This window comes from Caldimonas tepidiphila, from assembly GCF_003569765.1.
In the GTDB taxonomy this organism is placed as follows: Bacteria; Pseudomonadota; Gammaproteobacteria; order Burkholderiales; family Burkholderiaceae_C; genus Caldimonas; species Caldimonas tepidiphila.
This window is the reverse complement of the sequence record NZ_QXMG01000003.1, coordinates 165,407-213,156: the sequence shown is the minus strand read 5'-3', so window position 1 is coordinate 213,156 and position 47,750 is coordinate 165,407. Positions and strand designations below refer to the sequence as shown.

The 47,750-nt window shown below is 70.4% G+C and carries 40 protein-coding genes; 17 read left to right on the top strand and 23 right to left on the bottom strand.

Going from position 1 to position 47,750, the window contains the following annotated elements:
- The coding region (locus D3A59_RS07675) for a sigma-70 family RNA polymerase sigma factor (RefSeq protein ID WP_119154322.1) at nucleotides 1–513 on the top strand (513 nt) is incomplete at its 5' end.
- A gap of 55 nt (nucleotides 514–568) precedes the next feature.
- On the opposite strand, the gene D3A59_RS07670 is transcribed toward D3A59_RS07675, so the two are convergent.
- Together D3A59_RS07670 and D3A59_RS07665 are read right to left on the bottom strand one after the other, a co-directional pair.
- Entirely contained in the window at nucleotides 569–1,249 is a 681-nt protein-coding gene (locus tag D3A59_RS07670; protein ID WP_119154321.1) for a CHASE3 domain-containing protein, read from the bottom strand.
- Nucleotides 1,250–1,354: 105 nt separating this feature from the next.
- On the bottom strand, nucleotides 1,355–1,843 hold the full coding sequence (locus D3A59_RS07665) for an SEL1-like repeat protein (protein ID WP_157991451.1): 489 nt from the start codon (nucleotides 1,841–1,843) through the stop codon (nucleotides 1,355–1,357).
- Nucleotides 1,844–2,192: 349 nt separating this feature from the next.
- Between D3A59_RS07665 and D3A59_RS25300 the strand changes: the two genes are divergently transcribed.
- Nucleotides 2,193–2,396: a hypothetical protein gene (locus D3A59_RS25300; RefSeq protein WP_157991450.1), complete on the top strand. Its 204-nt coding sequence runs from the start codon at nucleotides 2,193–2,195 to the stop codon at nucleotides 2,394–2,396.
- A 90-nt stretch (nucleotides 2,397–2,486) separates the two neighbouring features.
- Here the strand turns inward: D3A59_RS25300 and D3A59_RS07660 are convergent, their stop codons facing one another.
- On the bottom strand, nucleotides 2,487–2,747 hold the full coding sequence (locus tag D3A59_RS07660; RefSeq protein WP_119154319.1) for a hypothetical protein: 261 nt from the start codon (nucleotides 2,745–2,747) through the stop codon (nucleotides 2,487–2,489).
- Between the two features lie 259 nt (nucleotides 2,748–3,006).
- Here D3A59_RS07660 and D3A59_RS07655 point away from each other — a divergent pair, with 259 nt between their 5' ends.
- Both D3A59_RS07655 and D3A59_RS07650 read left to right on the top strand, forming a co-directional pair.
- The gene (locus tag D3A59_RS07655; RefSeq protein ID WP_170162320.1) at nucleotides 3,007–4,173 is read left to right on the top strand and encodes an ATP-binding protein; all 1,167 of its coding nucleotides are present in this window, start codon (nucleotides 3,007–3,009) and stop codon (nucleotides 4,171–4,173) included.
- Nucleotides 4,174–4,343: 170 nt separating this feature from the next.
- Nucleotides 4,344–5,606: a multidrug effflux MFS transporter gene (locus D3A59_RS07650; RefSeq protein ID WP_170162319.1), complete on the top strand. Its 1,263-nt coding sequence runs from the start codon at nucleotides 4,344–4,346 to the stop codon at nucleotides 5,604–5,606.
- 230 nt (nucleotides 5,607–5,836) lie between these two features.
- On the opposite strand, the gene D3A59_RS26660 is transcribed toward D3A59_RS07650, so the two are convergent.
- From D3A59_RS26660 to D3A59_RS07635, 3 genes are all read right to left on the bottom strand, one after another.
- Nucleotides 5,837–7,588: a methyl-accepting chemotaxis protein gene (locus tag D3A59_RS26660; protein WP_272868056.1), complete on the bottom strand. Its 1,752-nt coding sequence runs from the start codon at nucleotides 7,586–7,588 to the stop codon at nucleotides 5,837–5,839.
- Between the two features lie 778 nt (nucleotides 7,589–8,366).
- Nucleotides 8,367–8,849 carry an FKBP-type peptidyl-prolyl cis-trans isomerase gene (locus D3A59_RS07640; protein ID WP_119154316.1) on the bottom strand — a complete coding sequence of 161 codons (483 nt, stop codon included), beginning with the start codon at nucleotides 8,847–8,849 and terminating at the stop codon, nucleotides 8,367–8,369.
- A gap of 279 nt (nucleotides 8,850–9,128) precedes the next feature.
- Complete coding sequence (locus tag D3A59_RS07635) at nucleotides 9,129–10,568, bottom strand: NAD-dependent succinate-semialdehyde dehydrogenase (RefSeq protein WP_119154315.1); 1,440 nt, start codon at nucleotides 10,566–10,568, stop codon at nucleotides 9,129–9,131.
- A gap of 236 nt (nucleotides 10,569–10,804) precedes the next feature.
- Between D3A59_RS07635 and D3A59_RS07630 the strand changes: the two genes are divergently transcribed.
- A complete protein-coding gene (locus D3A59_RS07630; RefSeq protein WP_119154314.1) occupies nucleotides 10,805–11,227 on the top strand; it encodes a universal stress protein in 423 nt (140 codons plus the stop codon).
- A 21-nt stretch (nucleotides 11,228–11,248) separates the two neighbouring features.
- Nucleotides 11,249–11,632 (top strand): HNH endonuclease, encoded by a 384-nt coding sequence (locus D3A59_RS07625; protein WP_119154313.1) that lies wholly within the window; start codon nucleotides 11,249–11,251, stop codon nucleotides 11,630–11,632.
- Between the two features lie 187 nt (nucleotides 11,633–11,819).
- Here D3A59_RS07625 and D3A59_RS07620 read toward each other — a convergent pair whose 3' ends face one another.
- The 4 genes from D3A59_RS07620 to D3A59_RS07605 all read right to left on the bottom strand — a co-directional run bounded on the left by D3A59_RS07620 (nucleotide 11,820) and on the right by D3A59_RS07605 (nucleotide 16,168).
- Nucleotides 11,820–13,094: a glucarate dehydratase family protein gene (locus D3A59_RS07620; protein ID WP_119154312.1), complete on the bottom strand. Its 1,275-nt coding sequence runs from the start codon at nucleotides 13,092–13,094 to the stop codon at nucleotides 11,820–11,822.
- 152 nt (nucleotides 13,095–13,246) lie between these two features.
- Nucleotides 13,247–14,536, bottom strand: a complete 1,290-nt coding sequence (locus D3A59_RS07615) for a TRAP transporter large permease (protein ID WP_119154311.1) — start codon at nucleotides 14,534–14,536, stop codon at nucleotides 13,247–13,249.
- Entirely contained in the window at nucleotides 14,527–15,126 is a 600-nt protein-coding gene (locus D3A59_RS07610) for a TRAP transporter small permease (protein ID WP_119154310.1), read from the bottom strand. Before D3A59_RS07610 ends, D3A59_RS07615 begins: the two co-directional genes overlap by 10 nt.
- Nucleotides 15,127–15,199: 73 nt before the next feature.
- Nucleotides 15,200–16,168 (bottom strand): TRAP transporter substrate-binding protein, encoded by a 969-nt coding sequence (locus tag D3A59_RS07605; RefSeq protein WP_419187239.1) that lies wholly within the window; start codon nucleotides 16,166–16,168, stop codon nucleotides 15,200–15,202.
- Nucleotides 16,169–16,422: 254 nt separating this feature from the next.
- On the opposite strand from D3A59_RS07605, the gene D3A59_RS07600 reads away from it, so the two are divergent.
- Nucleotides 16,423–17,121, top strand: a complete 699-nt coding sequence (locus D3A59_RS07600; RefSeq protein WP_119154309.1) for a GntR family transcriptional regulator — start codon at nucleotides 16,423–16,425, stop codon at nucleotides 17,119–17,121.
- A 24-nt stretch (nucleotides 17,122–17,145) separates the two neighbouring features.
- Here D3A59_RS07600 and D3A59_RS07595 read toward each other — a convergent pair whose 3' ends face one another.
- Nucleotides 17,146–18,039, bottom strand: a complete 894-nt coding sequence (locus tag D3A59_RS07595; RefSeq protein WP_119154308.1) for a LysR family transcriptional regulator — start codon at nucleotides 18,037–18,039, stop codon at nucleotides 17,146–17,148.
- 145 nt (nucleotides 18,040–18,184) lie between these two features.
- On the opposite strand from D3A59_RS07595, the gene D3A59_RS07590 reads away from it, so the two are divergent.
- From D3A59_RS07590 to D3A59_RS07585, 3 genes are all read left to right on the top strand, one after another.
- Nucleotides 18,185–19,201 (top strand): zinc-binding alcohol dehydrogenase family protein, encoded by a 1,017-nt coding sequence (locus D3A59_RS07590; RefSeq protein ID WP_119154307.1) that lies wholly within the window; start codon nucleotides 18,185–18,187, stop codon nucleotides 19,199–19,201.
- A 187-nt stretch (nucleotides 19,202–19,388) separates the two neighbouring features.
- Entirely contained in the window at nucleotides 19,389–19,532 is a 144-nt protein-coding gene (locus D3A59_RS25295) for a hypothetical protein (RefSeq protein WP_157991447.1), read from the top strand.
- Between the two features lie 414 nt (nucleotides 19,533–19,946).
- The gene (locus tag D3A59_RS07585; RefSeq protein ID WP_157991446.1) at nucleotides 19,947–22,823 is read left to right on the top strand and encodes an EAL domain-containing protein; all 2,877 of its coding nucleotides are present in this window, start codon (nucleotides 19,947–19,949) and stop codon (nucleotides 22,821–22,823) included.
- A 16-nt stretch (nucleotides 22,824–22,839) separates the two neighbouring features.
- Here the strand turns inward: D3A59_RS07585 and D3A59_RS07580 are convergent, their stop codons facing one another.
- Nucleotides 22,840–23,328, bottom strand: a complete 489-nt coding sequence (locus D3A59_RS07580) for an AP2 domain-containing protein (protein WP_119154305.1) — start codon at nucleotides 23,326–23,328, stop codon at nucleotides 22,840–22,842.
- A gap of 283 nt (nucleotides 23,329–23,611) precedes the next feature.
- Between D3A59_RS07580 and D3A59_RS07575 the strand changes: the two genes are divergently transcribed.
- Nucleotides 23,612–24,463: a family 16 glycosylhydrolase gene (locus D3A59_RS07575; protein ID WP_157991445.1), complete on the top strand. Its 852-nt coding sequence runs from the start codon at nucleotides 23,612–23,614 to the stop codon at nucleotides 24,461–24,463.
- Nucleotides 24,464–24,484: 21 nt separating this feature from the next.
- Here D3A59_RS07575 and D3A59_RS07570 read toward each other — a convergent pair whose 3' ends face one another.
- The 9 genes from D3A59_RS07570 to D3A59_RS07530 are packed head-to-tail and all read right to left on the bottom strand — an operon-like array spanning nucleotide 24,485 to nucleotide 37,677.
- On the bottom strand, nucleotides 24,485–29,152 hold the full coding sequence (locus D3A59_RS07570) for a PAS domain S-box protein (protein WP_119154303.1): 4,668 nt from the start codon (nucleotides 29,150–29,152) through the stop codon (nucleotides 24,485–24,487).
- A 19-nt stretch (nucleotides 29,153–29,171) separates the two neighbouring features.
- Nucleotides 29,172–30,764, bottom strand: a complete 1,593-nt coding sequence (locus D3A59_RS07565; protein WP_205665136.1) for a DUF3131 domain-containing protein — start codon at nucleotides 30,762–30,764, stop codon at nucleotides 29,172–29,174.
- 44 nt (nucleotides 30,765–30,808) lie between these two features.
- The gene (locus D3A59_RS07560) at nucleotides 30,809–32,131 is read right to left on the bottom strand and encodes a DUF3131 domain-containing protein (protein ID WP_119154302.1); all 1,323 of its coding nucleotides are present in this window, start codon (nucleotides 32,129–32,131) and stop codon (nucleotides 30,809–30,811) included.
- Nucleotides 32,132–32,148: 17 nt separating this feature from the next.
- Entirely contained in the window at nucleotides 32,149–34,002 is a 1,854-nt protein-coding gene (locus D3A59_RS07555) for a glycosyltransferase family 2 protein (protein ID WP_119154301.1), read from the bottom strand.
- Nucleotides 34,003–34,036: 34 nt separating this feature from the next.
- Nucleotides 34,037–34,543 carry an ATP-binding protein gene (locus D3A59_RS07550; protein ID WP_119154300.1) on the bottom strand — a complete coding sequence of 169 codons (507 nt, stop codon included), beginning with the start codon at nucleotides 34,541–34,543 and terminating at the stop codon, nucleotides 34,037–34,039.
- A gap of 17 nt (nucleotides 34,544–34,560) precedes the next feature.
- Complete coding sequence (locus tag D3A59_RS07545) at nucleotides 34,561–34,893, bottom strand: STAS domain-containing protein (protein WP_119154299.1); 333 nt, start codon at nucleotides 34,891–34,893, stop codon at nucleotides 34,561–34,563.
- Nucleotides 34,890–36,155 (bottom strand): PP2C family protein-serine/threonine phosphatase, encoded by a 1,266-nt coding sequence (locus D3A59_RS07540; protein ID WP_119154298.1) that lies wholly within the window; start codon nucleotides 36,153–36,155, stop codon nucleotides 34,890–34,892. Before D3A59_RS07540 ends, D3A59_RS07545 begins: the two co-directional genes overlap by 4 nt.
- Before the next feature lie 15 nt (nucleotides 36,156–36,170).
- Nucleotides 36,171–37,190 carry a hypothetical protein gene (locus D3A59_RS07535; protein WP_119154297.1) on the bottom strand — a complete coding sequence of 340 codons (1,020 nt, stop codon included), beginning with the start codon at nucleotides 37,188–37,190 and terminating at the stop codon, nucleotides 36,171–36,173.
- Between the two features lie 13 nt (nucleotides 37,191–37,203).
- Entirely contained in the window at nucleotides 37,204–37,677 is a 474-nt protein-coding gene (locus D3A59_RS07530; protein WP_157991444.1) for a GAF domain-containing protein, read from the bottom strand.
- A 307-nt stretch (nucleotides 37,678–37,984) separates the two neighbouring features.
- Here D3A59_RS07530 and opgC point away from each other — a divergent pair, with 307 nt between their 5' ends.
- Together opgC and galU are read left to right on the top strand one after the other, a co-directional pair.
- A complete protein-coding gene (gene opgC / locus D3A59_RS07525) occupies nucleotides 37,985–39,223 on the top strand; it encodes an OpgC domain-containing protein (RefSeq protein ID WP_119154295.1) in 1,239 nt (412 codons plus the stop codon).
- A gap of 69 nt (nucleotides 39,224–39,292) precedes the next feature.
- On the top strand, nucleotides 39,293–40,174 hold the full coding sequence (gene galU / locus D3A59_RS07520; RefSeq protein ID WP_119154294.1) for a UTP--glucose-1-phosphate uridylyltransferase GalU: 882 nt from the start codon (nucleotides 39,293–39,295) through the stop codon (nucleotides 40,172–40,174).
- A 24-nt stretch (nucleotides 40,175–40,198) separates the two neighbouring features.
- Here the strand turns inward: galU and D3A59_RS07515 are convergent, their stop codons facing one another.
- Entirely contained in the window at nucleotides 40,199–41,857 is a 1,659-nt protein-coding gene (locus tag D3A59_RS07515) for a tannase/feruloyl esterase family alpha/beta hydrolase (RefSeq protein WP_119154293.1), read from the bottom strand.
- Nucleotides 41,858–42,068: 211 nt separating this feature from the next.
- On the opposite strand from D3A59_RS07515, the gene D3A59_RS07510 reads away from it, so the two are divergent.
- The 3 genes from D3A59_RS07510 to D3A59_RS07500 all read left to right on the top strand — a co-directional run bounded on the left by D3A59_RS07510 (nucleotide 42,069) and on the right by D3A59_RS07500 (nucleotide 45,747).
- Nucleotides 42,069–43,781 (top strand): putative bifunctional diguanylate cyclase/phosphodiesterase, encoded by a 1,713-nt coding sequence (locus D3A59_RS07510; RefSeq protein ID WP_119154292.1) that lies wholly within the window; start codon nucleotides 42,069–42,071, stop codon nucleotides 43,779–43,781.
- Nucleotides 43,778–45,199: an HDOD domain-containing protein gene (locus D3A59_RS07505; RefSeq protein ID WP_119154291.1), complete on the top strand. Its 1,422-nt coding sequence runs from the start codon at nucleotides 43,778–43,780 to the stop codon at nucleotides 45,197–45,199. Before D3A59_RS07510 ends, D3A59_RS07505 begins: the two co-directional genes overlap by 4 nt.
- Before the next feature lie 128 nt (nucleotides 45,200–45,327).
- Entirely contained in the window at nucleotides 45,328–45,747 is a 420-nt protein-coding gene (locus D3A59_RS07500) for an Lrp/AsnC family transcriptional regulator (protein WP_119154290.1), read from the top strand.
- A gap of 79 nt (nucleotides 45,748–45,826) precedes the next feature.
- On the opposite strand, the gene D3A59_RS07495 is transcribed toward D3A59_RS07500, so the two are convergent.
- Complete coding sequence (locus D3A59_RS07495; RefSeq protein WP_119154289.1) at nucleotides 45,827–46,921, bottom strand: ornithine cyclodeaminase; 1,095 nt, start codon at nucleotides 46,919–46,921, stop codon at nucleotides 45,827–45,829.
- A gap of 424 nt (nucleotides 46,922–47,345) precedes the next feature.
- Between D3A59_RS07495 and D3A59_RS07490 the strand changes: the two genes are divergently transcribed.
- Nucleotides 47,346–47,597, top strand: a complete 252-nt coding sequence (locus D3A59_RS07490; RefSeq protein ID WP_119154288.1) for a hypothetical protein — start codon at nucleotides 47,346–47,348, stop codon at nucleotides 47,595–47,597.
- The last annotated feature ends 153 nt before the right edge of the window (nucleotides 47,598–47,750 follow it).

The window sequence follows — 47,750 nt, the reverse complement described above, 5'->3', positions numbered from 1 at the left end:
GACCAGGCCCGCACCATCCGCGTGCCGGTGCACATGATCGAGACGATCAACAAGATGAACCGCATCTCGCGCCAGCACCTGCAGGAGTTCGGCGTGGAGATCGATCCGCCGACGCTGGCGGAGAAGCTGGGCATCCCGGAGGCGAAGGTTCGTCAGGTCATGAAGATCGCCAAGGAGCCGGTGTCGATGGAAACGCCGGTGGGCGACGATGCCGACACCAGCCTCGGCGACTTCATCGAGGACACGAACAACGTGTCGCCGCACGAAGCCGCTCTCCAAGCCGGCCTGCGCGAAGCGATCAAGGAGATCCTCGACAGCCTCACGCCGCGCGAGGCCAAGGTGCTGCGCATGCGCTACGGCATCGACATGTCCGGCGACCACACGCTCGAGGAAGTGGGCAAGCAGTTCGACGTGACGCGGGAGCGCATCCGCCAGATCGAGGCCAAGGCACTCCGGAAGATCAAGCATCCGAGCCGCTCGGACAAGCTGCGGACGTTCATCGACAACTTGTGATGGCGGCAGCCGGCGCTCCTCGTGGCAGGGAGTGCCGGCGCATCCGCGGCGACGCCTAGGTCGGGCCGGATCGAGCGTCGCGTCGACACGCCGGGCCGCGGTTGGCCGCCCGCCTTTGCGCGGAGTGCCGCAGGGCCCAGAGCGCGAAAGGGATGAGGGCGCCGCCGATGGCGGCCACGAGATGTCCGAGCAGGGCCAGGCGCTCGCGCTCCATCGTGGACCTTGCCTTGAGCAGGTCGCGCTCCGCTTGCTCGACCTGGTCCAGCAGCGTCCGGAGTTCCCGGGTCGGGTCGGAGTTGCTGATGCCGGCGTAGGCAGACGTCTTGAGAGACTCGACGCCGTCGCGCTCGGCAATGTCGGCAAGGAGGAGGTAGTTGTCGAGCACCTCGGCCAGTTCCGCCTTGAGCCGCCGCATGCGGAGGTGCTGCGGCGGGTTGTCCGCCGTCAGTGCTTCCGCCCGCTGCGCTGCCTCCATGGCGCGAGCGGCAGCGCTGCGCACCATCGCCAGCCATGACCGATCAGGCCGGACGATGAAGTTGTGCAGCCAGGTCGCCGGGCGCAGGGCGCCCACGCGCATCTGCTCGATCTCGTCCAGCACCACATGCGTGCGCTCCACCCGCTGGTCGGCGTCCTCGTACTGATCGAGGATGTAGAGCAGTGCGCCGAGCAGGCCGAGCGGCAGCAGCAGGGCTGCGAGCCGCGCGAAGCGCAAGAGGCGGGCAATCGAGTCGGGCATGGGCACCGAGCCATCTGCGGCGAGCCGCCGCGGCGGGTGGTTCCGCGCGTCGGAAGGCGGGGCAATCCAGGGGGCGGCCCGCTGATGAGCAGCGAGCCGGACGGCTTACATGCCGCGGCCAGCGGCCCTGTCCAGCGCGGCCAGCGTCAACTGAGCCGTGCGGCGCCCCTTGATGGCAGCCACCTGCAGCCACCGGCGGGCTTGACGCAGGTCCGCAGGCACGGCCGGACCGTAGAGCTTCTCTCCGATCAGGTACATGCCCCCCACGATCTCGGCGGCCTCGTTCTCGCCGTACTCGGCGGCAAGCTGCAGCCGCTGAAGTGCGGCCCCGTAGTCGCCGGCCTGGTACTGCCGCAGACCGGCATCGAAGGCGAGCTGGCCCTCGTCGCCGTTGTCCTGGGCTTGGGCGGCCAGCGGCATGACCGCTGATGCGGCAACCAGCAGCGCGGCGGCGATGGCGGCGGGGCGGAGGGCGGGGCAAGCTAGGTGCATGGTCGGATCTCTGGATTCAACGAAGGGATTGCGCCCGTCTGCCAATTCAGGTCCGGACCACTCCGTCTCGACAAGGCAGCCTCGTGCCGTCCGGAAGTTCATGCGAGCAAGACCAGGGCGATGAGTCCATCGTAGGTAGCGTGCCTTCGGAGCGCATCTCTCAAATGGGATATGTGGCGGCCACCGGAAGGGTTCTCCACCGAGTCGGGCTGCGCGAGTGGGGGCAGGGCGCGGAGAGGGGGCGGATGCTGCGCCGCCTCGGCTGTCCCCCCAGGCGGAGGCGACACCCCTTCCTCCGTGGGTGCGGGGAGCGAGCAGCCCCTCAAATGCAGGGGGATGCCCTCTTCCAGAACATGCCCGGGTTGCCGCAAAATTTACCCAGCCTCGGAACTTGCAGAAGAAAATCCAAGGCCCATCCCGTAAAAACGACATTCACACCGCAGCACATCTCATGGAATACACCACCGAGCATGGACCGCAAGGGCGGTTCTTCAACGTCCAGAACCCGCCTGCTCCCGGCACCCGCCTGCTCACGAACAAGGGGGACCGGGTCGTTTTCAATGGAATAGGCTTTGCGGGAATGCTCGACTGCATCAGGCTCAGGGACAGTTCGCGGCAGTTGTACTTCCCTTTGGAGCTCTCGCCGGCACGCTGAGCGCCCGGTTGTCCTTGCCTGCGCTGCCGCAGGCAAGGCGGTACGAAATCCTTCTCCGGGGTGTCGCACGCAGGGCGGGGTGTTCGGGTTTCAGGTGTGCACCAGCTCGAGCGCCGGAGCCTTGCAGGGAAAGACGGCTAGCACCAAGGCTCTGAACGTCCGGTTGGAGCCGAGCGCGGTCAGCGTGCTTGCACCCGGCTCCAGGAGCCGGCCGTGAACTGCCTCGCCAATGGGCGGGCTGCTGCGCCGATCGAACAGGCGGCACACGGCAAACCAGCCATTGCTGAGTTGCACGGCGATGCGGTCGGCCGCATGGTTGATCTCCGTGATGGTTCCTTGGATCGAAGTCATGGCTACCCCTCCTTCGTCTGGTCTTTGGCGGCCGTGTAGGTTAAGGGCGAAGTGGCGTCCGCGAGCAGGTCCGCGTCGTAAGGGATGCGGGAACGTGTAACCCCGGGACGGGGGCCTTGCCCCTGCGGTCCGGATTCCTTGCTTCGCTCCCTGGCTGGCGGAGGCCCTCGCTCGCGTCCCCACCGAAATCCCTCACGGGGTGACGCAGAACATGGTGGAATCGCCGGACTGCATGCACCAGGCTTCCAGGGAGACAGGGATGGCGTTTTCCGAGTTCATCCGGCGCGAGATCGAGCGCATCGTGGCGTCGTGGGAGGAGTTCGCCCGGACCCGGCTGCCAGCCGCACAGCACCTGTCGAGCGAGGACCTGCGAGACCATGCGAAGGTGCTCCTTCTGAGCATCGCCGCCGACATGGAGGCGGAGCAGAGCAGCATGGAGCAGCAAGCGAAGTCGCGCGGGGAGCGCCCGGAGAACGCGCCAGAGGTGACCCGGTACGCACGGGAGCACGCCGAGCATCGCTTCAGCGAAGGCTTCACGCTCAACGAGATGGTCGCGGAGTACCGCGCGCTCAGGGCCAGCGTACTGAGACTCTGGGCGCAGCAGCGCACAGGGACGGACTCGTCCATGCTCGACCAGCTCATCCGCTTCGACGAGGCGCTGGACCAGGGGCTGACCGAGTCGATCGCCTGGTACTCGCGAAGAATCGAGGATTCGCGCAACCTGCTGCTCGGCGTGCTCGGCCATGACCTGCGCAACCCGCTGGGGGCGATACGCCGCTCGGCGCAGTACCTGCTTCTCTCCGACACGCTGGACGGCCTGCAGACCAAGGCGGTCACCCGCATCCTCAACAGCACCAATCGCATGCGCGAGATGGTGGGCGACCTGCTCGACTTCACCCGCACACGGCTCGGTAACGGCCTGCCCCTCGTGCGAGGGCCCGGGAACCTCGGCGAGGTATGCCGCCAGGTGGTCGACGAGCTCGAGGCGTTCCACCCGGAGCGGACCTTGCACCTCCACTGCTCGGGTGAGTTGTCGGGCTGCTGGGACACGCGGCGCGTCGGGCAGCTGGTGTCCAACCTGGTTTCCAATGCCATTCACCACGGCCAGCCGGAGAAGCCGGTGACTGTCGTCGTATGCGGCGATGCAGACGCTGTCACGGTGTCGGTGCACAACGAGGGGCCGCCGATCGCAGTGCAGGCGCGCAAGACGCTGTTCGAGCCGCTCAAGCGCGCCTCGCTACAGGCCGGCGAGAGCCGCGAAGGCGCCTCGGGGCTGGGCCTGGGCCTGTACATCGCACGCCAGATCGCGGTGGCACATGGCGGTTCGATCGAAGTCGACTCATCGGAGCTCGGGGGCACCGCATTCACGGCACGGCTGCCGCGTCAGGCTCAAGAGGGCCGTCCACCTGCGAGCCAACCCGCCTGACCGGGAGGGATGCGGGGCCGACCGAATTTCTCCGCATCCCTGGCGTGACGGACTGCTTCGTCACGTGGCGGCAGGCCGTGTCGGGCCGGCGGTGACGGTTCAGTCTCACCGAAGCGATGCGCCGGCTGCAGGGCGACAATGGCCGTTTCGACCCGAGGCCTCCTGCTCCCATGACATTGCCCCCCTGCCGTACCCCTGCCTTGCCCCCGGAGTCCGCAGCGGCGGCCGGACGGCCGAACAGGAGGTCCGAGCGCCTGCTCGTCCTGAACCTCGTCGCGCAGATGGCGTTCGGTCTGATCGCGATGACGATCTTCCTGCCGTCGATGCAGGAATGGGCCTCGGTCCTCGGCGCCAGCCAGGCCAGCGTGCAGCTGACCTTCAGCGGCTATGTCCTCGCCTACGGCGCCATGCAGCTCATCTACGGCCCGCTGTCGGACCGCTTCGGCCGCAGGCGCATGCTGCTGATCGGACTGGCGCTGGCAGGCACGGCTTCGGCGATCGGCGCGGCAGTCGACGGCGTGCACGGCCTGATCGTGGTGCGCATCCTGCAAGGGGCGGGCGCCGCTGCCTGCATGGTGGTGGGGCGTGCCGCCGTCCAGGACCTGTTCAGCGGGCCCGACCGCGTGCGCGTCATGGCCTACGTCGGCATGGCGATGGGACTGTGTCCGCCCCTGGCGACCGTGATCGGCGGTCAGATCCATGCCCGTCTCGGCTGGCAGGCCAATTTCGTCTTCCTGGCGGTGCTGGCTCTCGTCCTGGGCGTGGGCGTGCTGCGAGGCATGCCGGCACGGCCGCGCCAGCCCTCGACGGCCCCCGAGAGGCACTGGTTGCGCGAGATGGGCGCGGCGTACCTGCAACTGTCCCGCGAGCCGGCGTTCCTGCCCTATGTCGCGATCCTGTCGCTGACCGTAGCGGCCTTCTATGCCTTCCTGAGCGGTGCGCCGCTGGTCCTGCACCACTACGGGGTGGGGCCGGAGAACGTGGGCTGGTACATCATGGCCGTGCCCTTGGCCTACATCGGCGGCAACTACCTGACCAGCCGCCTGGCGCACCGCAAGGGAGAGCGCTGGATGCTGGCCGCGGGCCTGGGCGTTTCGCTCGCAGGAATCGGCCTGATGACGGCGCTCGGCCTCGCCGGCATGAACACGCCGCTCGCGTTCGTGCTGCCGCTGATCCTGCTCGGCATCGGGAACGGCCTCCTCGTGCCTGCGTGCCTGACCGCGACGGTGGGCCTGGTGCCGGCCCTGGCCGGTTCGGCCGCCGCGCTGGCGGGGGTGATGCAGCAACTGATGGGCGCCCTGGGGGCCTATGTCGTGGGCTGGGTGCCTCACGAGCATCCGGTCGGGCTGGGGGCGGTCATGATGGGGTTCACGCTCGCCGCCGTCGCGGCCCTGGCGGTCCTCCGCACGCGAGAGGCGAGCACCCCCGCTTGAGAGCGGCCTTCCGAGGCGCCCCGCGGCAGTTCCACCGCATCGGAGCAGGGATCGCCTCGAGCCGTGGCCCGACAGGAACAACGCATCCGAGGACCGGGCGGTGGCGAGCCTGCTGCTGCCGCAGAGCACGGCAGTGAAAGGGGGCGGCGGGAGAAGGTTTGAGCGCCCCGGGACTCCCGGTGGGCCCGCACGGTGCAGCGGGTTTCTCCGGGGTCCTGCGGAGCTGCGGCTCAGAAGCTGACCCAGTCCTCGTGCTGCCCGCCCGTCGCGGGGGCAGCCGTCTTCGGCGTGCTGCTTGGCGCAGGAGTCGGCGTGCGGGGCGAGGTGCTGCTCGTGGCGGGCGCGGGCGAACGCCTGGAAAGCACAGGGGCCTCGATGCGCTCGGCACCGCGCCCTGCCGCCGCCTCGTCTGCCCGCAGCCGGAATGCGGCCACCGCCTGCACCAGGCGATCGGCCTGGGAGCGCAGGCTGTCCGCTGCCGCCGCCGACTCTTCCACGAGCGCTGCGTTCTGCTGCGTCACCTGGTCGAGCACGCTCACGGCCGTGCCTACCTGGCCAATGCCCTGTGTCTGCTCCCTGGAGGAGGCGTCCACCTCCGTCATCAGGTCCGACACGCGGCGCACCTGCATCAGGATCTCGTCCATGGTCTTGCCCGCCTGGGCGACCTGCAGGTTGCCCGCCTCGACCTTCTCGGTGCTGTCGAGGATCAGCGACTTGATCTCCTTGGCTGCCTGGGCGCTGCGCTGCGCGAGCGTGCGGACCTCCCCCGCCACGACCGCGAAGCCCCGGCCCTGCTCGCCGGCGCGCGCAGCCTCCACCGCGGCATTGAGCGCGAGGATGTTGGTCTGGAATGCAATGCCGTCGATCACGCCGATGATCTCGGAGATCTTGGCGCTGGAGGCGCTGATCGCGGTCATCGTCCCGACCACCATGCCCACCGCCTCGCTGCCGAGCCGGGCCGACTCGCTCGCCTGCACCGAGAGTTGCGTGCCCAGGCGCGCCGAGTTGGCGTTGTTCTGCACCGTGCTCATGAGTTGCTCCATGGAAGCCGCGGTCTGCTGCAGGTTGGAGGCCTGCTCCTCGGTGCGCTGCGAAAGGTCCTGGTTTCCGGTGGCGATCTGTGTGGAGCCGGTGGCGATCGAGTCGGCTCCCGCCCGGATGCTCGAGACGAGCGTCACGAGGCTCGCCTGCATCTGTCGCATCGAGTGCAGGAGGCTGCCCGTGTCGCCCTCCCGGATCACGACGGGCACGCTCAGGTCGCCGGAGGCGATCCGGTCCGCGACTTCCGCGGCGTAGGCCGGCTCGCCGCCAAGTTGCCGGGTGAGGCTGCGCGTGATGAGCAGGGCCAGGGTCACCGAGCCGATCACCGCCAGCACGCTGAACACGATCATCAGGGTGAGCGCGCTCGAGTAGGCTGCCCTGGCCTCGGCGGCTTCCTCGTCGTTGAGCTTGTCCTCGAGGTCGGCGAGCTCGCCCAGCGCCAGCAGCCACTCGGTGTTGACCGGGGCCGCCTCCTGCAGCAGTGTCCTGGTCGCCTCCTCGTTGCGGTTCTGGAGCCCCAGTTCCAGCACCTTGTCGTTCAGCGGCCGCACCTGGTCCCTGAGCCGCCGGACCTTCTCGAAAAGCGCCTTTTCCGCAGCCGTCGTCGACGCATTCGCCGCGAACATCGAGGCAAGCTGCTGTGCGGCCTCGTCGTAGCGGGCGCGAGACGCCTTGATCTTCTCGACCTCGGCCCTCATCCCCGCGTCGTCCGTGATCATCACGATGTTGCGCAGCTGGGTCGAAACCTGGTTGATCGAGATGCGCATCGAGACGGCGAGACGCGATTGACGGTTGTTCACTTCAACGATCTGGTCGAGCCGCTCCTGGAGCGCCGCCATGCGGTTGATGCCGAGCGCGGCGATCAGCGCCATGAACAGCAGCACGAACGCGAAGCCGGCGGTAAGCCGTGCGCGTACTGTCATCTTCGAGAGGTTCAGCATGGGAGCCTTTTGGGGAGACAAGGTGGGATCGGACAACGCTTCTCGATTGCGCACCCCCCTTTTTTCGATCGCAGTGCACAAAAACTTGATCGGGTTGTTCCTGATGGCATGTCCCTCCCCGCATGCCGCGCACGGATGGGCGGCCGGAGCTTGTCCAGCGCTGCCGTTCATAGGGAAATGGAGGGGTTCGAGGAGACCGATCCCTCAGGAAAAGCCTGAGGTGCGGAGGGCATTTCCGTGCTGGTGCCCACGCCCGTGCTCGGGCGTACCGGAAGGATCTGCCCGAGGTTCGAAAGCCTCGTGACGATCGCGGGCTTGGCGCCCCGGCGGAGCCACGCCAACGGGGGCGTCAACGGCTGATTCCGCGACGAATACCTCCGGGCGGAGCGCATACCCGATGGCAAGCGCAGATCGTGATCGTGGACCCGCGGCCCTGCTCGGTTGCTGGGGGGCGGGTGCGCCCATTGCCTCCGCAAGCGCCCGTGCATCCGGGACGGACTCGCCTGTGCCACGAGCGCGGTGAGCGCGGGACGGGGAGGGCTGCGGTCCGTCCATCGCCGCTGCCGTTACGCCCCGGATGGAAGGGGCGGAGGGGGGCGGGCGCGGTCGGGGCGGCGTGACTGGGCAGGCCCCCCGCCAAGGCGGGCGAAGCTTCGCGCGCCCTCGGGCCCGGCACGAGCCCGGACGAGGAGCCCCGGCAGGGGCTTCGACTCACTCCCTTGTCAGGCAGCGTCCCGAGGCGCGCAAGAGCGCCCCCGCCGTCCGCTGCCGGCGACTGTCAGTGCGCGTGGCCGCCCTCGGGATGGGCGTGCCCGTGCGCGATCTCCTCTTCCGTGGCAGGGCGAACGTCAGCCACCGTGAGCGCAAAGTCCAGGGTCATGCCGGCCAGCGGGTGATTGGCGTCGAGCACGACACGCTCGCCATCGATCTGGGTGACGGTGAGAAGATGGACCTCTTCCCCTTCCTCGCCTTCGTGCCTGGCCTCGAGCTGCATGCCCACTTCCAGCGGGGTGGGCAGCCTGTCGCGGGATTCCACGCGAACGAGCTCCTCGTCGTAATGGCCGAAGCCCTCGTCGGGCTCCACCCGCACCGTGGTTTCATAGCCGACCGCCCGGCCCTCGAGCGCCGCCTCGATCTTCGGCAGCGTGTTTCCGTGGCCCTGCAGGTAGATCATCGGCTCCGTGCCTTCCTCGAGCACATTGCCCTGCTCATCGGACAGGCGGTAATTCACGGTGACCACCGTGTTCTTGGCGACGTTCATGGCTGTGCGCTTTCTCGAAAAGATGCCCGCAGCGGGCGGCTGGAGGGTGCAGGACATTCGCGTCGGAAGACCTGCGTGTCCTGTGTCGAAACGGGCAACGCCTGTGCCTGAGAATGCGGGCGCCACCCGGGAGGATCGGCCCGATTCTGCCAGGGTGCCGGCAGCGTCCGGCCCGCCGCGGCCTGCTGCTCGCGGCGGCCGGCCCGGGGGCGTCGGAGCCGCGGCTGTTCCGAGGTCTCTCTGCGGAGCCCCAGGGGCCCCGGGGGAGACCCTCGAGGCTCAGGCGTTCATCACCGCGACGGCACGCACGTTGAGGTAGGCCTCCAGCGCCTCGGGGCCGCCTTCGGTGCCGTAGCCGGAATCCTTGATGCCGCCGAAGGGCAGCTCGGCCGAGGGCAGCGCGGGCATGTTCACCCACAGCATGCCGACCTCGACCCGGCGAGCCAGCAGGTCGGCGTTCTTCAGCGAACGCGTGAAGGCGTAGCCAGCCAGGCCATAGGGCAGGCGGTTCGATTCGGCGATCGCCTCCTCCAGCGTGTTGAAGCTGCGGATGGCGGCCATCGGGCCGAAGGGCTCGTCGTTGAAGACCTTGGCGTCCAGCGGAACATCGGCCAGCACGGTGGGCTGCCAGAAGTTGCCGACCTCGCCGATGCGCTCGCCGCCGGCCAGCACCTTGGCGCCGCGCTCGACCGCGTCCTTGGTGAGCTCCGCCATGGCGCTCAGCCGGCGCGGGTTGGCCAGCGGCCCCATCTGCGTGCCTTCGGCCAGCCCGTCGCCGACCTTCAGGCCCTGCGCATGCTTGACCAGGGCCTGCTCGAACTCGCCGCGGATGCTTTCGTGCACCAGGAAGCGGGTGGGCGAGATGCAGACCTGGCCGGCGTTGCGGAACTTGGCCGCGGCGGTGGACTTCACGGCCAGCGCGATGTCGGCATCCTCCGCGACGATCACCGGCGCATGGCCGCCCAGCTCCATCGTCACGCGCTTCATGTGCTGGCCGGCCAGCGCGGCCAGCTGCTTGCCCACCGGCGTGGAGCCGGTGAAGGTGATCTTGCGGATCGTGGGATGCGCGATCAGGTAGCTCGAGATCTCGGCGGGGTTGCCATAGACCAGGCCCAGCACGCCGGGGGGGATGCCGGCGTCGACGAAGGCCCGGATCAGTGCGGCCGGGCCGGCAGGCGTCTCCTCGGGGGCCTTGACCAGCATCGAGCAGCCCGCCGCGAGCGCGGCGCCGACCTTCCGCACCACCTGGTTGATCGGGAAGTTCCAGGGTGTGAAGGCGGCGACCGGGCCGACCGGGTCCTTCAGCACCATCTGGCGGATGGCCAGGTTGGTGCGCGACGGCACGATGCGGCCATAGACGCGGAAACCCTCTTCCGCGAACCACTCGATGATGTCGGCCGCCGCCAGCGCTTCGCCCTTGGCCTCGGCCAGCGGCTTGCCTTGCTCCAGCGTCAGCAGGCGGCCGATGTCGGCGGCACGCTCGCGCATCAGGCCCGCGGCACGGCGCATGATCGCGCTGCGGGCGGCCGGCGTCATGTCGCGCCAGGTCTCGAACCCCTTCTGGGCGGCCTCCAGCGCCTTGTCCAGCTCGGCGCGGCCGGCATGAGCGACGCGGCCGATCTCCTGGCCGGTGGCAGGGTTGTGGACAGCAAGCGTGCGGCCGTCGGCAGCGTCCTGCCACTGGCCATCGATCAGGAGTTGGGTGTTCGGATAGGTCATGTCGCGCTTGGATGGTCAATGTGAAGGAGCATCCTACCCTCGTCGGGCCGCGGGCGCAGGCTCGACCACCCTGCGCCCGCTGCGTCCTCTGCCCTTCGTCTGCTCTTGACGCACATCAAGGGTAATTCCACTCCCGCCCTTGCGGGCCCCAGGCTTGCCTCGTTTCGCTTCTATCATCGATCCGCCGTCCCCGCGGGGCGGGCCGGCAGCATCGCAACGAAGTACAGGAGGTGAACATGAGGATTCTGATTGCAGCAGACGGGAGCGACTACACGCGGCATATGCTCGACTACGTCGCGACCCACGGGGACCTGTTCACCCCGGCCCACGAGTACACAGTGCTCACGGTGGTGCTGGCCGTGCCGCCCCTGGCCGCGGGCTCGATCTCGAAGCAGGATCTGGCCGACTACTACGACGACAGCGCCCGCTCCGTGCTCGACCAGGCACGCGGCTTCTTCGAGGCGCGCGGCATCAAGGCCGAGTGCCTGCACAAGGTAGGCCACCCGGCCGACGTGATCGCGGAGACGGCCGACGGCGGCAAGTACGACCTGATCGTGATGGGCTCGCACGGCCACTCCGCGCTCGGCAACCTGGTGATGGGCTCGGTCGCCACGCAGGTCCTGGCGCGCTGCAAGACGCCGGTGCTGCTGGTGCGCTGAGTTCCCCGGCACGCGGTCCCGATGGCATTCCTGCACTCGTCCCGAGCGAAGCGGCTGCGCCCCTGGCGCATCCTGCCCGCGCTGCCGGCCCTGCTGGCGCTCGCGGGCCCGGCGGCCGGCGGCGGCTCCCGCCCCGAGCCCGCGGCGCGCGGGGCCGAGTTCCACCAGGTCGTGCCCTGCCCGGCCACGGGGGACGTGGGCCGGCCCTGCCCGGGGCACGAGATCGTGCACATCGTGCCGCTTTGCGCGGGCGGCCCGCACCTCGTCTCGAACATGGAGTGGTGGCCGCGGGCCAGGGCCCGGGCGAAGGGGGAGCACGACGCGGCGGAGTGCCGCAAGGCCCGGCTCGCCGCCCACGCTCACCAGCCCCTCGCGTCGCCGGGCGCCGCCGGAGCCGCCCGGTAGGCTGCCGCGTGACCGCCGCGTGACCGCCGCGTGACCGCCGCGTGATCGGCGCGTGCCCGGACGCCGTCGGCGGCCTGCCGGCCCTGGCGGCTTCGGGTCCCGGCCAGTGCGGCCTCGATGCCCGACGCGCCGCGCCGTCGGGCCGCTCTCGCGGCTGAGGCGAGCCGGCCGGCCCCGCCCCGCCTCCTCAGAAGCGGGGGTTCGCGCCGCTGAAGGCCGGGTCGTACTTGCGCATCTGCGCGAGGTCGTTGCGGTTGCGCACGCCGCACGCGAGGTACTGCTCGTGCAGCCGCGCGAGCTGCTCGCGGTCCAGCTCGACCCCCAGCCCCGGCCTGCCCGGCACCGCCACCGCGCCGTTGTCGAAGGCGATGCGCCCGCCGGCGACCACCTCCTCCTCCTGCCAGGGGTAGTGTGTGTCGCAGGCATAGGCGATGTTGGGCACCGCCGCCGCCACGTGCGTCATCGCCATCAGGCTGATGCCCAAGTGCGAGTTCGAGTGCATCGACATGCCGAGACCGAACACCTCGCACATGCGCGCCAGCGCCTGCGTGGCGCGCAGCCCGCCCCAGTAGTGGTGGTCGGAGAGCACGATCCTCGCCCCGCCCGCGTGCACGTTGGCGCGGAACTCCTCCATCGTGGTCACGACCATGTTGGTCGCCAGCGGCACCTTCGAGTGGCGCGACAGCGCCGCCATGCCCTCCAGCGTCGGGGTGGGGTCCTCGTAGTACTCCAGCAGCTCGTCGAGCTCCTCGGCCGCCGCGATGCTGGTGGCCAGCGACCAGTTCGCGTTCGGGTCCAGCCGCAGCGGCAGCGTCGGGAACGCGGCGCGCAGCGCCCGCATCGTCGCGATCTCGTGGGCCGGCTCGAACACGCCGCCCTTGAGCTTGATGCTCTGGAAGCCGTAGAGATCGACCATGCGGCGCGCCTGCGCGACGATCTGCTCCGGGCTCAGGCCCTCGCCCCAGGCGTCGGGCGCATAGGGCTTGTCGACGTGCTCGGCGTACTTGTAGAAGAGGTAGGCGCTGTAGGCGACGGAGCTGCGCACCGCGCCGCCGAGCAGGTCCACGACCGGCGCGCCGAGCAGCTGCCCCTGCAGGTCGAGCATCGCGACCTCCAGCGCGCTCGTGACCTTGGCGGCGTTCTTCGCGCTGTGGGAGCCGGGTGCGAGCGTGAACTCGACGGCGCCGGACGCCGGGCGGATCGAGGCGCGCACCCGCTCCTCCATTGCGTTGAGGTCGAAGGGCGACAGGCCCAGCACCAGCGGCCGGGCCGCGTCGAGGGCGCGCAGCATCGGCTCGTCGCCGTAGGTCTCGGAGAGGCCGACGCGCCCGTCGGCCGTCTCCAGCTCGACGATGGCGCGCAGCGCCCAGGGCTCGTGGATGCCGCTGGCGTTGAGCAGCGGGCCGTCGCGGAAGGCGATCGGCGTGACGCGGACATGCTTGATCGGATTGCTGCGGTTCATGAAGGGGCTCCTTGGGTCGGCAGGGCTGCCGTTGCTCGTGGGCGCACCGGTGCGCGGGGGCACCCCGGTGCGTGCCGGTTGTCATGCGGGGGAGTGCGGGGCTCCGAAGGGGGAGGAAGGCCCCGGCGCGAGGGCGCCGGGGCGGCGCCGGATCACCTGAAGAGGTTGGGCAGCCACATCGTGAAGGCGGGCACGTAGGTCACCATCGCGAGGCAGGCGGCGAGCGCTCCGTAGAAGGGCAGGATCGAGCGCATCACCTGCCCGACCGAGACCCCCCCGATGGCGCAGCCGACGAACTGCGTCACCCCCACCGGCGGCGTGTTGAGGCCGAGCGCGCAGTTGATGAGCATCACGATGCCGAACTGCACCGGGTCCATGCCGTACTGCACCGCGATCGGCAGGAAGATCGGCGTGCACACCAGGATCGTCGCCGCCATGTCGAGGAAGGTGCCGAGGATGAACAGCAGCAGGTTGATCATCAGGAAGATCACCAGCGGGTTCGTCGACACCATCTGCATCAGCTCGCCCGTCTTCTGCGGCACCTCGTACAGCGCCATGAAGTAGCCGAAGGCCGAGGAGATGCCGATGAGCAGCAGCACCACGCCGGTGGCCTTGCAGGCCTTGGCGCAGGCCTTCAGGAAGTCCTTCCAGCTCAGCGAGCGGTAGACCAGCGCGGTCACCACCAGCGCCCACAGCACCGCAGTGGCGGCGGACTCGGTCGCGGTGAAGATGCCCGACAGGATGCCGGCGAGGATGATCACGACGATCAGCAGGCCCGGCAGCGCCGCGAGGAAGGCCCTGAAGACCTCGAGCCAGCCGGGGAAGCCGCCGCGCACCGGGTAGCCGCGCTTGCGCGCCACCCAGTAGGCCGCCGCGAGGTTGCAGGCGGTCAGCAGCAGCGCGGGGACGATGCCGGCCAGGATCAGGCTGAAGATGCTCACCGATGCGATGCCGGTGGTGGCGAGCGTGAAGATGATCAGGTTGTGCGAGGTGGGCATCAGCACGCCCACCAGCGCCGCGTGCGTCGTCACGTTGACGGCGTAGTCGGCGTCGTAGCCCTCCTTCTTCATCAGCGGGATCATCACCGAGCCCATCGCGGACACGTCCGCCAGCGCCGAGCCCGCGACGCCGCCGAACAGCGTGCAGCCCACGACGTTGCTCATGCCGAGGCCGCCACGGACGTGGCCGACCAGGCTGTTGGCGAAGCGCACGATGCGGTCGGCGATGCCGCCGTAGAGCATCAGCTCGCCGGCGAACACGAAGAAGGGGATGGCCAGGAAGGAGAACACCTGCATGCCGCCCACCATCTTCTGGAACACCACCGCCACCGGCAGGCCGGAGTACAGGACGGTGGCCACCGAGGCCAGGCCGATCGAGAAGGCCACCGGCACGCCGAGGACCAGCAGCACAGCGAAGCTCAGGGAGAGGATGGTCAGTTCCATGCCGGCACCACTTCCTCGCCGCGCAGCAGCGCGACGATATGTTCGATGGAGAAAAGGACGATCAGCGCGCCGGCGACCGTGAGCGCCAGGTAGTCGGCACCGACCGGGACGCCCAGCATCGGCTTGATGTCGCTCCACTTGAGCGTGGTCCATAGCCAGCCGCTGTGCGCCATCAGCGCGCCGAACAGCACGACGAAGGCATGGATCAGCACCTCCACGCGCAGCCGCCACTTCTCCGGCAGCAGCGACACCAGCGACTCCAGCCCGATGTGGCCGGCGTCGCGCACGCCGACCGCGACGCCGAGCGCGGTGACGTACAGCACCAGCTGCAGCGCGAGCGCCTCGGCCCAGGTGGGCGTGTCGTTGAACACGTAGCGGCCCACCACCTGGTACTGCACGCACAGGATCAGCGCGAGGAGCCCGAGCACGGCGAGCACGAGGCTGGTCTTGGACAGCAGCGCGCAGCAGCGGGAATAGGGATGGGTTGCGGGCGGGCGGGCGTGGCCGGCGTCGAGCGCCGGTGCCACGGCACTGACCGCGGCGGAGTCGGCCGCGACGGCGGCGCCGGCCGGCAGGACGGAAGAGTTCATCGGGGTCTCCATGGGGCAGGGGGCGGGTCGCGTTCGCGGCCCGCGGGGCCGGTCGCAGCCGGCCCGGCCCGGTTTACTTGCTGCCTTCCTGCACGGCCTTCACGAGGCGCTGCAGGTCCGGCGTGGCGATGAACTTCGCGTAGACCGGGCTCATGGCCGCCTTGAAGGAGGCGAGATCGACGTCGGAGACGACCTGCGCGCCCGCCTTGGTGACGATCTCGAGCGCCTTCGCCTCCTGCTCGTCCCACTTCCTGCGCTGGAACGCCACCGATTCCTTCGCGGCGGCACGGATCAGGTCCTGGTCGGCCTTGGGCAGCCGGTCGAAGACGGCCTTGCTCATCACGAGCATCTCGGGCGCCATCGAGTGCATGGTCCTGGAGAAGTACTTCACCGCCTCGTAGTGCTTGAAGCCCTCGTAGGACGGCACGTTGTTCTCGGCCGCGTCGATCAGGCCGGTCTTCAGTGCGGTGTAGACCTCGCCGGTGGGCATCGGCGTGGGGTTGGCGCCCATCGCGGCGGCGACCGCGACCCACAGGTCCGAGGGCTGCACGCGGATCTTCATGCCCCGGGTGTCCGCCAGCGTGCGCACCGGCTTCTTCGCGTAGATGGAGCGGGCGCCGCTGTCGTAGAAGGCGAGGCCGACCAGGCCCTGGTGCTCGCAGCCCTTCAGGATCTCCTCGCCGACGGGGCCGTCGAGCGACTTGCGCATGTGCTCGATGGAGTCGAAGAGGAAGGGCATCGTCGGCACCAGCGACTTCGGGCAGATCGAGTTCAGCGAGCTGATGTTGACGCGGTTGAGGTCGAGCGCGCCGATCTTGACCTGGTCGAGCGTCTCCTTCTCGTTGCCCAGCGCGCTCTTGTTGAACACCTTGATCTTGTACTTGCCGCCGCTGCGCTGCTCCAGCAGCTGGCTCATGTGCCGCACTGCGGCCACGGTGGGGTAGTCGTCGCTGTTGTGCACGTCGGCCGAGCGGAACTCGACGGCCTGCGCGCCGAAGGCGGCCATCGCGGCGGCGAGGGCAAGGATGGACTTCATCGTCATGGGGCTTGTCTCCATTGGAATGGTCGGGGTGGAAAGGGCCTCTCGGGCCGGCGGCGCCGTCCCGGCCGCGTCACGGACAACCCGCCGTCGAGAGCCGCGATGCCAAGGGAAGCGGAGCGGCCTCGTGAGCGGGGAGAGCGAAGGCAGGGATTCGGTACGACGGGCGAAGTAAAACACTAATATATTAGTGTGTCAACTCGCCTCCCCCCTAGAATCCCATGCACGCCCTCATCCGCTGGAACCCTCCCTCCTTCATGAGTCTTCCCTCCAAGCTCGGGCCCTTACGGCTCGACCGTTCCCGGCATGCCGCCCCGCAGGTGTTCGAGCATCTGCGCGCGCTGATCCTTTCGCTCGAGCTCGCGCCCGGCACGGTGCTGTCGCGCGGCGAGCTCGCGGAGCAGTTCGGGCTCAGCCAGACGCCGATCCGCGACGCCCTGATCCGCTTGGGCGAGGAAGGGCTGGTGGACATCTTTCCGCAGCACGCCACGGTGGTCAGCCGCATCAACGTCACGGCCGCGCAGCAGGCGCACTTCCTGCGCCGCTCGATCGAGCTGGAGGTGGTGCGTGCGCTGGCGGAGAAGAACGACGACCGGGTGGTGGCGGAGCTTCGTGCCCTGATCGAGCGGCAGGAGGGGGCGATCCGCCTCCAGGACTACGAGGGCTTCATTGCCAGCGACCAGGCCTTCCACCGCCACATGTACGAGGCGGCGGGCGTGCCGGACCTGTGGGACCTGGTGCGTCGCATGAGCGGCCACGTCGACCGCCTGCGGCGCCTGCATCTGCCGGTGGCCGGCAAGGTCGAGGCGGTCGTGCGCGACCATGCCCGCATCCTCGACGCGATCGCCGGCGGCGCCCCTCAGGCCGCGCAGGACGCCCTTCGCCAGCACCTCTCGGGAACGCTCAGCCAGGTCGAGGAGATCCGCTCGCGGTTTCCCGACTACGTCACCGGCTAGCTGGCCGCTCGCGACGCCCTGATCTCAGGGTGCGTCGGCGAAGGCCTGCTGCAAGTGCCCCAGCAGGGCCTGCAGCCGCGCCGGCTGGTAGTTGCGGCTCGGGTAGACCGCGAACAGCGGGCTCGCGTCGCAGCGGGCGTCGGGGAACAGGTCGACCAGCCGCCCGTCGCGCAGGTCGCAGCGGATGTCGAGCCGGGACTTGTAGCCGATGCCGTGGCCGGCGAGCAGCCACTGGCGCACCAGCGCGCCGTCGTCGGCCGCCCGGTCGCCGCTCACCCGCACCTCGCGCTGCCGTCCCTCGTGGACGAGGCGCCAGCGGTCGAAGAGCTCGCCGTCGCGGTAGAAGCAGATGCAGTTGCGCCGTGCCAGCTCCTCCACCGACTGCGGCCGGCCGTGGCGCGCCAGGTAGTCCGGCGACGCGCAGATCACGCGCTCGTTGTCGCACAGCTTGCGCGCGACCAGGTTCGAGTCGCGCAGCGCACCGTAGCGCAGCACCAGGTCGATCGGGTGGCGGTAGAGGTCGTGCAGTCCGTCGGAGAGGTGCATCACGATGCGGATCTGCGGGTGGCGGGCGCGGAAGGGCTCCAGCACCTCGTCGAGCAGGCCGCGCCCGAGGTCCGACGGCGCGCCGAGGTGGATCTCGCCGCCCAGGCCCTCGCGCCCCTTGTGCAGCACCGCCTGGCCCTCCTGCAGCAGCTGCAGCGACTGGCTGCAGTAGCCGAGGAAATCCTCGCCGGCCTGCGTCAGCCGCAGCGAACGGGTCGAGCGCTCGAAGAGCTGCGCCTCCAGCCGTCCCTCCAGCCGCTTGAGCGCGGCGCTGGCCGCGGCCGGGCTCAGGCCGAGCTGGCGGCCGCCCGCGCTGATGCTGCCCGTCCGGCTGACCTCGACGAACAGCTGCACATCGTTCAGGTGCAGCATCTTCAAAAACCGCTTGAAACTGAATCTCGAAAGGTGCCGATTATCAACGCCGGCCGCGCTGCCTAGACTTCCGTCGTTCGCGGCCCGCCGCGGCGTTCGCGCCCCGGGGCCGCATCCATCCCCATCCCCCACAGGAGTGAGAACCATGAAGGCCGTTGCCTATCTCCAGCCCGGCGAGCTCGCGCGCGCCGACGCGCTGCTCGACGTCGAGCTGCCGATCCCCGAGCCCGGCCCCGACGACCTGCGCGTGCGCATCGCCGCGGTGTCGGTGAACCCGGTGGACACCAAGGTGCGCCGCAGCCGTGCCCCGGCCGAGGGCCGCCCCGAGGTGCTGGGCTGGGACGCGGTCGGCATCATCGACGCGGTCGGCGCCGACGTGCGCGGCCACGCGGTCGGCGACCGGGTGTTCTACGCCGGGGCGCTCGACCGGCCGGGCAGCAACGCGCAGTACCACCTCGTGGACGCCCGCATCGTCGGTCGCGCCCCCGCGTCGCTCTCCGACGCCGAGGCCGCGGCGCTGCCGCTGACGGCGATCACCGCGTGGGAGCTGCTGTTCGACCGCCTCGGCGTCGCGAAGGACGGCGGCGAAGGGCAGAGCCTGCTGGTCATCGGCGGCGCCGGCGGCGTGGGCTCGATCCTGATCCAGCTCGCGCGCCGCCTCACCCGGCTCACCGTGATCGCCACCGCCAGCCGCCCCGAGACGCAGGCCTGGTGCCGCGAGCTCGGCGCGCACCACGTCATCGACCATGCGGCGGCCTTCGCCCCGCAGCTGGCCGCGATCGGGCTGGCGCAGGTGTCGATGGTGGCCTCGCTCACGCAGACCGACCGGCACTGGGCGGCCATCGTCGAGGCCGCGATGCCGCAGGGCCGCATCGCGCTGATCGACGATCCGGCGCAGCCGCTCGACGTGATGCCGCTCAAGCGCAAGAGCCTGTCGCTGCACTGGGAGCTGATGTTCACCCGCTCGCTGTTCCGCACGCCCGACATGGCGGCGCAGGGCGCGCTGCTCGACGAGGTGGCTGCGCTGGTGGACGCGGGCGTGCTGCGCACGACCGTGACGCAGACCCTGCGGCCGATCAGTGCGGGCACCGTGCGGCAGGCTCATGCGCTGATCGAGAGCGGGCAGGCGCGCGGCAAGATCACGATCGCCGGCTGGGAGTGAGCCGGGCAGGGGCGGGGCCTGCCCCTCGCCCGCCAGGGGGGCGGCACCCGGGCCGCTCGGGCGGGGACGCAGCGCCGGAACGTGCTGTGCAGGCAGGACTGGGGTAAGCGAGCTTCGGGTTTCCGGGGTGTTTCTCCCGCGCCGGCAGGACTAAAAAGCAGCATTTCCCACCTCCCAGGAGCCCGCCATGCTGTTCTTCCTGTTCCTGCTCGGGGCACTCGGGGTCGCGATGATCGTCGTTGCCGTGGCCATCGCCCTGGACGACGCCTACACCCGCCACATCGAGGAGGAGGCCGCGAACGGTCCCTTCCCGGGAATTCCGCTGATGTGAGAGGGGCGTCGCCCGCTTGACACCGCTTGGCGCAAGCCCCGGCGCCCGGTGCGCCGGGCAGGCGCCGCGCCGGAAAAAAAACCCCGGCATGCCGGGGTCAATCCTTCGCACTGCTGTCCGCGTGCCACCCTGGGCGGTGGCAGCACAAGAATGCGCCACCCGGGCCGGAACCTGCATCCCGCACTCCCGGGTGAGGCAAGCCCCCGGCCGGGAGCGGTCCCCGCGTTATCCCCAATGTGCAGACTTCACGGCGGATCCTCGGCCCGTGCGAGCGGGGACGGGCGCCGAAATTACAGTACCGGTCCGAACCGATCTTGTGCGGCAGTCGCCGCCCGCCCGACTCCATGCCAGGGAGCTCGCGGACGGGGCCGGCAGGACAGACGAATGACCGCGTGCCGTTGAGGATCTCCCTTCGTGACATTGGATCAGCAGACCCGGCGGGGCGACCCCGCCGCGGAGACCGAGCGCGCGATGCGAAGGCTGGCGGATGAAGTGACGCTGGTGGTGTGGACCTTCGACGAGAACGAGGTCTGCGTGCAGCTCAACCGCGAGGCGCGCGGCTACTTCGCGTCCTACAGACAGTTCTCCATCGCGGGCTGGCAACGCTACATCCATCCCGACGACCTGCCTCAGGTGCGGGCGACGGTCAGCCGCGCCAAGGCCGCGCGCGAGGACTACCAGGTGCGCTACCGCGTCGTGCGCAGCGACGGCAGCATGCGCTGGATGTTCGGCGTCGGCGCCGCCTGCTTCGACGAGCGCGGCCGCTTCAGCGGCTACACCGGCACCATCACCGACATCACCCGCTGGCAGGACCTGCAGCAGCGGCTCGTTCGCAGCGAAGCGCAGTACCGGCTGCTGGCCGAGAACGCGAGCGACCTGATCTCGCGCCACGATGCCCAGGGGCGCTACGTCTATGCGTCGCCGGCCAGCCAGCAGCTGCTGGGCTACCCGGCGCAGGAGCTGCTGGGTCGCCATGCCAACGAGCTGATCCATCCGGAGGACGTGCCCGCGGTGCGCGCCGAGGTCGAGGCCCAGCTCCAGTCGCGCCGCAGGCCGGCGCAGATCGAGCTGCGGTTGCGGCGCCGCGACGGCGACTACGTCTGGGCAGCCACCGCCACGCGCGTGATGTTCGACCCGCGCAGCGGCGCGATGACCGGCACCGTCGCGATCTCGCGCGACATCTCCACCGAGAAGGCGATCCGGCAGCAGCTGCTCGAGCGCGAGGAGCGCTACCGCAGCCTCACCTCGCTGCTGTCGGACTGGTACTGGGAGACCGACGCGCAGGGGCGGTTCAGCGTGGTGATGAAGGAGGCGTCGGGCTGGCTGGGCGCGGACACGCGCCTCCTGCTGGGCCGCACCCGGCAGGAGCTCGCCCTCGACCCCGACGAGCCCGGCCTGCAGCTCTATGCGCAGAAGTTCGCGCGCCGCGAGCCCTTCCGCGACATCGTCTACACGCTCAGGACGCCGAACGGGAGCGGGGTGCGCCATGTCTCCATCGTGGGCGAGCCGGTGTACCGCGACGGCGTCTTCGCGGGCTACCGGGGCATGGCGCGCAACGTCACCGAGCAGCGCGAGATCGAGCAGCGGCTCCAGGCCCTGAGCGACGAGAACCGCAGCCTGATCGAGAATTCGCTCGACCTGGTCTGCACCTTCGACGGCGAGGGCCGCTTCCTGCGCGTCAACCCCGCGGGCTGCCGCATCACGGGCCACGCCGAGCAGGAACTGGTCGGGCGCCTGTCCCGGGATTTCGTGCATCCCGAGGATCGCGCGGAGAGCCGGGCCACCTACCGCAAGCACCTGCGGGAGGGCAGCGGGGAGCTGCGGGACTTCGAGAACCGCTGGATCACGAAGGGCGGCGACGTCGTTCACCTCGCGTGGTCGGCCAAGTGGATTCCGCAGCAGCAGGTGATGTATGCCACCGCGCGGGACATCACGCAGCGCAAGCAGGCGGAGTGGCGGCTGAGGCACCTCGCCACCCACGACACGCTGACGCTGCTGCCCAACCGCGCGCTGCTCAACGAGCGTGCCGACGCGATGATCGCGCTGGCGGACAAGGACCGCGAATCGCTCGCGGTCATGTTCATCGACCTCGACCGCTTCAAGGAGGTCAACGACTCGATGGGGCACGAGGCGGGCGACCTGCTGCTGCAGGAGGTCGCGCAGCGGCTGCGCGCGCGCCTGCGGCCGGGCGACTTCGTCGCGAGGCTCGGCGGTGACGAGTTCGTCGTCGTGCTGCCGTGCTCGAGAGGGGCGGAATCGGCGGCCGCGGTGGCGGGGAAGCTGCTCGCGCAGTTCGACGAGCCGCTGCTGATCTCGGGCGAGGAGGTGTTCGTCGGCGCCTCGATCGGCATCTCCGTCCATCCGCGCGACGGGGCCACCAAGGAAGCCCTGTTCCAGAGCGCCGACAGCGCCATGTACCGCGCCAAGTCCGAGAAGGGCAGCAGCTACCGGTTCTTCACGCGCGAGATGCACGAGGAGGCCCGCAGCCGCCTGACGCTCGAGAGCGCGCTGCGCCGCGCCCTCGAGCGCGAGGAGTTCGAGGTGTACTACCAGCCCCGGCTCGACATGGCGACCATGAAGGTGGTGGGCATGGAGGCGCTGCTGCGCTGGAGCCATCCGCAGCTCGGGCGGGTGCCGCCGGCGCAGTTCATCCCGCTGGCCGAGGAGACCGGCCTGATCGGGCCGATCGGCACCTGGGTGCTGCGGCAGGCCTGCCTGCAGAACCGGCAGTGGGTCGACGGGTTCGGGCAGCCGCTGAAGGTCTCCGTCAACCTGTCGCCCCGCCAGCTGCACGACCCCCACCTCGTCTCGAAGGTGCGGGAGGCGCTGCGGGAGTCGGGGATGGCGGCGGAACTGCTGGAGCTGGAGCTGACCGAGGGCTCGCTGATGCAGGACCCGCAGGCCTCCGCCCAGATGCTCCAGCAGTTGAAGTCCCTGGGGCTGTGCCTGTCGGTGGACGACTTCGGCACGGGCCACTCGTCGCTCGCCTACCTGCGGCGCTTCCCGGTCGACGTCCTCAAGCTCGACCGCGCCTTCCTTCCCGGGCTGACCGAGTTGGCCGAGGAGGCGAGCCTTGGCTCCCTCGCGAAGGCCATCCTGCACCTGGCCCATACCCTCAAGCTGCGCGTGGTCGCCGAAGGCGTGGAGACCCGGGAGGTCCTGGATTTCCTGAGGGAGGCCGGCTGCGACGAGATCCAGGGCTACTACCTCTGCCGACCGGTGCCGGCGGTCGAGTTCGAGCAGTTCGTGCGGATGAACCTCTCGGGGGGCGCCGGGTCCCTGCAGGAGTAGCGCGCCGGCGCAGGGTTCAGCCCCCGGAGCCTTTCGCCTCGAGCCGGTGCTCCTCGACCAGCCGGCGCCGCACCTCCCGGGCCTGCGCGATCGCGCGCTCGATGCGCTCCGGGGTCGCCGTCGCGCGCGTGCCGATGTAGATGCGTGGCGAGGCCTTGCCGTGCTGGGGATGGCTGGCCTGGGCATAGAGCTGCACCGTGCGGCCGTTGCTGTGCAGCTTCTCCACGATCGTCACGCCCTTGTCCTCGCGGATCGCCGAGCGCGGCTGGCGACCGGGATAGCGCTGCTCCCGGTAGTCGATCGCCGCCTCGAGCGCCCGCTCGATGCCGCCGTGGGTCCGGTCCGGGAACCACTTGCTGCGCCGGATGCCGCCTTCGAGCCAGCGCACCTGCCAGCCGTGCCAGCCCTTGCCGGTGTGCGGGCCGCTGTCGACCCGCGAGACATGCGGCGGCACTTCCACCTCGCCGAAGCCGGGGACGTGGACGGTGCGGGGTTCGAGCGGCATGGCGTGGCCTCCTTCGCCATCGTTGCCCGCAGCGGGCGTGCCCGGCCCCTTGGGGGCAGGGGGCTGCGGGGATCAAGGAAAACCGCACGACTGCCTGCCCGCCGGCCGGCCGTGCCTCCATCAAGCGGCCCGCCGCGCATCCGATAACGAGGGTTGCGCCTTTCTCGACGGGCGCAACGATGCGCGGCGGGAGGCCGGGCAGCGGGCCGGGGAGCGGGATTGTCCGCAGGTCGCGCTGCCGCAGGGTTCGAAGGGCTTTGAGGGGTGACGGGGGATGTTCTCGATGCAGGTTCTTGCAGGTCTGGGTCTGGGCGCCGCGCTGCTGGTGGCGGGCTGTGGCGGCGGCAGCGTCGCGGCCGTGCCGCCGGCGACGCAGGGGAGCTTCCCGCACGCCGGGGCCGAGCCGGCCGGGGAGGCGGGCCGGACGGTGGTGAGCGGAGCGCCGTCCTTCGAGGACACGATGGAGTTCGCCGATGCCGCGCGCTGGCAGGCGTCCCGCTGGAACAACGGCGGCCACTTCCTCAACGGCTGGCATCCGGAGCAACTGGCCTTCCACGACGGCCGGCTGCTGATCACGCTGGAGGCGGACACGCAGAGCCGCAGCGGCATGAGCTGCGTGTCGGGCGAGTACCGCAGCCTCCAGCGCCACGGCCACGGCTTCTACGAGGCGCGGCTGATGGCCTCCGGCACGCCGGGGACCGTCACCGCCTTCTTCCTCTACACCGGGCCCGCGGAAGGCACGCGGCACGACGAGATCGATGTCGAGATCAAGGGCGACGACCCGACCCGGCTGCACCTGAACTACTGGTCCGACGGCGTCGAGCATCCGAGCGTCGTCCCGCTCGGCTTCGACGCCTCGGCGGCTTTCCACGACTACGCCTTCCGCTGGACCGCCACCGGCATCCAGTGGTTCGTCGACGGCCGCCTGGTGCACGAGGAGAGCGGCGCGCGCGGCCCCCTGCCGCATCTGCCGGGCTACCTGATGCTCAGCCTCTGGGGGGCGACGGGGACCGGGGCCTGGAGCAGCGACTACCAGGTCACGGACAGGCCCTCGCAGGCGGCCGTCGAGCGGGTGCGCTTCGAGGCGGAGGCGGCGCCGGCCGAGCGCCTGCGGCTGCAGGCCGGCCTGCGCTGAGCTCCTGCCTGCGGCGCGGCCTCAGCCCGTGCCGCGCTCGGTGCCGGCGAGGTCGCGCGCCAGCCGCTCCTTCAGCTCGAGCAGCTGGCGGCACAGGGTTTCGGCGAGCCCGCGCGCCGGCTCGTGCTGCTTCGCGTTGCAGGCGGCCTCGAGACGGGCCGCGGTCTCGCTCGCCGCCGTCGCGGCGAGCATCGACACCGCGCCTTTCTGCGCGTGGGCCAGCGCACCCAGCCGGGCGAGGTCGCCCGCCGCTGCGGCCTGGCGCAGGACCTGGACCTGTGCGTCGGCGTCCGCCGCGAACATCTCCGCCAGTTCGTCGAACAGGCCCTCGTCGCCGCCGAGCATCGCCACCGCACGGTCGCGGTCGTAGAGGGCGGCGGGGGACGCGGCGCCGTCGCCGGGGGGCGGGGCTGGCGGCTCGGGCGCCTCGGCGGCCGGCAGCGGATGCCCTGCGGCGGCGGCGCCGTCCGCGGCGCGCCGCAGCGCGTGCGTCTGGATCTCGTGGTGGAGCGCCTGCCTGGAGATCGGCTTGCTCAGGTAGCCGTCCATGCCGGCGGCGAGGCAGCGTTCGCGGTCGCCCACCATCGCGTGCGCCGTCATCGCGACGATCGGCGTGCGGCGGCCGAGCGCCTGCTCGCAATCGCGGATCGCGCCCGTCGCCTCGAAGCCGCTGAGGTTCGGCATCTGCACGTCCATCAGGATCAGGTCGAAGGCCTCGGCGCACGCACGCTGCATCGCCTCCTCGCCGTCGCCGGCCACCTCCACCCGGTGGCCCATGCCCTCGAGCAGCCGGATCGCGAGCTTCTGGTTGATCGGGTTGTCCTCCGCCAGCAGGATGCGGCAGTTCTCCGCCGGGGTATCCCATCGTGTGGCGTCCCACCCCCGGCGCTCGCGCAGCGAGCTGTGCGTGAAGCCTTCGACCGAGGTCAGCGCGTCGAACAGCATCGAGGGCACCGCGGGCCAGGCCACGCTGCGCTCGAAGGCGGTGCGCACCTCCTCGCTCACCGCTTCGTCCTCGAGCAGGATCGCGACGCGCCGGTGGCTCCCGGTGTCGCACAGCCGCCGCAGCAGCGCGAGATCGGAGTCGCCGCGCACGTCCAGCGCCGAGGACTTCGCGAGCACGCTCTGGACGGCCCGGTGGTGCGGGGCCAGCGATTCCAGCCGGCGCACCGCCTCGGCCAGCGTCGGGACGGTCACCGGCCGCAGCCGCCAAGTCTCCAGCACCGCGCCGAGCCGTGCGTCCGGCAGCGGCGAGGCGTCGAGCACCAGCACGCGGGAGCCCGGCTCGCCGCCCTCGTCCCCGTCCTCCGCGTCGTCCCCGTCGGCCGCTGCCAGCCCGAACGTCGCGGTGAAGTAGAAGGTGCTGCCCGCGCCGGGCGTGCTCCGCGCCCACATCGTGCCGCCCATTAGCGAGACCAGGCGGCGGCTGATCGACAGGCCCAGGCCCGTGCCGCCAAAGCGGCGCGTGGTGGAGGCGTCGGCCTGCGTGAAGGGCTCGAACACGGCTTCGAGCTTGTCGGGCGCGATGCCGATGCCGGTGTCGCGGACGCGGAAGTGCAGCGTGCAGGTGCCCGGAGAGTGGTCCTCCCCTCGCTGCGACACGATCAGCGTCACGCCGCCGCGCTGCGTGAACTTCACCGCGTTGGACAGCAGGTTCAGCAGCACTTGGCGCAGCCGGTGCGGGTCGCCCACCACCCGGCGCGGCACGCCCGGCGCAATGATCCAGTCCAGCGCCAGGCCCTTGCCGCGCGCGCGCTCGTCGAGCGTGCGCGTCGTCGCGGCGACGAGTTCGAGCAGGTCGAAGCCGACGTGCTCGAACTCCAGGTGCCCGGCCTCGACCTTCGAGAAGTCGAGGATGTCGTTGACCAGGTTGAGCAGCGAGCGGGCCGAGTCCTTCACCACGGTGAGCAACTCGCGCTGGTCGGCGTTGAGCTCGCCCTCGAGCGCGAGGTCGGTCATGCCGATGATCGCGTTCATCGGCGTGCGGATCTCGTGGCTCATGTTGGCGAGGAACTGGCTCTTGGCGACGTTGGCCTGCTCGGCGCGCGCGCGCGCCTCGCGCAGCGAGGCCTCGTGCTCCTTGCGCAGCGTGATGTCCTGCGCGAGGCTCAGGCGCCCGATTGTCTCGCCGTCGTCGGCGCGCATCTCGGTGATGACGAGCGAGACACTGACACGGCTGCCGTCGCGGCGCACGTAGCTCCACTCGCGGGGGCGGGCGAGGCGGGCCTCCTCGGCGAACACCTCCGCCGCCTCCACCGCGCGGCCGAGTTCCGCCGACAGCTCGGCGCGGCGCTGCTCCAGCTCCTGCGGGTCGTGGAACTTCGCGAGGGTGTGGCGCCCGACGATCTCGCCGGCCTCCCAGCCGAGCAGCTGCTCGGCGCCGCGGTTGAAGACCGTGACCGATCCGTCCAGCCCGGTCGCGATGACCGAGACCTCGGAAGCAGCGTCGAGCACCGAGCGCAGCTGCGCGGTGGTGCGCGACAGCGCCGCCTCGGCCTGCTTGCGGTCGTGGATGTCCTGCAGCGAGCCCGCCATGCGCTGCGCCTTGCCCGCGGCGTCGAAGTACACCTTGGCCCGTCCGCGGAACCAGCGCCACTCGCCCGACTTGCTGCGCAAGGGCGCCTCGGTGTCGAAGGCCGGTCCGCCGCGCAGCGCCTGATCGAGGGCCGCCGTCACGCGCTCGCGGTGCTGCGGGTGCAGCAGCGAGCGGAAGGTGTCGATGCTCGCCGGCACCTCACCCGGCCGGTAGCCGAGCAGCTCGTAGAAGGTCGGCGACCACCAGGCCTCCTCCGAGCGCACGTCCATCCAGTCCCACAGCCCGTCGTTGCTGCCCTCGATCGCGAGCTCCAGGCGCGCCGTCATCGCGCTCAGGCGTTCGTGCGCGAGCCGGCTCTCGGTGACGTCGGTGCAGATCGACACGTACTTCTCGATCGTGCCGTCCAGGCCGACGAAGGGCGCGACGACGCAGCTCACCCAGTAGAGCGAGCCGTCGCGGGCGCGGTTGCAGATTTCGCCGCGCCAGGGCCGACCCGAGCCGATGGTGTCGCGCATCTCGGCCCAGAAGGCCGGCAGGTGCACGCCCGAGTCGAGGATGCGGTGATCCTGCCCGAGCAGTTCCTCGCGCGGGTAGCCGCTCGTGCGCACGAAGGCCTCGTTGACGTCGACGATGCGGCCCGAGCGGTCGGCCACCGAGACGATTGCGTGCAGGTCGATCGTGCGCAGCAGCGCCTGGGTCTCGCGCAAGGCCGCCTGCAGCCGCGTCTGAGCGTCCTTCTGCGCGGTGATGTCCGACTCGATCGCCATGAAGCCAGTGAGCTCGCCGCGCTCGCCGTGCAGCGGCTGGAGCTCCACGTCGATCCAGGCGTCTCGCCCGTCCTTGCCGCGCTGGAGCAGCTCGCCCTGGTAGGGCTCGCCGCGCTGCTGGGCCTCGCGGATGCGCTGCAGCTCGGCCGGGTCGGTGCGATCGCTGTCGAGCAGCTCGCCCGGCGTGTGCCCCAGCGCCTCCGCATGGCGGTAGCCGAAGATCCGCTCGAAGCCCCGGTTGACCCAGGTGATGCGCCGCTCGGCGTCGGTGATGAAGACGGCGTTCGAGGTGTGCTGCACCACCTTCGCGAGGCGGCGCAGGTCGGCCGTCATCTCCCGCGCCAGCGTCTCGGCGCGGGCGCGGCCGACCGCGAGCAGCCAGGCCGACAGGGCCAGCAGGCCGCTGAGCAGGACTCCCGCGACGCCCAGGGCCACCTGAAGGCCGCGGTCGATCTCGGTCTCGAAGGCGGGCGTGCTCAGCGCGCGCAGCGTCAGGGTGCGGCCCCCGATCGTCATGCCGCGCTCGGCCTCGAACAGCGGATCCCGGGACGGCAGCGCATGCGGCCGGTCCGCCTGCGTCTCGTGCAACTCGTAGACGAGGCGGGCGGGGTCGGTGGCAGGCCCGTCGTAGAGCGCGATGTCGAGCTGCTCGTCGGCGACCTCCGCGATTCCCGCGAGCAGCTCGCGCACCACGATCGGCGCAACGACGAGGCCGGCGAGCTCGCTCAGGCGCCGCCCGGCCGGCTCCGGAAGATCTCCCCCGCGATAGACGGGCGCCATGTACATGAAGCCCGCGCCCTGCCGGTCGTCCTGCACCAGCGTGATGCGGGCGGTGAGCGTCGGCTCGCCGGTCAGGGCCGCGCGCTCGATCGCCGCGCGGCGCACCGCCTCGGAGCCGATGTCGAAGCCCCAGGCGGCCCGGTTCTGCTCGATCGGCTCGATGAACTTCAGCACGTAGAGGTCGGGGGCCTTGCCGCTCGTGCGCACCTGGAAGCCGCTGCGCCCGGCGCTGCGCTCCGCGGCGACGAAGCGCTCGAGGTCCTCGCGCAGCACGCGCTGGCCGAAGCCGAGGCCGCGCAGGCCGGGAAACTCGCCCGGGAGGTCGCGGGCCTCCACGTAGGTGCGCAGCACGTCGGGTCCGGGCTCGGGGAAGGCCGTGAGCACGCTCCTGAGGCTGTTGACGGCGTGCACCGGCTGGCGGAAGCGCTGCTGGATCTCGCGCTCGACCCGGTCGAGCTGGCGGCTGAAGCGCACCTGGGCCGCCGTCTCGATCGAGCGGTCGAGCATGTAGACGCCCGAGCCGGTGAGCCCGAGGCTCGCCAGCAGCACCGCGGCCGGCAGGACCCAGGTCGAGCGGGGCGGGGACGGGGGCCGCTCCTGGTCCATCGCTGCGGCTTGCAAGGGCTCAGCGGGGCTGGACGCGCCAGCCGGGGGAGTAGTCGAACGGCTCGTTGGCGCAGGAGCAGCGTCCACAACTCGGCGCAGCGGGGCCCGCCTGGCTCGCGCGCCACAGGCGGCCGGGGTCGTTGGGCCGCACGCTCGGCGTCGGCGTCTTCACCAGCGATGCACGCACGAAGCGCGGCACGCCCTTCACGTTCTCGGCAAACGGGTCGGCGCCGATCGCCTCCCAGAGGCCGCCGTCGCGCTCGCCCCACTTCAGAAGCTTCCCCTGCACCTTGTAGAGCAGGGCCTCGAGCATGATGCCGTTGTTGTTGGCGGTGTGCTCCCGGATCGGGCCGGAGCCGTTCTCGTAGAGGCCCTCGAAGAAGCCCTTCTTCGGGTCGTGGGCCGAGGAGATCGCGTCGAACAGCAGGTCGGTGTAGGGCGTCTCCCACAGCACCCACATGCCGAGCGCCGCCTTGAGCGCCACCGCCGCAACCTCGGGCACGTACTTGCCGGTGTCGGTGATGGTGTTCCAGGGGTAGCCGTCGGAGTAGATGGTGTCGTAGACGAAGTAGGGCGCGCGGTCGAGCTGATGCTCGGTGCGGGCGGTCAGGATGCCGGTGACCTGATGGCGCATCTCCTGCACGCGGTAGACCCGGTGGCCGAAGTCGGCCATCCAGCACTGCGAGTGGTGGCGGTCGTCGTCGCGGCGGTCCAGGGCCTGGTCCCAGTTCATCTCCAGCGCGTCGAGCACGTAGCTCTCGGCGACGACGTAGTTGTGCTGCGAGAAGCGGCGCGGATCGCGCGTGTCGTAGGGCAGGGCCACGCCGTAGACCTGGATCGTGTCGAAGGGCTCGGGCGCGAGCGCCTGCGCCGCGTTGAAGCCCCAGAGCTCGAAGCCCTTGGCGGCGTACTCCTCGTAGCCGAGCCGGCCCTCCTGCACGTACTGGACCTTGCCCTCCTTGTCGAGCATCGCACCGAACATCGTGCCGTTGCGGTCGAGCACGCGGCGGAAGTCCAGCCGCAGCATGAAGCGGTCGATCGCGTCGGAGTGCTCGGGAAAGCGCTCCTTGGTGATCTTCAGCCAGATGAAGAGCCGGCCGAGGTCGATCGCCGAGAAGCCGATCTCGCCCGGCTTGTTGGTGTAGTCCACCTTCGCGGCGGTCTGCGTGTCGTAGACCTTGTTGGGCATCTCGCCGCGGAAGAGATCCAGCTTCAGCAGCGTGCCGAGCAGCAGCCGCAGCCGGGTGTCGTACTTGTCCTTGTCGATCAGGCCGAGCTCGCGCGCGGCGAGCAGCGCCGCCATGTAGGACGCGGTGTCCCACATCGTCGTCGAGGGGTAGTTCTGCACCGCGTTGACGAACCCGGTCTTCGGCTGGAAGTTGTTCTCGAAGTAGGTCCACGCGATGCGCGCCATCTCCATCTCGCGCTCGGTGAGCGCGCCGCGGCGCGGCGACGACACCTCGGCCGCCACCTGGTGGTGCCTGGCGTCGCTCGCTTGCTGCGCGACGATGCCGCATCCGGCCAGCGCCATCGTGGCGGCGAGCGCCAGCAGCCCCGGCAGCCGCCGCAGCCGCCCGCCCAGGCCCGCGAGTGGTTCCTTCAAGGTCTTCATCGGCATGTCCTCGGGCGCGCCCGGTGTGCGGGCGAGTCCCTTTCTCATCGGTAGTTCACGAAGCGGCCGCCTGCGATGTAGGCCAGGCTCTCCAGCACCACCGCGTTGGTGTTGGCGGTCAGCACCTTGTTGGGCTGCTTGGTCTGCTCGTAGAGCCCGGCGTACCAGCCCTGCTGCGGGTCGTGCAGCGGGGCGACCGCCGCGACGAGGCGGCGCGTGTAGTCGGTGTCGTAGAGCGCCCACCAGCCGAAGGAGGCCTTCACGCTCAGCGTGCGCAGCGCGCCCAGGTCCTCGCCGGTGTCGGAGAGCGTGTACCAGGCGCGGTCGTTGGCGAACACGCTGTTGTAGGCGAAGTAGGGCTTCTGGTCGAGGTGGTCCTCGGTCACCGCGGTGAGCTGCCCGGTGCGCTCGAAGCGCCGCTGCTGCGCCTGCAGCAGCCGCCAGCCCAGCTCGCGCGAGTAGTGGTCCCAGCCGAACTCCAGGCCGTCGAGCACGTAGGGCTCGCTGAGCACGTAGTTGTGCGCGCCGTACTCGCGCTCGCTGCGCCGGTCGTGCGCGATGCGCACGTCCTCGACCTCGGCCCAGGCGAGGTTGCGCGTGTAGCTGCCGGCCGCGGTGACGTCCAGCCCCATCAGCGAGAAAGCGCGCGCCGCGTACTGCTCGTAGCCGAGACGGCCTTCCTGCACGAGCTCGGTGTTGCCGTCGGGGTTGACGCGCGCGCCCATCAGCTCGCCCCGGGACATCATCGCGGCGGTGTCCCAGCGGGCGATCACGGCCCGCACCGCTGGGGTGTGCTGCGGGTGCTGCCACACCAGCACGTTGAAGGGCGCGAGCAGCCGCCCGAGGTCGATCACCGACCAGCCGATGCCGCGCTCCGAGGGCTGGTTGGCGTAGTCGGTCATTGCCAGCGTGCTGGTGTTGTAGGCCTTGTTCGGCAGCCTCCCCTCGAAGAGCGGCATCTTCTGCAGCGAGGCGAGTGCGCGCGAGATGCGCGCGTCGAACTCCGGCTGCTCGATCAGGCCCAGGCGCCGCGCCGCCAGCACCGCCATCAGGTAGGAGCCGGTGTCCCACATCGTCGCCGAGGGGTAGTCCGCGACCGAGGAGGCGAGGCCGGTCTGCGCATCGACGTTGCGCTGGAAGTAGCTCCACGCGATGCGCGCCCAGGCCTGTTCCTGCTCGTTGAGGGGCCGGGTGCCGGTGCGTATCGCCTTCGTGTCGACCGTGGCGGGCAGATCCGCCGCGACGGCGCCCGGTTGCGCCCAGCCGTTGCGCGTCTCCATCCAGATCACCGCGCCGAAGGCGACCACCAGCGCGAGGATCGTGACGATGTAGCTGCGCGCGTGGACCAGGTTGCGTCGGAAGCTCATTCCTCTCCCTCCCTTGTTCAGAAGCCACGGACCGGAGCCGAGGGCCGCTCGACCGCCTCGTCCAGCGGTTGCGACGGATCGTCGTCGGGCTTCCAGACCGCGGCGCGGATCATCGGCAGCATCGCGGCGATGTTGTAGACGCTCCAGACGGAGATGACGATCAGCACCGGCAGCTCGTGCGTCGCGCCGAACGCGAACACGCGCACCGCGGCCACCACGAGGCCGAGCACGGTCAGCACGACCACCGCGATCTGCGGCCAGACCATGTGCAGGTAGTTGCCCTCCTGCCGCGTCTTCGGCGTGACCGGGAACTTGATCTTCTCGCCCTTGAGCACAGTCCACAGCGCGCGCAGGTTGATCGAGAAGAAGGACAGGTAGGACGCCTTGCCCTCCCAGGCCGCGATGCCCCAGGTGCCGAACATGAAGGCCAGCTCGTTGAGCAGCACGAAGGGCAGGAAGTGGACGTAGAAGTCCATCGAGTAGGCCACCACGGGCGAGATGCCGGTGAAGAGCGTGATGATCGGTGCCGACAGGAAGATCAGGTTCCAGACGCCGCCGAGGTAGGACCAGAAGGTGCTGAGGTACATCAGCCGCTGGCGCAGCGACATGCGGCCCTTGAAGAGCGGGTTGTCGCGCAGCGCGATGTCGATCGTGCCGCCGGCGTACTTGAAGCGCTGCGTGGCCCAGGCGAGCAGGTCCTGCGGCGACAGCATCTTCGACTCGACCTGCGGGTGCAGCACCGACTTCCAGCGCTGGTCGGGGTCGTTGTGCAGCACGATCGAGGTGTAGATGTCCTCGGAGACGTGGAACTTGTAGGGCGTGAACTCGGTCTCGAGCGCGAGCTGGCCGCGCACCGCGTCCTCGAAGTCGCGCTTCATCTCCGCATCCGGGATCTTCCTCGACAGCCTGCCGACCTGCGACTCGATCGACATGCCGTAGGCGCGCAGCGCCGCCTGCATCACCGCCTCGCGCCGGTGGATCGAGGCCGCGCCGCAGCAGAAGGCCGCGTTGGCCGAGTTGCGGCGGCGCAGGATCACGTCGTAGAACATCTTCGGGTCGTTCGCGAAGGGGTCGCGCCCGATCGGCATCGGCCCGAACACCTTCTCGATGCCCCGCCCGAGCCAGCGCCCGGGCCGGCCCAGGTACTGCGCCAGCCAGTCGGGCAGGTCCTTGCCGAGCGGGATGTCGTAGAACCATTGCGGCGTCTGCACCCAGGCCATCTGTAGGTCGCGGAAGTAGCCGAGCGTGTGTTCCAGGTAGGTCGGGAAGAGGCGCGTGTCGGCGTCGCAGATGACGATGAAGTCGCCGCTGGTCTGCTCCATGCCGTTGCGCAGGTTGCCGGCCTTGAAGCCGACGTTGTTCGAGCGGGTGATGTAGTTCACCCCCTCCTGGCCGGCGATCTCGCGCATCAGCGGCCGGCGCCCGTCGTCGAGCACGTGGATGCGCACATCGATCGGGTGCGGGTAGCGCATCGCCTTGGCGTCGCGGATCGACAGCCGCACCAGCTCCTCCTCCTCGTTGTAGGTGGTGATGAAGACGTCCACCGAGATCGGCCGGTCGGGGTCGAGCGGCTCGTTCACGCATTCGCTGATCGTCGCGGGCGGGGGCCGGCGCTCGGGGTCGCGCGTGCTCCAGAGGTTCACCGTGAAGAGCACCAGGCCGACGTAGGACATCGTCTCCGCGAAGGCGAGCGGGATGGACAGCCACAGCGCGTCCATGTTGAGCGAGGCGGTCCAGCGCCACCACAGGTAGCGGGCGCCGAACACCAGCGCGAGCACGACGAAGAACTGCCAGAGCGACTCGATCAGCGGCGAATACGGCACCGGGGGCGGCGGGCGCCGGTCCTCGAAGGCTTCGAAATAGAAACGCAAGGTCCTTGTCTCCGGTCTTGGTGGCTTCTTGCCTCTAGGGGCGGGCCGGCTCGTCCCCGATCCGCTTGCTCAGCACGAGGAGATTCCCGTCGGTGCCGGCCTGGTATTCGACCTGGTCGAAAGACGCCATCAGCAGGGCAAGCCCCATGCCGCCCTCGGGCAGCGCGTCGAGGCGCTCCGGGTCGAAGTCGAAGGGATCGTCCTCGCTCGGCCGCAGCCGTTCTTCCGGGATCGACCGGCCGCGGTCGAAGACGCGCAGGCACCAGCGGTCGCCGGCGTCGACGCAGACCACCTGCACATCCGCGTCCGGAGAGCCGGGCGGATAGCCGTGGCGAACGATGTTGGACAGCGCCTCCGACAGCCCCAGGTCGACCTCGCCGGCCGCGGCCTCCCCGAGGCGTTCGGCGGCGAGCGCCGCCACCTCGGCGCAGACGCGCGAGACATCCTCGAGTCGCGCGGCGACGCGGACGCGGTAGATCACCTGCGCGCCCGGCTGCGGTGCGGGCTCGGCACCGGTGGGCTCGTCCTGCGGGGCGTTCATACGGCTAGGGCGGCGGCTCAGGCCGTGACGGCGGCGTCCACGCTTTCGTGAATCGGGAACACGCGGTCGAGCCGCGTGAGCTTGAACACGCCGAGCACGGAGGGGTTGGCGCCCGCGACGAGGATGGCACCCTTGCCGTTGAGGCTCTTGAGCACCGAGACGAGCGCGCCGAGGCCGCTGGAGTCGATCATCTTCACCTTGCCGAAGTCGAGCACCAGCTTCGACACGGTGCCGTCCTTGACCACGTCGAGCAGTGCGTTCCTGAAGGCCGCGGCCTGCGCGGCGTCGAGGCGCGGCGCCTGCACGTCCACCACGGTGGCGCCCTCTCGCTGTTGTACGTCGAGCTTCATGTCCCGCTTTCCCTCTCGTTGGCCGACTGCGGGTCGGCGCCGTCGACATGCTCGAGCACCAGCATCGAGATGTCGTCCTGGAATTCGATGCCCTCGCCGCCGGCCCAGGCGCGGATCTCGCCCTCGAAGGCCCGGGGCAGCTCCGCCGCGGGCAGTGCGGCCGTGGCGGTGAGGAAGTCCACCAGGCGCTGCAATCCGTACGGCACGCCCTGCGGGTTCTCGCACTCGGTGACGCCGTCGGAGTAGATGCACAGGCGCGAGCCCGGCGGCAGCGTCAGCTCGATGTCCCGGTAAGGCACGTCCTCGAACATGCCGACCGGAAGGTCCCCGTCCTCCTCGACCACCCGCACCGCGCCGTCGCGGTGCACGACGAGGGGCAGCGTGTGGCCGGCGCGCACGAGGCGCACTTCACCGTTGCGCGGGTCGAGCAGCCCGAACACGCAGGTCAGGTAGCTTGCGCCGAGGCCGGCCTGCACGAGGCGGGCGTTGAGCCGCCGCACCACCTCGGCCGGCGTCGCGGCCGCGCCGCCGGGCTGCGCCGCGAGCGCGTCCTGCACGATGCCGCCCGAGAAGCGCGGGCTGAGCATCTGCGTGACGATCATCGCCACCATCGCCGAGGCGACGCCATGGCCGGCGACGTCGAAGTTGTAGAAGGCGATGCGGTGCTCGTCGAGCCGAAAGTAGTTCAGTGCGTCGCCCGACACGAAGCGCGAGGGCAGGAAGAGCCACGCGAAGCGCGTGCCGGGCGCGCCGAGCGTCTCCTGCGGCAGCAGGCTCTTCTGGAACACGCCGGCGGCGTCCACGTCTCGCTCGATCTGCTGGTAGGCCGCCTGGAGCTGCTGGTTGCGCTCCTCGAGACCGGCCTGAAGCTCGAGCAGCCGCTGGCCCGAGCGCAGGCGCACCGCGAGCTCGTCGAAGTCGACCGGCTTGCGCAGGAAGTCGTCGGCCCCGGCGTCCAGGCCCTCGATCAAGTCCTCGCGCGTGTCGCGCGAGGACATCAGGATGAAGTAGACGTAACGGCCCGGGCGCTCGCGCAGCGCCCGGCACAGCGCGATGCCGTCCATGCCGTCCATGATCCAGTCGCTCACGACGAGGTCGATGTCCTGGCGGCCCATCAGCGCGAGCGCCTCCTCGCCGCTGGCCGCCTCGGACACCTCGTGCCCGAGCTTGGCCAGCGTGCGGCGCACGACCAGGCGCTGCATCGGCTGGTCGTCAACCACCAGCACGCGCAGCGGAAGCGGGGTCGGGGGCAGGGCGCTCATGGTGCGGCGATGCGTTCAGAAGGTCACGCTCCACGCGATCGAGACGCTGCCGTCGCGGAAGCGGCCGGTGCCCGGAGCGCGCGGGTTGCCGGGGAGCCGATTGCCGGAGTCGTTGGCGTACTGCGCGACGAGGCCGCCGGAGCGGTAGTCCGCGTAGCCGAAACTGTAGGTGAAGTCCGGGTCCCAGGGCTGCTTCTGGCGGCTGTTCGGGAAGCCGTGCAGCGTGCCGCTGACGAACCAGCGCTGCCGGAAGGTGTAGCGGCAGCCGAAGGTCGCCGAGTGCTTGCCGTGCTGGCGCGCGCCGGCCTCGATGTCGGTGTAGCGGTGGGTGTACTTCCACGAGGTGCTGCAACCGACCGCGTCCTCCTCGTCGGGGAGCAGGAACACCGGCTCGAGCGACTTGGGCAGCGGGAACTTGAAGCCGAAGGTCCAGGTGCCCTCGTCGAAGCGCGTGACGCGCTCGCCAAGGGATCGGTCGGGGTTGAAGCGGTTGCCGCCGTCGTTGGTGTAGACGAGGCTCAGCGTGTAGGGCCGCCAGTCCTCGTAGCCGAAGGAATAGGTGAAGTCGGGGTTCCACGGCCGCTGGCGCTCCGGGCTGAGGTAGCGCAGCGCGTTCATGCGCACGAACCAGCCCTCGAGCGGCATGTAGCGCAGCCCGAGCTGGGCGGTCGGGGACGAGGGGATGTCGCCCTGGCTCCTGAAGCCGGCCCCCGACAGCGCGTTGGACTTCAGCGGCACCTCCAAGCCGAGGCGCAGGCTCAGCTGGTGCGGCGCGGTGCCGTCACGCAACTTGTGCAGCGGCAGCGCGAAGGAGCTCTCGAGTCCCTTTCGGAGCGCGCTCTGCTCGTCCGCACCGCCCTCGAAGGGCGGGATGCCGCGATGGGGTGCCTGGTCGCGCGTGCGGGACTGGGCTTGGGCCAGGCCGGGGAGGGCCAGCAGCAGGCCCAGCACCACGAGGGGCGCGCGCCGTCGTTGCGGCGCGATGCTCGCGCTCGTGCCGGCGTTCGTGCAGGGGAGGGGCAGGTTCGGTTTCACGGCGCAGGCATCATCAAGCTTCGTGCCCGGGATGCGGCCGGCGCTGCTGCAGCAGGCGCACGATGCGCTTGGCAAGCAGTCGCAGCGTCTGGACCTGCCAGTCGTGGAGCTCGCGCGGGCGGGTGTCCATCACACACAGCGTTCCCATCGGCAGCCCGCTGTCCAGCACGATCGGGGCGCCTGCATAGAAGCGGATGTGCGGCGGCCCGACGACCAGCGGGTTCTCGGCGAAGCGCTCGTCCTTCAGCGCGTCCGGCACCAGCATCACCTCGTCCGGCGTCAGGATCGCGTGCGGGCAGAAGGCCTCTGCGCGACCCGTCTCGCAGACGTCCATCCCAATGCGGGACTTGAACCACTGCCGATCCTTGTCGAGCAGGGAGACGAGCGCGATCGGCGTATCGCAGACCTCCGAGGCGAGGCGCGTGAACTGGTCGTAGTCGTCCTCGGGCAGCGTGTCGAGGATCGCCAAACCTACCAACTCGGCCAAGCGATCTTCTTCTTGCGGATGGGGTGAGGCAGGGCGATACATTCTTTACCTCAGTATACGTACCGGGCAACCGGGGGGTGAAGGGCATGGCAATGACCTTCGATCCTTTCACGGTACTCGACCGTCCGTCGTCCCGGCGTGACACTGCATCACTCGAGGAGCCAGGGGCGTCAAGGCTGGAGGGCACGAAACGTGCCTTCATGAACCGGGAACTGCGTGGCTGCCCGAAACCCCAGGGGCGGCGGGCGCGCTGGCGAACCCAGCTCGTCCGCTCTCCAGTGTGCTCTTCCATGGAAAACCAAGGCGCATGAGTTCCCGCTCCATCGAGAAGATTCTCCCTCTTTCCGCGGTTGCCGGCTGGCGCTACGCCGAGCCCGGTAACCGCGACCAGCGCCTCGACTTCATGCGCGGCTTCGTGTTCCTGATGCTGTTCACGACGCACTTCAAGGGGCCCACCTGGATGGTCCTGGTCGGCTGGGAGCGCTTCGGCGTGGTGTCCTCGGCGGAGACCTTCATCATCCTCGCCGGCGTGGTCACCGGCGTGGTCTACGGCAGCAAGATGCGCTCGGAGGGGCTGGAGGCCTGCACCCAGCGGCTGTGGCAGCGCGCCTGGGAGCTCTACAAGATCGCGCTGCTGGTGGCGGGCTCGATCGCGCTGCTGCGGCTGGTGCCGGGGCTGGAGACCGGGGCGCTGACGAGCTTCACCGACCTGGGCAGCGGCACCGTGTATCCGCTCTATCCGCCGCCCGAGGCGGGGATCCTGCGGGCGCTGACCCAGGTCGCGCTGCTGAAGGCGGGGCCGCACCAGTTCCAGATCGTGGGCCTGTACGTGGTGCTGTTCCTGTCCACGCCCGCGATCTTCTGGGCCATCGGCAAGGGGCAGCTGAAGAAGGTGCTGGCCCTGAGCTGGCTGCTCTACTTCATCATCCTGGCCGAGCCGGCGCCGGCACCTGGCGAGGTGTCGCTGCGGCTGACCGGGGCGCAGTTCGAGTACGCCTTCCCGCTGCTCGCGTGGCAGCTGCCCTTCGTGCATGGCATCGCCTTCGGCATCCACAAGAAGCAGATCACCGAGTTCTTCCGGCAGCGGCTGCTGCTCAAGCGGGTGCTGGTAGCCGCCTGCGTGCTGCTCTCGCTCGGGTTTGCCCTCTTCTCGATCAACCATCCGCTCGAAAACATGCCGCACTGGGCCCGGTTGAACTGGATTCCTCCGGACACCTTCGGCTCGTGGTACCAGGCCTATTTCATGAAGAACATGCTGGGGATCGGCCGGCTCTTCAACAACCTCGTGCTGCTCGTCGCCTCGCATGCGCTGCTGACCGTCGCGTGGGTGCCGATCAAGCGCCTGCTCGGCTGGCTGTTCGTGCCGCTCGGCGCGGAGACGATGTACGTCTTCATCATGCACGTCTACCTGATCCTGCTGGTCATCAACACGCCGCTGCCGGCGCTCAACGACATCTGGGTCAACACCGCCGTGCAGGTCGGCGCGCTGCTCGCATGTTGGGCGATGGTGAGGACGCGCTTCCTGTTCCGCTGGATTCCGCATTGACGAGGGGCGGGGCGGCCCGACGGGATCCGCCGCCCCCCGTATTACGACGACCCGAAAAGGAGCAACACGATGAAACCCATCACCAAGGCCCTCTTCCCGGTGGCGGGACTGGGGACGCGATTCCTGCCGGCCACCAAGGCGCAGCCGAAGGAGATGCTTCCCGTCGTCGACAAGCCGCTGATCCAGTACGCGATCGAGGAGGCCTACGAGGCCGGCATCCGCGAGATGATCTTCGTCACCGGCCGCACCAAGCGGGCGATCGAGGACCACTTCGACATGGCCTACGAGCTCGAGACCGAGCTCGCCGCCGCGAACAAGCACGAGTTGCTGCGCGTCGTGCAGTCGATCAAGCCCGATGACCTGGAGTGCGTGTTCATCCGCCAGCCCAAGATGCTCGGCCTCGGCCACGCGGTGCTGTGCGGCTCGCTGCTGATCAACGGCGAGCCCTTCGCGGTGCTGCTGGCCGACGACCTGATGGTGGGCGAGAAGCCGATCATGCGGCAGATGGTCGAGCAGTACGCCGAGTGGCGCGCGTCGATCATCGCGGTGCAGGAGGTGCCGCCCGAGCAGACGCGGCGCTACGGCATCGTCGCCGGCACGCCGGTCCGTGACCGGCTGGTGGACGTGTCGCGGATCGTCGAGAAGCCGGCGCCGGAGGACGCGCCCTCGAACCTCGGCGTCGCCGGCCGCTACATCCTCACGCCGGGCGTGCTCGACGAGATCCGCAACCTGCCCCGGGGCGTGGGCGGCGAGATCCAGCTCACCGACGGCATCGCCGGCCTGCTGCGCCGCGAGAAGGTGTTCGCCTACCGCTACGAGGGCAGGCGCTACGACTGCGGCAGCAAGGAAGGCTTCCTGCAGGCCTCGGTCGAGCTCGCGCTCGAGCATCCGCAGATCGGCCCGGGCTTCCGCGACTATCTCGCGTCGCTGCGGGAGTCCGGCCGCGTCTGAGCGCAGCCGGGCCGGCGCCACGGCTCAGCGCCGGGTGCAGGCGAAGCTCGACGCCTCGTCGGGGCTGCCCGCTCCGCGGTAGGCCGGGAAGGCGGGGTAGAGGCACATCGGGCGCTTGCGCCCCTGCGTCGCCGCGGCGATGTCGATGGCCTCGAGCGTTCCCGGCGCCTCGCCGCGCTCGACCCAGCGGTCGAGCGCGCCCAGCGCGTCCCAGAAGGGCACGAAGCGGCCGCCCCCGTGCCCGAAGCCCGGCACCGTGTAGAAGCGGATGAAGCGATCCGTCTCCGCCTGTCCGCGCAGCCGCACCTGGGTCTGGTAGTAGTCGATCGTCTGGTCCGGGCTGATCACCTCGTCGGCGAGCCCGTGCATCAGGATCAGCTTGCCGCCGCGCGCGGCGAACTCGCGCAGGTCGGGGTTGGTCGCCCCGACCACGCCGGAGAGCTCGACGATGCGCTGCTGCAGCGCGCCCGGGTTCTCGACGTCGAAGGCGAGGGTGTCGAAGTCCGGGTCGCGGCTCACGAAGTACTTCATGTAGGCGTCGCCCTGCGCGAACAGGTAGCCGTTGGCCTGCACGCCCGGCATCGTGCCGACGGTGGGCGACTCGCCCAGCCCGAGCGGCCCGGAGAAATCGGTCCCCTCGAGGATGTTGTAGCCCGGGTAGCCCTGCCGGCCGTGCGCCAGCGCGTAGGGCAGCGTGTAGCCCTCGTGCAGCAGCCGCACGGTCGCGATCTGCGCATCCGACAAGCAGGGGCCGTCGGCGCGGGGGCAGCGCAGCCCGGCGAGGGTGGCCTCGGCGCGGGCGCGGCACGCCGCCACGTCGCTCACGAGGCCGTCGGCCAGCCCGTCGAGTCCGTCGCACTCCCGGATCCCGGTGTCGCGCAGCAGCGCCTGCGTGGATCTTGGCAGGAAGCCGCCCGGGTTGCGGTAGCTGGCCCGGCCCACCTTCACGCCCATCAGGCGCACGCCCGTGAAGCTCAGCGAGGGGGCGACGGCGACGACGCCGTCGTAGTCCGCCGGGAAGCGCTGGATCGCGGTCAGGCCCTCGCGTCCACCGCTGGAGGCGCCGCCGAAGTAGGTGCGCCGCGGCGGCTCGCCGTAGCGGCGCCGCATCAGCTCCGTCGCCACGTCGCGCGTCTTCTTCAGGTGCTGCCAGGCGAAGTTCAGCAGCGCCTCGTCGTCGAGCGCGAACTCCGCGCTGGCCTCGTTGCCGACGTGGCCGCTGTCCGAGCCGAAGGTCGCGTACCCCAGGGCCAGCGGTTCGCGGAAGGGGGCCATGTCGATCTGCCCCGTGGCGGGGACGAGGATGCCGTTGTAGCCCTTTCCGCCCATCTGCAGGGCCTTGCCGTTCCATTGCGCCGGCAGGTTGAGCCGGAAGCGGATGTCCGGCGTGCCGGCGTCGACGGCATGGATGCGGCCCTCCACCTGACAGTACGGGCCGCCGCCGCCGGGCGAGGCAGGGACCGTCGCGGCCGACGAGACGGTCGCCCCGCGCGTCGGCAGACCGATGCGGCCGGCGTCGACCGTCGTGCCCGCCAGCGCCGTGCAGGCGGGGGACTCCGTGCTGCGCGGCCCCCCGAAACCGGCCCCGTTGCCGCCGCAGCCGGCAAGCAGCAGCGCGAGCGCGCATGCCCCGAGCGGCACGCGGGAAAGCGCCGCCCGCCCCATCACCCACTTCGCCTCCATCACCCCTCCTGCACTCGACCCGAAGACCCGGCTTCGCGGCAAGGCCCATGCCGGGCGTCGGTGCAAATCCGTCCCGGGAAATGACTTTCTGTGCAACAACGGTGCTTCTGGGTGCTTGTTTGTGGGACTGGAAATCCAAAACGCAACACAATACGCATTCTGTTGCGGGATATTTGGCGAATTGCTGCCGTCCCAGAACCAAGAACCGAGCATGGAATTTTCTCTCTCCGATGCGCGCTCCGACGTCACGCTGGCCGCCCAGCGACTGTTCATCGAGCGGGCCTGCGACTTCGCCTTGTCGGTGGACCCGGACGGGAGGGTGAACCACGTCAACGCCGGCGTGCCGCGCCTGCTGGCGATGCTGGCGGACGACCTGCTCGGCAGGGAGCTGCTCTCGCTGGTGAGCGCGGACTGCCGGCCGGCGCTGCGCGCCGCGCTGAAGGCCGCCGACGCGGGGAGGGCGGAAGCGCGCGACCTCGACCTGGTGTCGAGCATCGGCAGCCCGGTGCCGATCCGCGCGAAGGTGTTCCGCGATCCGGCGACCGACCAGGTGTGGGTGGTCGGCTACGACCTGTCGGAGATGCGCAAGGTCGAGCGCGACCTGCGCACCGTGGCGGCGCACGACCCGCTCACGGGCCTGCCGAACAAGTCGCTGCTGCACGACCGCATCGAGCGCCACATCGCGCTGGCCAAGCGCCAGAAGGGCTGCTTCGCGGTGCTGATGATGGACCTCGACGGCTTCAAGAAGGTCAACGACGCGCTCGGCCACCTCGCCGGCGACACGCTGCTGAAGGTCGTGGGCACGCGCGTGCGCGACACGCTGCGCGACGTGGACACGATCAGCCGCACCGGCGGTGACGAGTTCGTGCTGGTGCTCGACGGCGTGCAGGACCACGCGGTGGTGCAGCAGGTCTGCGAGCGGGTGCTGGAGGCGGTGCGCAAGCCGATCGTCGTCCAGGGCCAGGAGGTCTACGTCAGCGCGAGCATCGGGGTGGCCTGCTATCCGGAGCAGGGCAACACGGTGCTCGAGCTCATCCAGCACGCCGACATGGCGATGTACCGCGCCAAGCAGCTCGGCAAGAACCGGTTCTCGCACTTCGAGCAGGAGCTGGTCAGCGCCAGCTCCGCCCAGGTCTCGATCGAGGCCTCGATGCATGCCGCGGTGCGCAGCGGCGAGTTCCTGGTGCAGTACCAGCCGCTGGTGGACGCCGCCGGCACCGTGCGGGGCTGCGAGGCGCTGATGCGCTGGCGCAAGCCGGACGGCAGCTTCGTGCCGCCGGCGGAGTTCATCCCGGTGGCGGAGAACAACGGGCTGATCACGCTGCTCGGCGACTACGTGCTGCGCGCCGCCGCGATGCAGCTCAAGCGCTTCGACGAGGCGGGGATCGGCGGCCTCTACATGAGCGTCAACGTCAGCCCGCGCCAGCTGCGCCACCCCGACTTCGAGAAGAACCTGCGCAAGGTGCTGTCGGTGACCGGCATCGAGCCGGGCCGGCTGGTGCTCGAGATCACCGAGACGATGCTGATGAACGACCAGGGCAAGACCCAGGCGCTGCTGCGGCAGATATCCTCGCTAGGCGTGCGCTGCGCCATCGACGACTTCGGCACCGGCTACTCCTGCCTCGCCTACCTCAAGTCCTACCCGATCAGCGCGCTGAAGGTCGACCGCTCCTTCACGCAGGACGTCGAGCACGACGACGTGTCCCGCTACCTCGTCAAGGCCGTCATCGACCTCGCCCAGGCGCTCGGCCTGGAGACCGTCGCCGAAGGCGTCGAGACCGAGGGGCAGGCGCGGCTGCTCGCGCAGATGGGGGTCGACCACCTGCAGGGCTACCTCTACGGGCGCCCGGTGGACCCGCTGCAGTTCATCGAGAAATTCCGCTGCGGGCGGGTGCCCGCAGCCTCCGGATCCCGAACCTCATGACTTCGACTGCCACCCTGTCACGCCTGATGGACGAGATGTCGCGGCGCGGCGACTTCCCCGCCATCTCGTCCACGCTGGCGCGCATCCAGAGCCTGCTGAACGACGAGGAGCGCACCGACGCGCGCCTGGTGGACGCGGTGCTGGGCGACTTCGCGCTCACGCAGAAGGTGCTGCGCCTGGCGAACTCGGCGATGTACTCGGCCTTCGGCGGCGCGGTCTCGACGGTGTCCAAGGCGGTCTACATCCTCGGCACCGAGACGGTGGGCCACCTCGCGATGGGGCTCAAGCTCATCGACAACCTCGGCCAGGCCGCGAAGTCGGCGAGCGCGAGCCGCGAGCTCTCCAAGGCGGTGATCGCCGGCGTCGTCGCGCGCCGCATCGGCGGCGTGGCTTCCGGACGCGAGGCGGAGATCGTCACCATCGCCACGCTGCTGCGCAGCCTCGGGCGGCTGCTGGTCTGCGTCTACCTGCCGCAGCGCTTCGCAGCGGTGCAGGCGCGCCGGCCGGATCCGGATTCCGAGGAGGCCGTCTCCGCCGAGGTGCTGGGGATGAGCTACTCGCAGCTGGCGTGCAGCGTCTGCCGGCACTGGGCGCTGCCGCGGGAGCTGGCCATGCATGTCGCCGAACCCCTCGGCACGGAGGACGCGCACCAGTCCTGGGTGCATTCGGTGGCCGGGTACTCGCTGCGCTACGTCGACGCCGTGTCGCGCGAGGCGGCGCCGGCCGAGATCGAGGCGCTCGCCGCGCGCTACGCCGAGCCGGTGGGCTTGCCGGCCGAGCGCCTGAGGGCCGTCTCGGACGAGGCGATCCGCATCGCGCAGGTCGACGAGGCGCAGGCCGCCGCGGCCCTCGCGATCCGGCCGGCGGGCGCGGCCGGCGCGGACAGCGCCTCGGCACCGGTCCCGCTGCGCACCACGCTGCAGAAGCTGGCCGCCGGGCTGAGCGAGGTGCAGGGCATGGAGGGCGCGCTGAGCGGCCCGAGGCTGCGCGCGATGACCCTGGAGGTCCTGCTGGAGGCGCTCGACGCCAACCGGGTGCTGTTCTTCCAGCGGCGTCCGACGCGCAAGTGCTACGAGCTGGCACTGGGCATGGGGCTGGACGTGGAGCCGCACATGCGCAGGATGCAGTTCGAGGAGGCGTTCTCGCCCAACGTGTTCCACATCGCGCTGGCGCAGGGCAGCGCGGTCCACCTCGCCGACACGACCGAGCCCAACATCGCCCGCCGCATCCCGGCGTGGTTCGCGCAGGCCTTCCCGGCCGCGAAGTCGCTGCTGCTGCTGCCGCTCGGCCCGGCGCGCCAGCCCGTCGGCCTGCTGTGCCTCGACTGGGGCGCGGCGGGACGCGCCGAGCCGCTGAAGGAGGAAGAGTTCCGCTACGTGGAGCGCATCAAGGCGCTGATCGAGAAGTCGCTCGGGTAGGGCCCGCCGTCCCGCGCGGCACCGGCGGGGGCCCCGCCGGTGCCGTCGCCCCATGCGGTCTATCATCGCCTCGGCGGCCGCGGCCCGGCGCCACGGCCGAACTCCGACCCCGGGGGCCCCGCACGACGATGGACAGCACCGACCGACGACTCATCTCGCTGCTGCGCAAGGACGCGCGCATGAGTGTTGCCACCTTGGCGGGCAAGCTCGGCGTGTCGCGCGCCACCGTCTCCAACCGGCTGCGCAAGCTCGAGGACGAGCAGGTCATCGTCGGCTACACGGTGCGGCTGCGGCCCGATGCCGAGCCCGAACGCATCCGCGCCTGGATGGGCGTGCTGGTGGAGGGCAACCAGACCCGCGAGGTCGTCGCCGGCCTGCTCGGCGAGCCGGCCGTGCAGGCGCTGCACGACACCAACGGCCGCTGGGACCTGCTGGCCGAGCTGAGCGTCGAGTCGATGGCCGAGCTCTCTGACGTGCTCGAGCGCGTGCGCCTGCTCAAGGGCATCCGCCACACCGAGACGAGCATCCTGCTCGCAAGCTTCCGCTGAAGCCGCGCCGCGGCATCCGGCCGCCTGCGGCAGCGCAGGCGCCGCAGGCCCCGCCGCCCGGGCCGGGCCCGCGTCCGGTTCAGGCGGCGAGGCCGGCGGGCGCGGCCTCCGCGGCCCTTGCCGCCACCGGGGCCGGCGGGCGCAGCAGCCCGAACAGGTCCTTCGGGTCCTCGGCCTGCGGGATCAGCTCGATCGCCTCCCCGAGGCCGAGCTCGGCCGCGGCGTCGCGCATGAAGCACAGCGCCGAGTAGTCCTCCAGCGCGAAGCCCACCGAGTCGAACACCGTGACCTGCGAGGCGTCGGCGCGGCCGGGATGCAGGCCCGCGAGCACCCGCCACAGCTCGGTGACGGGGAAGTCCCCCGGCATCTGCTGGATGTCGCCCTCGATGCGGGTCTGCGGCTCGAACTCGACGAACACGGCGCTGCGCGACAGCACGCCGGCATGCAACTCGGTCTTGCCGGGGCAGTCGCCGCCGACCGCGTTGACGTGCATGCCGGGCTCGATCATCTCCGGTACGAGGATCGTCGCGTTGGTCTTGTCCGCCGTCACGGTGGTGACGATGTCGGCGCCGTGCACCGCCTCCGCGGTGCTGCGGCACACGCGCAGCCGCAGGCCCTCGCCCGCGAGGTTGGCGGCGAGCTTGGCGCTCGCCGCCGCGTCGGTGTCGTGCAGGCGCAGCTCGCGGATGCCGAGCAGGTTGCGGAAGGCGAGCGCCTGGAACTCGCTCTGCGCGCCGTTGCCGATCAGCGCCATGCTGCGGCTGCCCGGGCGGGCCAGCGCGCGCGCGGCCAGCGCCGACATCGCGGCGGTGCGGATCGCGGTGGTCAGCGTCAGCTCCCCCAGGAAGCGCGGCGCGCCGGTGGCGACGTCGGCGAGCACGCCGAAGGCCATCACGGTCGGCAGCCCCTCGCGGGTGTTCCGCGGGTGGCCGTTGACGTACTTGAAGGCGAAGTCGCGCCCGTCGGCGATCGGCATCAGCTCGATCACGCCGTCGCGCGAGTGGCAGGCCACGCGGGCACTCTTGTCGAACTCGCTCCAGCGCAGGAAGTCGCGGCGGATGCGCTCGGCCACGCCGGCGATGCAGGCGGAGAGGCCCTTGCGCTGCACGAGGCGGATCATGTCGCGGGCGCCGAGGTAGAGGGTGCCGGGGAGGCGGCGGTTCTGGTTCTTCATGGGCGGGGTCGTTAGGGTGGCTGGGAATGCCTCCCAGTCTGCGCAAGCCCACCGCCAAGCTGAAGTGACAGGAATGTCGCGTTTTGCGCAGGGAATTGGCAGAACGTCAGGCTTGGCTGGCGGAATGCTCGATTCCCGCAGGAGCGGCCCCGGGTGGACGCACGCAGGGCTTGCGGCCGCATCCCGGGGGGCCGGCCTTGAGCGGGAGCCGCAAGGGCGAGCGCCAGGCAGGCGCGTGCAAATCCCGGAGGCCTGCCGCGAAATTTCACGGCCGGGCTGCCGGCGGCACGGCACCTCTTGCCGGGCGGCGGGGCCCGCGGGCGGGTCCGACGCGGCGGGTGGAGGCGCGAACCTTGCTTTCGGGCGGGGGCGGGGGGACCCGGCAGCGCCTGCGAGCCGGGTCCCCCTTCGGAAGGAGTCGGTGATGCGGATGCTCGATTGGGGCCTGGTGGGAGTGGCCGTCCTGCTGTTCGGAATGACGGAGGTGCAGGGCGAGAACAAGTTCGGGGCGGCCGTCCTCGGGCTGACGCAGCCGGAGGAACCGCTGCGGTCCTCCGCGGCCGGTCCGGCGGCTTTTCCCCCGGCGGCCGGCTTGTCGATGCGTCCGGCCAAGGCGTACCGGCCCGTGGAACGGGGTCGCGAGGGCCGCTCGCCGCAAGAGGAGCGCAGGCGCTAGAGGCAGTCGGTGCCCGGCCGAGGGGCGGCACACCGGATTCGACAGGGCGGGCTTGCTTGGCCCGAGGGCAGGCGAACGGCCGCCGTCTTCAGGCGACGCGAGTCCTCGTTCGGCTTCCTGCCGCGCACGCTGCATCGACTCGGACCCGGCGAG

Coding starts and splice junctions, on each gene's coding strand:
- D3A59_RS07670 (WP_119154321.1), bottom strand. CDS start 1,249: ATGCCCGACTCGATTGCCCGCCTCTTGCGCTTCGCGCGGCTCGCAGCC.
- D3A59_RS07665 (WP_157991451.1), bottom strand. CDS start 1,843: ATGAACTTCCGGACGGCACGAGGCTGCCTTGTCGAGACGGAGTGGTCC.
- D3A59_RS25300 (WP_157991450.1), top strand. CDS start 2,193: ATGGAATACACCACCGAGCATGGACCGCAAGGGCGGTTCTTCAACGTC.
- D3A59_RS07660 (WP_119154319.1), bottom strand. CDS start 2,747: ATGACTTCGATCCAAGGAACCATCACGGAGATCAACCATGCGGCCGAC.
- D3A59_RS07655 (WP_170162320.1), top strand. CDS start 3,007: ATGGCGTTTTCCGAGTTCATCCGGCGCGAGATCGAGCGCATCGTGGCG.
- D3A59_RS07650 (WP_170162319.1), top strand. CDS start 4,344: ATGACATTGCCCCCCTGCCGTACCCCTGCCTTGCCCCCGGAGTCCGCA.
- D3A59_RS26660 (WP_272868056.1), bottom strand. CDS start 7,588: ATGCTGAACCTCTCGAAGATGACAGTACGCGCACGGCTTACCGCCGGC.
- D3A59_RS07640 (WP_119154316.1), bottom strand. CDS start 8,849: ATGAACGTCGCCAAGAACACGGTGGTCACCGTGAATTACCGCCTGTCC.
- D3A59_RS07635 (WP_119154315.1), bottom strand. CDS start 10,568: ATGACCTATCCGAACACCCAACTCCTGATCGATGGCCAGTGGCAGGAC.
- D3A59_RS07630 (WP_119154314.1), top strand. CDS start 10,805: ATGAGGATTCTGATTGCAGCAGACGGGAGCGACTACACGCGGCATATG.
- D3A59_RS07625 (WP_119154313.1), top strand. CDS start 11,249: ATGGCATTCCTGCACTCGTCCCGAGCGAAGCGGCTGCGCCCCTGGCGC.
- D3A59_RS07620 (WP_119154312.1), bottom strand. CDS start 13,094: ATGAACCGCAGCAATCCGATCAAGCATGTCCGCGTCACGCCGATCGCC.
- D3A59_RS07615 (WP_119154311.1), bottom strand. CDS start 14,536: ATGGAACTGACCATCCTCTCCCTGAGCTTCGCTGTGCTGCTGGTCCTC.
- D3A59_RS07610 (WP_119154310.1), bottom strand. CDS start 15,126: ATGAACTCTTCCGTCCTGCCGGCCGGCGCCGCCGTCGCGGCCGACTCC.
- D3A59_RS07605 (WP_419187239.1), bottom strand. CDS start 16,168: ATGACGATGAAGTCCATCCTTGCCCTCGCCGCCGCGATGGCCGCCTTC.
- D3A59_RS07600 (WP_119154309.1), top strand. CDS start 16,423: ATGAGTCTTCCCTCCAAGCTCGGGCCCTTACGGCTCGACCGTTCCCGG.
- D3A59_RS07595 (WP_119154308.1), bottom strand. CDS start 18,039: ATGCTGCACCTGAACGATGTGCAGCTGTTCGTCGAGGTCAGCCGGACG.
- D3A59_RS07590 (WP_119154307.1), top strand. CDS start 18,185: ATGAAGGCCGTTGCCTATCTCCAGCCCGGCGAGCTCGCGCGCGCCGAC.
- D3A59_RS25295 (WP_157991447.1), top strand. CDS start 19,389: ATGCTGTTCTTCCTGTTCCTGCTCGGGGCACTCGGGGTCGCGATGATC.
- D3A59_RS07580 (WP_119154305.1), bottom strand. CDS start 23,328: ATGCCGCTCGAACCCCGCACCGTCCACGTCCCCGGCTTCGGCGAGGTG.
- D3A59_RS07575 (WP_157991445.1), top strand. CDS start 23,612: ATGCAGGTTCTTGCAGGTCTGGGTCTGGGCGCCGCGCTGCTGGTGGCG.
- D3A59_RS07570 (WP_119154303.1), bottom strand. CDS start 29,152: ATGGACCAGGAGCGGCCCCCGTCCCCGCCCCGCTCGACCTGGGTCCTG.
- D3A59_RS07565 (WP_205665136.1), bottom strand. CDS start 30,764: ATGAAGACCTTGAAGGAACCACTCGCGGGCCTGGGCGGGCGGCTGCGG.
- D3A59_RS07560 (WP_119154302.1), bottom strand. CDS start 32,131: ATGAGCTTCCGACGCAACCTGGTCCACGCGCGCAGCTACATCGTCACG.
- D3A59_RS07550 (WP_119154300.1), bottom strand. CDS start 34,543: ATGAACGCCCCGCAGGACGAGCCCACCGGTGCCGAGCCCGCACCGCAG.
- D3A59_RS07545 (WP_119154299.1), bottom strand. CDS start 34,893: ATGAAGCTCGACGTACAACAGCGAGAGGGCGCCACCGTGGTGGACGTG.
- D3A59_RS07540 (WP_119154298.1), bottom strand. CDS start 36,155: ATGAGCGCCCTGCCCCCGACCCCGCTTCCGCTGCGCGTGCTGGTGGTT.
- opgC (WP_119154295.1), top strand. CDS start 37,985: ATGAGTTCCCGCTCCATCGAGAAGATTCTCCCTCTTTCCGCGGTTGCC.
- galU (WP_119154294.1), top strand. CDS start 39,293: ATGAAACCCATCACCAAGGCCCTCTTCCCGGTGGCGGGACTGGGGACG.
- D3A59_RS07515 (WP_119154293.1), bottom strand. CDS start 41,857: ATGGAGGCGAAGTGGGTGATGGGGCGGGCGGCGCTTTCCCGCGTGCCG.
- D3A59_RS07510 (WP_119154292.1), top strand. CDS start 42,069: ATGGAATTTTCTCTCTCCGATGCGCGCTCCGACGTCACGCTGGCCGCC.
- D3A59_RS07505 (WP_119154291.1), top strand. CDS start 43,778: ATGACTTCGACTGCCACCCTGTCACGCCTGATGGACGAGATGTCGCGG.
- D3A59_RS07500 (WP_119154290.1), top strand. CDS start 45,328: ATGGACAGCACCGACCGACGACTCATCTCGCTGCTGCGCAAGGACGCG.
- D3A59_RS07495 (WP_119154289.1), bottom strand. CDS start 46,921: ATGAAGAACCAGAACCGCCGCCTCCCCGGCACCCTCTACCTCGGCGCC.
- D3A59_RS07490 (WP_119154288.1), top strand. CDS start 47,346: ATGCGGATGCTCGATTGGGGCCTGGTGGGAGTGGCCGTCCTGCTGTTC.